The 56520-nt window shown below is 60.0% G+C and carries 53 protein-coding genes and 1 tRNA gene (1 of these 54 only partly in view); 41 read left to right on the top strand and 13 right to left on the bottom strand.

Going from position 1 to position 56520, the window contains the following annotated elements:
* Nucleotides 1-872 (top strand): aminotransferase class III-fold pyridoxal phosphate-dependent enzyme (locus ACYYKW_RS17175; RefSeq protein WP_464990637.1); only part of this gene is annotated, 872 nt, incomplete at its 5' end.
* Here the strand turns inward: ACYYKW_RS17175 and ACYYKW_RS17180 are convergent.
* The 4 genes from ACYYKW_RS17180 to ACYYKW_RS17195 form a co-directional block, all read right to left on the bottom strand.
* Nucleotides 873-1064, bottom strand: coding sequence for a type II toxin-antitoxin system Phd/YefM family antitoxin (locus ACYYKW_RS17180; RefSeq protein ID WP_172833244.1), 192 nt, complete (start codon nt 1062-1064; stop codon nt 873-875).
* A 159-nt stretch (nt 1065-1223) separates the two neighbouring features.
* Nucleotides 1224-3143, bottom strand: coding sequence for an alkaline phosphatase D family protein (locus ACYYKW_RS17185; protein ID WP_464990638.1), 1920 nt, complete (start codon nt 3141-3143; stop codon nt 1224-1226).
* 72 nt (nt 3144-3215) lie between these two features.
* Nucleotides 3216-4004: a hypothetical protein gene (locus ACYYKW_RS17190; protein ID WP_464990639.1), complete on the bottom strand. Its 789-nt coding sequence runs from the start codon at nt 4002-4004 to the stop codon at nt 3216-3218.
* 116 nt (nt 4005-4120) lie between these two features.
* Nucleotides 4121-4480: a hypothetical protein gene (locus ACYYKW_RS17195; protein WP_336355401.1), complete on the bottom strand. Its 360-nt coding sequence runs from the start codon at nt 4478-4480 to the stop codon at nt 4121-4123.
* A 190-nt stretch (nt 4481-4670) separates the two neighbouring features.
* On the opposite strand from ACYYKW_RS17195, the gene ACYYKW_RS17200 reads away from it, so the two are divergent.
* Complete coding sequence (locus ACYYKW_RS17200; protein ID WP_090286060.1) at nt 4671-5039, top strand: PH domain-containing protein; 369 nt, start codon at nt 4671-4673, stop codon at nt 5037-5039.
* 18 nt (nt 5040-5057) lie between these two features.
* Here ACYYKW_RS17200 and ACYYKW_RS17205 read toward each other — a convergent pair whose 3' ends face one another.
* Both ACYYKW_RS17205 and ACYYKW_RS17210 read right to left on the bottom strand, forming a co-directional pair.
* Nucleotides 5058-5387 (bottom strand): hypothetical protein, encoded by a 330-nt coding sequence (locus ACYYKW_RS17205; protein WP_336355399.1) that lies wholly within the window; start codon nt 5385-5387, stop codon nt 5058-5060.
* A 93-nt stretch (nt 5388-5480) separates the two neighbouring features.
* A tRNA-Leu gene (locus ACYYKW_RS17210) sits at nt 5481-5565 on the bottom strand.
* 108 nt (nt 5566-5673) lie between these two features.
* On the opposite strand from ACYYKW_RS17210, the gene queA reads away from it, so the two are divergent.
* The 6 genes from queA (at nt 5674) to ACYYKW_RS17240 (ending at nt 11778) form a co-directional block, all read left to right on the top strand.
* Entirely contained in the window at nt 5674-6738 is a 1065-nt protein-coding gene (queA, locus tag ACYYKW_RS17215) for a tRNA preQ1(34) S-adenosylmethionine ribosyltransferase-isomerase QueA (protein WP_206415086.1), read from the top strand.
* 14 nt (nt 6739-6752) lie between these two features.
* A complete protein-coding gene (gene tgt, locus ACYYKW_RS17220) occupies nt 6753-7868 on the top strand; it encodes a tRNA guanosine(34) transglycosylase Tgt (protein WP_160768392.1) in 1116 nt (371 codons plus the stop codon).
* Between the two features lie 43 nt (nt 7869-7911).
* Nucleotides 7912-8250 carry a preprotein translocase subunit YajC gene (gene yajC / locus ACYYKW_RS17225; RefSeq protein ID WP_016773317.1) on the top strand — a complete coding sequence of 113 codons (339 nt, stop codon included), beginning with the start codon at nt 7912-7914 and terminating at the stop codon, nt 8248-8250.
* A gap of 65 nt (nt 8251-8315) precedes the next feature.
* Nucleotides 8316-10184 carry a protein translocase subunit SecD gene (secD, locus tag ACYYKW_RS17230; protein ID WP_464990640.1) on the top strand — a complete coding sequence of 623 codons (1869 nt, stop codon included), beginning with the start codon at nt 8316-8318 and terminating at the stop codon, nt 10182-10184.
* A 9-nt stretch (nt 10185-10193) separates the two neighbouring features.
* Nucleotides 10194-11108: a protein translocase subunit SecF gene (gene secF, locus ACYYKW_RS17235; protein ID WP_258448094.1), complete on the top strand. Its 915-nt coding sequence runs from the start codon at nt 10194-10196 to the stop codon at nt 11106-11108.
* A gap of 121 nt (nt 11109-11229) precedes the next feature.
* On the top strand, nt 11230-11778 hold the full coding sequence (locus ACYYKW_RS17240) for a glycine zipper 2TM domain-containing protein (protein WP_007956693.1): 549 nt from the start codon (nt 11230-11232) through the stop codon (nt 11776-11778).
* A 247-nt stretch (nt 11779-12025) separates the two neighbouring features.
* On the opposite strand, the gene suhB is transcribed toward ACYYKW_RS17240, so the two are convergent.
* On the bottom strand, nt 12026-12844 hold the full coding sequence (suhB, locus tag ACYYKW_RS17245) for a type III secretion system regulator SuhB (RefSeq protein ID WP_090286039.1): 819 nt from the start codon (nt 12842-12844) through the stop codon (nt 12026-12028).
* 145 nt (nt 12845-12989) lie between these two features.
* Here suhB and trmJ point away from each other — a divergent pair, with 145 nt between their 5' ends.
* The 21 genes from trmJ (at nt 12990) to ACYYKW_RS17350 (ending at nt 31911) form a co-directional block, all read left to right on the top strand.
* Nucleotides 12990-13760, top strand: a complete 771-nt coding sequence (gene trmJ, locus ACYYKW_RS17250) for a tRNA (cytosine(32)/uridine(32)-2'-O)-methyltransferase TrmJ (protein WP_090286037.1) — start codon at nt 12990-12992, stop codon at nt 13758-13760.
* Between the two features lie 3 nt (nt 13761-13763).
* Nucleotides 13764-14540 carry a serine O-acetyltransferase gene (gene cysE, locus ACYYKW_RS17255; RefSeq protein WP_336355386.1) on the top strand — a complete coding sequence of 259 codons (777 nt, stop codon included), beginning with the start codon at nt 13764-13766 and terminating at the stop codon, nt 14538-14540.
* 239 nt (nt 14541-14779) lie between these two features.
* The gene (gene iscR / locus ACYYKW_RS17260; protein WP_003227911.1) at nt 14780-15271 is read left to right on the top strand and encodes a Fe-S cluster assembly transcriptional regulator IscR; all 492 of its coding nucleotides are present in this window, start codon (nt 14780-14782) and stop codon (nt 15269-15271) included.
* A 47-nt stretch (nt 15272-15318) separates the two neighbouring features.
* Nucleotides 15319-16533: an IscS subfamily cysteine desulfurase gene (locus ACYYKW_RS17265; protein WP_093098571.1), complete on the top strand. Its 1215-nt coding sequence runs from the start codon at nt 15319-15321 to the stop codon at nt 16531-16533.
* A 101-nt stretch (nt 16534-16634) separates the two neighbouring features.
* On the top strand, nt 16635-17021 hold the full coding sequence (iscU, locus tag ACYYKW_RS17270; protein ID WP_003227907.1) for a Fe-S cluster assembly scaffold IscU: 387 nt from the start codon (nt 16635-16637) through the stop codon (nt 17019-17021).
* A gap of 24 nt (nt 17022-17045) precedes the next feature.
* Complete coding sequence (iscA, locus tag ACYYKW_RS17275; protein WP_030139597.1) at nt 17046-17369, top strand: iron-sulfur cluster assembly protein IscA; 324 nt, start codon at nt 17046-17048, stop codon at nt 17367-17369.
* Nucleotides 17370-17377: 8 nt separating this feature from the next.
* Nucleotides 17378-17899, top strand: coding sequence for a co-chaperone HscB (gene hscB / locus ACYYKW_RS17280; protein WP_016773325.1), 522 nt, complete (start codon nt 17378-17380; stop codon nt 17897-17899).
* A 51-nt stretch (nt 17900-17950) separates the two neighbouring features.
* Complete coding sequence (gene hscA, locus ACYYKW_RS17285; RefSeq protein WP_464990641.1) at nt 17951-19816, top strand: Fe-S protein assembly chaperone HscA; 1866 nt, start codon at nt 17951-17953, stop codon at nt 19814-19816.
* Nucleotides 19816-20157, top strand: a complete 342-nt coding sequence (gene fdx, locus ACYYKW_RS17290) for an ISC system 2Fe-2S type ferredoxin (RefSeq protein WP_007916885.1) — start codon at nt 19816-19818, stop codon at nt 20155-20157. Before hscA ends, fdx begins: the two co-directional genes overlap by 1 nt.
* Nucleotides 20158-20171: 14 nt before the next feature.
* Nucleotides 20172-20372, top strand: a complete 201-nt coding sequence (gene iscX, locus ACYYKW_RS17295) for a Fe-S cluster assembly protein IscX (RefSeq protein WP_464990642.1) — start codon at nt 20172-20174, stop codon at nt 20370-20372.
* Nucleotides 20373-20459: 87 nt separating this feature from the next.
* On the top strand, nt 20460-20885 hold the full coding sequence (ndk, locus tag ACYYKW_RS17300; RefSeq protein WP_024014216.1) for a nucleoside-diphosphate kinase: 426 nt from the start codon (nt 20460-20462) through the stop codon (nt 20883-20885).
* Nucleotides 20886-20913: 28 nt separating this feature from the next.
* Nucleotides 20914-22062, top strand: a complete 1149-nt coding sequence (gene rlmN / locus ACYYKW_RS17305; RefSeq protein WP_090286031.1) for a dual-specificity RNA methyltransferase RlmN — start codon at nt 20914-20916, stop codon at nt 22060-22062.
* 12 nt (nt 22063-22074) lie between these two features.
* Nucleotides 22075-22833: a type IV pilus biogenesis/stability protein PilW gene (gene pilW / locus ACYYKW_RS17310; protein WP_090286029.1), complete on the top strand. Its 759-nt coding sequence runs from the start codon at nt 22075-22077 to the stop codon at nt 22831-22833.
* Complete coding sequence (locus ACYYKW_RS17315) at nt 22833-23873, top strand: RodZ domain-containing protein (RefSeq protein ID WP_464990643.1); 1041 nt, start codon at nt 22833-22835, stop codon at nt 23871-23873. Before pilW ends, ACYYKW_RS17315 begins: the two co-directional genes overlap by 1 nt.
* Nucleotides 23874-23876: 3 nt before the next feature.
* The gene (gene ispG / locus ACYYKW_RS17320) at nt 23877-24986 is read left to right on the top strand and encodes a flavodoxin-dependent (E)-4-hydroxy-3-methylbut-2-enyl-diphosphate synthase (protein ID WP_090286025.1); all 1110 of its coding nucleotides are present in this window, start codon (nt 23877-23879) and stop codon (nt 24984-24986) included.
* 22 nt (nt 24987-25008) lie between these two features.
* On the top strand, nt 25009-26298 hold the full coding sequence (hisS, locus tag ACYYKW_RS17325) for a histidine--tRNA ligase (protein ID WP_090286022.1): 1290 nt from the start codon (nt 25009-25011) through the stop codon (nt 26296-26298).
* Between the two features lie 41 nt (nt 26299-26339).
* Nucleotides 26340-26981: a tetratricopeptide repeat protein gene (locus ACYYKW_RS17330; protein ID WP_090286019.1), complete on the top strand. Its 642-nt coding sequence runs from the start codon at nt 26340-26342 to the stop codon at nt 26979-26981.
* Nucleotides 26974-28125 (top strand): outer membrane protein assembly factor BamB, encoded by a 1152-nt coding sequence (bamB, locus tag ACYYKW_RS17335; RefSeq protein WP_336355383.1) that lies wholly within the window; start codon nt 26974-26976, stop codon nt 28123-28125. The genes ACYYKW_RS17330 and bamB overlap by 8 nt, the downstream gene beginning before the upstream one ends.
* Before the next feature lie 212 nt (nt 28126-28337).
* Nucleotides 28338-29810 carry a ribosome biogenesis GTPase Der gene (gene der / locus ACYYKW_RS17340; RefSeq protein WP_090286015.1) on the top strand — a complete coding sequence of 491 codons (1473 nt, stop codon included), beginning with the start codon at nt 28338-28340 and terminating at the stop codon, nt 29808-29810.
* A 173-nt stretch (nt 29811-29983) separates the two neighbouring features.
* Entirely contained in the window at nt 29984-31132 is a 1149-nt protein-coding gene (locus ACYYKW_RS17345) for a pyridoxal phosphate-dependent aminotransferase (RefSeq protein WP_093098586.1), read from the top strand.
* Nucleotides 31120-31911, top strand: coding sequence for an amidohydrolase (locus ACYYKW_RS17350; RefSeq protein WP_464990644.1), 792 nt, complete (start codon nt 31120-31122; stop codon nt 31909-31911). The genes ACYYKW_RS17345 and ACYYKW_RS17350 overlap by 13 nt, the downstream gene beginning before the upstream one ends.
* 186 nt (nt 31912-32097) lie before the next feature.
* Here ACYYKW_RS17350 and leuA read toward each other — a convergent pair whose 3' ends face one another.
* From leuA to xseA, 3 genes are all read right to left on the bottom strand, one after another.
* The gene (gene leuA, locus ACYYKW_RS17355) at nt 32098-33777 is read right to left on the bottom strand and encodes a 2-isopropylmalate synthase (protein ID WP_090286008.1); all 1680 of its coding nucleotides are present in this window, start codon (nt 33775-33777) and stop codon (nt 32098-32100) included.
* Nucleotides 33778-34241: 464 nt separating this feature from the next.
* Nucleotides 34242-35063 (bottom strand): peptidoglycan DD-metalloendopeptidase family protein, encoded by an 822-nt coding sequence (locus ACYYKW_RS17360; protein WP_464990645.1) that lies wholly within the window; start codon nt 35061-35063, stop codon nt 34242-34244.
* 3 nt (nt 35064-35066) lie between these two features.
* The gene (gene xseA / locus ACYYKW_RS17365) at nt 35067-36446 is read right to left on the bottom strand and encodes an exodeoxyribonuclease VII large subunit (RefSeq protein ID WP_090286002.1); all 1380 of its coding nucleotides are present in this window, start codon (nt 36444-36446) and stop codon (nt 35067-35069) included.
* Between the two features lie 177 nt (nt 36447-36623).
* Here xseA and ACYYKW_RS17370 point away from each other — a divergent pair, with 177 nt between their 5' ends.
* The 5 genes from ACYYKW_RS17370 (at nt 36624) to ACYYKW_RS17390 (ending at nt 42101) form a co-directional block, all read left to right on the top strand.
* Nucleotides 36624-37391 carry a sulfite exporter TauE/SafE family protein gene (locus tag ACYYKW_RS17370; RefSeq protein ID WP_464990646.1) on the top strand — a complete coding sequence of 256 codons (768 nt, stop codon included), beginning with the start codon at nt 36624-36626 and terminating at the stop codon, nt 37389-37391.
* A 162-nt stretch (nt 37392-37553) separates the two neighbouring features.
* Complete coding sequence (locus tag ACYYKW_RS17375; protein WP_336355462.1) at nt 37554-38102, top strand: sugar ABC transporter ATPase; 549 nt, start codon at nt 37554-37556, stop codon at nt 38100-38102.
* A gap of 105 nt (nt 38103-38207) precedes the next feature.
* Nucleotides 38208-39677, top strand: a complete 1470-nt coding sequence (guaB, locus tag ACYYKW_RS17380) for an IMP dehydrogenase (protein ID WP_093098602.1) — start codon at nt 38208-38210, stop codon at nt 39675-39677.
* 80 nt (nt 39678-39757) lie between these two features.
* Entirely contained in the window at nt 39758-41335 is a 1578-nt protein-coding gene (gene guaA, locus ACYYKW_RS17385; protein ID WP_042608327.1) for a glutamine-hydrolyzing GMP synthase, read from the top strand.
* Nucleotides 41336-41702: 367 nt separating this feature from the next.
* A complete protein-coding gene (locus ACYYKW_RS17390; RefSeq protein ID WP_093098608.1) occupies nt 41703-42101 on the top strand; it encodes a type II toxin-antitoxin system death-on-curing family toxin in 399 nt (132 codons plus the stop codon).
* A 185-nt stretch (nt 42102-42286) separates the two neighbouring features.
* Here ACYYKW_RS17390 and ACYYKW_RS17395 read toward each other — a convergent pair whose 3' ends face one another.
* On the bottom strand, nt 42287-45415 hold the full coding sequence (locus tag ACYYKW_RS17395) for a membrane-targeted effector domain-containing toxin (protein WP_464990647.1): 3129 nt from the start codon (nt 45413-45415) through the stop codon (nt 42287-42289).
* A 116-nt stretch (nt 45416-45531) separates the two neighbouring features.
* Nucleotides 45532-46236, bottom strand: a complete 705-nt coding sequence (gene treR / locus ACYYKW_RS17400) for a trehalose operon repressor (RefSeq protein ID WP_093098614.1) — start codon at nt 46234-46236, stop codon at nt 45532-45534.
* 235 nt (nt 46237-46471) lie between these two features.
* Here treR and treP point away from each other — a divergent pair, with 235 nt between their 5' ends.
* The 7 genes from treP (at nt 46472) to tadA (ending at nt 55791) form a co-directional block, all read left to right on the top strand.
* Nucleotides 46472-47914 (top strand): PTS system trehalose-specific EIIBC component, encoded by a 1443-nt coding sequence (gene treP, locus ACYYKW_RS17405; protein ID WP_090285989.1) that lies wholly within the window; start codon nt 46472-46474, stop codon nt 47912-47914.
* 21 nt (nt 47915-47935) lie between these two features.
* Nucleotides 47936-49585: an alpha,alpha-phosphotrehalase gene (gene treC / locus ACYYKW_RS17410; protein WP_464990648.1), complete on the top strand. Its 1650-nt coding sequence runs from the start codon at nt 47936-47938 to the stop codon at nt 49583-49585.
* Between the two features lie 105 nt (nt 49586-49690).
* Complete coding sequence (locus ACYYKW_RS17415) at nt 49691-50914, top strand: maltoporin (protein ID WP_090285985.1); 1224 nt, start codon at nt 49691-49693, stop codon at nt 50912-50914.
* 62 nt (nt 50915-50976) lie between these two features.
* A complete protein-coding gene (gene ptsP, locus ACYYKW_RS17420; protein WP_464990649.1) occupies nt 50977-53505 on the top strand; it encodes a phosphoenolpyruvate--protein phosphotransferase in 2529 nt (842 codons plus the stop codon).
* Between the two features lie 2 nt (nt 53506-53507).
* Entirely contained in the window at nt 53508-53798 is a 291-nt protein-coding gene (locus ACYYKW_RS17425) for a PTS sugar transporter subunit IIB (RefSeq protein ID WP_093098626.1), read from the top strand.
* Nucleotides 53799-53914: 116 nt separating this feature from the next.
* Nucleotides 53915-55291: a multicopper oxidase family protein gene (locus tag ACYYKW_RS17430; RefSeq protein ID WP_464990650.1), complete on the top strand. Its 1377-nt coding sequence runs from the start codon at nt 53915-53917 to the stop codon at nt 55289-55291.
* Entirely contained in the window at nt 55291-55791 is a 501-nt protein-coding gene (gene tadA / locus ACYYKW_RS17435) for a tRNA adenosine(34) deaminase TadA (RefSeq protein ID WP_464990651.1), read from the top strand. Before ACYYKW_RS17430 ends, tadA begins: the two co-directional genes overlap by 1 nt.
* Nucleotides 55792-55956: 165 nt before the next feature.
* Here the strand turns inward: tadA and cmoB are convergent, their stop codons facing one another.
* Nucleotides 55957-56520, bottom strand: partial view of a tRNA 5-methoxyuridine(34)/uridine 5-oxyacetic acid(34) synthase CmoB gene (gene cmoB, locus ACYYKW_RS17440; RefSeq protein ID WP_464990652.1) — the 3' portion only. Its footprint extends 393 nt past the window's final position; the window shows 564 of its 957 coding nt (coding positions 394-957); the start codon falls outside the window, past its right edge; it ends in the stop codon at nt 55957-55959.

The raw sequence follows: 56520 nt of genomic DNA on the forward strand, positions 1-56520 counted from the left end.
TGAAACTCGCGCGCTTGTATGGCTGGCGCAAGGGTGTCGAACAGCCGCTGGTGGTGGTCATGGCCAACGCGTTTCATGGCCGCACGCTCGGCACTTTGTCGGCCAGCGATGGCCCGGCGGTGCGCCTGGGCTTCAACGAATTGCCGGGGGATTTTGTCAAAGTGCCGTTCGGCGATCTCGCCGCGCTGGAGCAGGTGCAGCGTAAACACGGCGGGCGCATCGTGGCGATTCTGGTCGAGCCGATTCAGGGCGAGAGCGGCGTGCAGGTCGCGCCGCCCGGTTACCTCAAAGCCCTGCGCGATCAGTGCAATCGCCACGCGTGGCTGCTGATGCTCGATGAAATCCAGACCGGCATGGGCCGCACCGGGCAGTGGTTCGCCTTTCAACACGAAGGCATCGTTCCCGACGTCATGACCCTGGCCAAAGGCCTCGGCAATGGCGTGCCGATCGGCGCATGCCTGGCACGCGGCCGCGCGGCCGACCTGTTCACCCCCGGCAGCCACGGCAGCACCTTCGGCGGCAACCCACTGGCCTGCCGGGTCGCCTGCACCGTGCTGGATATCATCGAAGAACAAGGTTTGCTGGAAAATGCGCGGGTACAAGGCGAGCGCCTGTTGACCCGGTTACGCGCAGAGCTTGCCGACAACCCCAATGTGCTGGCGATTCGCGGACAGGGACTGATGATCGGCATCGAGCTGAAACAACCGGTGCGCGACCTGACCCTGATTGCGGCACGGGATCATGGCTTGTTGATCAACGTCACCCGCGGCAAGACGATACGGCTGCTGCCACCGTTGACGATTGATGAGCGGGAGGTGGGGATGATTGTCAGAGGGGTTGGGCGAGCACTGGCCTCCATCCAATCTTCGTAATCACGGCATCGCAACAGCTGGAGCACTTACTGCTTCGGCTGTTTTCATCATTGCGCAGTAATCTGCCAAGGAAATCATTACCACAGGATCGGCACTTCGCCTGATAACGAGCAGGGGAGTGCGGTCGTTGATGACCTGATCCATGGATTTTGCAAGGCACGCTCGGACTTTGCTGTAGGGGATGGTTTGCATGAGACAGACCTTTGGTGGGTAGAGCACAATTCGGCAGGATTCAATTGTGCCCAGTATCACCCAGGTATTCCGGAGACGTTTCCGAGAGATTTGTAATCCTGATCGCCAGTACTTGTCAGCAACTGAGCTGCTGTCAAATGGAACCTCACCGGTCATCCCTTAATCCGGCTCATCCCCCAACTCTGGCGCCAACATCCGCGTCTTCACCGCCCCATTCGAATTGTGCTGAACAATCTCGCTCGGCTGCCCCTGTTCATTGAAAAACACCTGTCCAATCCCCGCCGAATTCCACAACCGTTCCCCGGCCTCGGCATGTTCGGGCGTGTACGGCACGATGCGCATCTGCCGGCGTTTGGTAAACCAGTTCAACGGTGAGCGTGGCGAGTAGAGCCAGCGGTTGAGGCGGTCGAACCATTCCAGCAGGGTCGGTGGGAATTCGTTTTTGATGCCGCTGCTGGTGATCTGCCAGATACGCGGGCCGGCCTTGCGATGGCGGATCAACACTTCGTAGACGAACGAATAATGCACGTCACCCGACAGCACCACGTAGTTACCCGGTGTGCGCGAGTGGCGGAAAATGTTCAGGATCACTTGCGCGGCGCCGCGATGGGCCATCCAGTTTTCCGCATCGACCAGCAGTGGATAACCGCACCAGCTGAAGACCTTTTGCACGGTCTCGATCAACTTCACACCAAAGATCGGTGCCGGGGAAACGATGATCGCCGACGGGTGATCGAGCAGTTCCTGCTGCAGTTCGCTGAGCGCTTCCCAATCGAGCAAACCCGAAGGTTGCTTGAGCGCCATTTCACTGCGCCAGCGCCGCGTGCGCGTGTCGATCACCACCAGCGCCGGACTGCTTGGCAGAACGAAGTGCCACTGCTGAAAACGCAGCAACTGATCGATCAAATCATCCTGCACTGGTTGGTCCAGATAACCGTCATCGCCGCTGGCGCTCAGCTGTCGGGTCTTGGCCAACACTTCCTTGAACGCATCGGGATTGTTGCCCCAGCCCTGGCACAACAGATAAGCGATCAGCGCGTTGCCGATGATGCGCTTGGAGAACGGATGGCCGTAGGCGGTTTCCTCCCACTGCGCGGACAGGTTCCAGTCATCGGTGATGTCGTGATCGTCGAAAATCATCAGGCTCGGCAGGTGCGCCAGTGCCCTAGCGACGTTACCCAAGCCGGTCTTGAAGGCATCGATGCGCGTCTGTTCGAGGCGGTATCGCTTCAGCCGCGGCGGCGTCAGCGTCGGTGCCTGCGGGTTGATCAACGCCCACGGTGTCGGCGACCACACCAGCAGGTACATCGCCATGACTTCGGCGAAGGTCACCAGATGATTGTCGGCGCTGCTGCTGGTGAAAATCGGCTTACGCGCACCGCCGAAAAATCGCTCGCGCAACGTCTCGTTGCTTTCCAGCGCCGGTAACAAATCCGCGCGGTGATAGTAGCTGGCCGGGTGTTCATAGAGCTTGGCACTGTCGCTGACCACCGCGCCTTCGAGGTGTTCGTCGAACAGGCCGAGCCGTTCGATCAACGCATGAATCGCCCGCAGCATCGGCCCGGCGACGTCGTCGGCGTAGACCTGATCGCCGCTCATCATCAGCAGCGCCGGACGTTGTTGCGGATCGGTTTCCTCGGCCAGCAACTGATCAACGCAAAGCAGACCATCGCTTGCCGGGTGATGCGGCTTGCGGCAGGAACCATGTAGCAACTGATCGATCCGCGCGCGCAGGACGAAGTTCGGACTCGTCGCCTCGCCATACAGCAGATGCGGCGCCCAGTCGGCAACACCCGCGGCGTTATCAATCAGCAGGTCATAGTCGATACGCGTATCGCAGGGCAGGGCGCTGTCGAGCGCAACATCAATGAGGTGAACAAACGCATGACGGCCTACGGGAATAACCATGCATTTCCCGGCATCGAGAGGAATGTCTCCTACACCTTGCAGGCGCAAGGTCAGCGCCAGTTCGCGGCTACCAACCAGCCACATGACCAGCCGCGTTGGCTGCAGACGGCGCAACAGCGGGCCGGCCAGAACCGGCGGTAGCAAAGAGGTATCGGTCAGGTGTCGAGACATCGAAGGGCAAAGCTCAAGGCGTACAGGCTGGCGATGATAACGCAGCCGGCGCCTTGAGCGCTTAAGCGAGGCTTAAGAGTCGGCCTTCTTCAATTTCAGGTCGAGCAATTGCCAGTCGGAGTAACCTGCAGCGTCGGCCGGCAACTGTTTGATCGAGCAATCGAATTGGTAGAGAACGTCGTCGCCAAGCATATTGCGGGCGGTGACGGTATTGGTGATGGTGTAGGTCTGATCCTTGAACAATCGGCTATCGGTTTTGGCTTGTGGAGTGATCATCGCCGCTGCCGGAAAACGCATGGCTCTTTGTACGAACGGAACGCACATGACCGCTGCCAGTACTGACTTGTCAGCGTCAGGCTGCGTTCCCATCATTCGGCGCAGGGTGACAACGTTCGCGCCCACAACGTCTTCAAGTTTCTTCTCCGATATCGTCGTCGTTGCCATGCGCTGGCTATAGAACGGCATGAGCGGAGACTCCGGCGGCGAAGGCTCATTTTGCGGTGTGCTGGCAACGTAGGTTGGGAGGTTGCTGGTGACCGGGGTGGATGCAGGCGTGGGTACAGGTGCTGGCGCAGGTGCCGGCGCAGGCTCCTTTACCGTAACGGTCGCAGGCTCGGCTTCAGGCATCACCGCAGCGGGGTCGACTGTCTGGGCAGCGGTTTCTTCGACTGCCTGCTTGGGCTCGTGTGCCATCGGGAACAGTGAAAGGCTGATGGACAACACCACCAGGCCGACGATCAAACCGCCTGCCAAACCGACCATATTGCCGAAAAACAGATTCCAGCTGCCGCGGTTCTTCACCACCCAGCGCCACATGAAACCCCACACCGCAACAAATGCCAGCAAGCGCAAAAAATCCATTCGATCCTTTCCTTAACCCTTCAAAAAGCCAAGATCAACGCACTCCCGTGGTGAGCGCTGACGATGGGCGGCACGATAGCAAAACCCACGCGTAACGCCAGCGGTGAGTGCGCTGCTCAGCGAAAGTTGACTGCAATAATCGTTAATGTCGTCACGCCAGCGGCCAATGCACAGAGGCCAGCCACTATGTGGCGTACTAGCGGATGCGCTGGCCGTGGTCGACTGGCCAGCCACATCCAGACACCCGCCAGCGCGCCTGCTGTGGTGGTCACAGCCATTACGCTTCCTTTGAAGTGTGTCGACGAAGCTGCATCTGACGGGAAGAGGCTTGAGACGATGATCGAAACGGTCATCGCGACCACAAAACCACCGGCAGCGCCTGCCAGGTTGGCCTGAATCAGATTCCAGTTTCCGCGCTCGGTCGCGATCCAGACCCACACCACAGTCCAAATGAACAGGTAAAGCAAAGCCAGCATGCTGCGTGTCCTTAGAAAATCGATACCGTCGAGGCGCTCGAAACCTCGCCGTCGGCAGTGGACGGCAAGATAGCAAAATAGTAGCTTCGCGCCACTTTCTTCGTCTGCGTAACGGCGGGGCGATCGACATTCGAGTCGTCAAAGTGCGTAAGTAATCCGCAGGATTTTTCTTCAACCAGAGGATGGACAGATGATCGACTTCAATAACAAAGGCTTCTTCAAACTCAAACAGAACGACGAGTATGCCGAGCGCGTCACCGCACTGTTGCTGGAAGGCGAGCAAGTCATCGACGCTTACAAAGCCATGCGCGACGGCGTGGTCTTCACCAACAAGCGCATCATCGCTGTCAACGTCCAGGGCATCACCGGCAGCAAAAAGGATTTCACCTCGCTGCCCTACAAGAACATCGTCGCCTACTCCGTGGAAACATCGGGCACGTTCGATCTGGATTCGGAACTGGAGATCTACTTTTCGTCACTAGGGAAAGTGAAATTCGAATTCACCGGCAAGACGTCGATGGTGGAAATTTCGAAGTACATTTCCAGCTATCTGCTCTAAGCGATGCGCGCGCGGCATTCAAAGAATGTCGCGCAAATATCCCTTGATCGCGAGCAGCGGCTGATCCAACTGCTCCAGCGACTGCGCCCGACTCAACTGCGCCGACAACTTGCTCAACTCCCGCCCCAACGGCTTTTCAACCCCGCCCAACGCATCCATCGCCAGGCTCAGGCATTCATTCATCTTGAACTGAATCGCCTGCACATCGCCGCGCTTGACCAACAGCTCGAAAATGTCCTTCTGGTAATCGCCCATGACCATGTCATCGCGCAGAATCGGGCTCAGGCCTTCCTCCTCGTAGGCGAGTTTGAGGGAGAAGAGGGCGATGGTTTCCAGTGAGGTTTCCATGGGGTCGACCTTTTGAGTATCTCGTCGGCAGGCGAGCGGCACTTTCCGCCAGACGAAAAAAAAGGCCTTGCAAAGCAAGACCTTTCTTAATTTTGGTGCCCCGAGGGAGACTCGAACTCCCACTCCTTTCGAAAACGGATTTTGAATCCGCCGCGTCTACCAATTCCGCCATCAGGGCTCAATGGCGGCGAAGTATAGAGAGGTCATTACCGTTGGTCAATCACGTTTCATGGTCAATTTTTGATATTTCCGCTAGACTTTCCGGCCCTGCTAGACGAACCCCATCATGCGCGTTGCTGACTTTACTTTCGAGCTTCCTGATTCGCTGATCGCCCGCCATCCTTTGGCCGAGCGTCGCGGTAGTCGCCTGCTGACCCTCGATGGGCCGAGCGGCGCCCTGGCACACCGTCAATTCACTGATTTGCTTGAGCATTTGCGCCCGGGCGATTTGATGGTGTTCAACAATACCCGGGTGATTCCGGCGCGGCTGTTCGGGCAGAAAGCGTCCGGCGGCAAGCTGGAAATTCTGGTTGAGCGCGTGCTCGACAGCCACCGCGTGCTGGCGCATGTGCGCTCGAGCAAGTCGCCGAAGCCGGGGTCGAAGATCCTTATCGACGGCGGTGGCGAAGCCGAGATGCTGGCGCGTCATGATGCGTTGTTCGAGCTGGGCTTCGCTGAAGAAGTGCTGCCGCTGCTCGACCGTGTCGGGCACATGCCGTTGCCTCCTTATATAGACCGCCCGGATGAGGGCTCGGATCGCGAGCGTTATCAGACCGTGTACGCCGAGCGCCTGGGCGCGGTGGCGGCGCCGACGGCGGGGCTGCATTTCGATCAGCCGTTGCTGGAGGCGATTGCGGCCAAGGGCGTCGAGACTGCGTTCGTCACGCTGCACGTCGGCGCGGGAACGTTCCAGCCGGTGCGCGTCGACAAGATCGAAGATCACCACATGCACACCGAGTGGCTGGAAGTCGGCCAGGACGTGGTCGATGCCGTAGCGGCGTGTCGTGCGCGCGGTGGTCGGGTGGTGGCGGTCGGCACGACCAGTGTGCGTTCGCTGGAGAGTGCGGCGCGTGATGGTGTACTCAAGCCGTTCAGTGGCGACACCGACATCTTTATCTACCCGGGCCGACCGTTTCATGTGGTCGATGCTCTGGTGACCAATTTCCATTTGCCGGAATCGACGCTGTTGATGCTGGTTTCGGCGTTTGCCGGTTACCCGGAAACCATGGCCGCCTACAAAGCCGCGGTCGACAACGGTTACCGCTTTTTCAGCTACGGTGATGCGATGTTCATCACCCGCAATCCCGCTCCAACTGCCCCTGAACAATCAGGCCCAGAGGAAACAGAATGAGTCGCGAATGTCGAATGTCCTTTGAGCTGCTGGCCACCGATGGCAAGGCTCGCCGTGGTCGCCTGACCTTCCCCCGTGGCACCGTCGAAACCCCGGCGTTCATGCCGGTCGGCACCTACGGCACGGTCAAGGGCATGTTGCCGCGTGACATCGTCGCCACGGGCGCGGAGATCATTCTGGGCAACACTTTCCACCTGTGGCTGCGTCCCGGCACGCAGGTGATCAAGGAGCACGGCGACCTGCATGATTTCATGCAGTGGAAAGGCCCGATCCTGACTGACTCCGGCGGCTTCCAGGTGTTCAGCCTTGGCGCGATGCGCAAGATCAAGGAGGAGGGCGTGACCTTCGCCTCGCCGGTCGATGGCGCGAAAGTGTTCATGGGCCCGGAAGAATCGATGCAGGTGCAGCGCGATCTCGGCTCCGACATCGTGATGATCTTCGACGAATGCACGCCGTACCCGGCCGACGAAGACGTTGCGCGCGTATCGATGGAGCTGTCGTTGCGCTGGGCCCAGCGTTCGAAGAATGCGCATGGCGACAACACCGCAGCGCTGTTCGGCATCGTCCAGGGCGGCATGCATGAAAACCTGCGCATGCGCTCGCTCGAAGGCCTCGACAAGATCGGCTTCGACGGCCTCGCTATCGGCGGCCTGTCGGTGGGTGAACCGAAGCACGAAATGATCAAGGTGCTCGATTACCTGCCGGGCCAGATGCCCGCTGACAAACCTCGTTACCTTATGGGCGTTGGCAAACCGGAAGATCTGGTTGAGGGTGTGCGCCGCGGTGTGGACATGTTCGATTGCGTGATGCCAACCCGTAATGCCCGCAATGGGCATCTGTTCATTGATACTGGCGTGCTGAAGATCCGTAACGCGTTCCATCGCCATGATGAATCGCCGCTGGATCCGACCTGCGATTGCTATACCTGCCAGAACTTCTCGCGCGCTTATCTGCATCACCTGGACAAGTGCGGCGAAATGCTCGGCAGCATGCTCAATACCATCCATAACTTGCGCCATTATCAGGTGCTGATGGCTGGTTTGCGCGAGGCTATTCAACAGGGTACATTGGCCGCCTTTGTCGATGCCTTCTACGCCAAACGCGGGCTTCCCGTTCCGCCTTTGGACTGAGTTTTCTGACCCCAAGATTCAACATTTGCAACTGGAGTGCTAAATGAGCTTTTTTATCTCTAACGCCATGGCTGACGCAGCTGCACCGGCTGCTGCAAGCCCAATGGGCGGCGGCTTCGAGTGGATTTTCCTGGTCGGCTTCCTGGTCATCTTCTACCTGATGATCTGGCGTCCACAGGCCAAGCGCGCCAAAGAGCAGAAGAACCTGCTGAGCAGCCTGCAGAAAGGCGACGAAGTCGTGACCACTGGCGGCATCGCCGGCAAGATCACCAAGGTTGCCGATGACTTCGTGGTTCTGGAAGTCTCCGACACCGTTGAAATGAAGTTCCAGAAAGGCGCCATCGCCGCCACGCTGCCAAAAGGCACGCTGAAAGCGATCTAAGAGCAACAACTTCTACTCAATCGACGGGGCGCGCAAGGCGCCCCGCGTTCATAACGGGCGGCGTGATGCTGAACAAATACCCTCTGTGGAAATACATTCTGATCCTGGCGGTGCTGGCGATCGGTCTGATTTATTCCGCTCCCAATCTTTACCCCGATGACCCGGCCATTCAGATCAGCGGCGCCAGCACGGCCCTGCAGGTCAATCAGGCCGATCTGGATCGCGTCGGCACTGCGTTGAAAGAATCCGGCATCAACGTCAAGGCAGCCACGCTGACCTCGGGCGGCAAGGGCGGTCTGATCCGTCTGGCCAAGGCTGAAGATCAGCTGCCGGCCAAGGACGTTGTGCGCAAGGCATTGGGTGATGACTACGTCGTTGCGCTGAACCTGGCACAGACCACTCCGCAATGGCTGCGCAATCTGGGCGCGCACCCGATGAAGCTGGGTCTGGACTTGTCCGGTGGTGTGCACTTCCTGCTTGAAGTGGACATGGACAAAGCCCTCGATGCACGCCTGAAAGTCTACGAAGGCGACGTCAAGAGCCTGCTGCGCAAAGAAAAGCTGCGTTATCGCAGCCTGCCGCAACTGGGCGGTGCCATTCAGCTGGGCTTCGCTGACGAAGACAGCCGCGAACAGGCTCGCAGCCTGATCCGCAAGAACTTCAACGATTTCGACATTGTTCCGGCCGACCTCAACGGTCAACCGGTGCTGCGTCTGGCGATGACCCCGGCCAAGCTGGCGGAAATCCGTGAATACTCCATCAAGCAGAACCTGACCACGGTACGTAACCGCGTCAACGAGCTGGGTGTTGCCGAACCGATCGTTCAGCGTCAGGGTGCCAACCGCATCGTGGTTGAACTGCCGGGCGTGCAGGACACTGCCGAAGCCAAGCGTATTCTCGGCAAGACGGCCAACCTTGAGTTCCGTCTGGCCGCCGAGCCGGGCGCTTCGAAAGCCACTTCCGAGTCGTTCGAATTCCGTGAAGGCAATCGTCCGCCAGCGCAGATCGAGCGTGGTCTGATCATCACTGGTGACCAGGTCACCGACGCCAAGGCCGGTTTCGGCGAGCACGGCACGCCGGAAGTGAACATCCGTCTGGATGGTCACGGTGGCGAGCTGATGAGTCGCGCGACCCGTTCCAACGTGGGTCGCAGCATGGCGGTGATCTTCATCGAGCAGCGCCCGGTGACGACTTACACCAAGCAGGTCGTCAACGGCGTCGAGAAAGACGTGCCGGTGCAGACCTTCAAGGAAGAGAAGAAGATCATCAGCCTGGCGACCATTCAGTCGCCGCTGGGTGCGCAGTTCCGTATCACCGGCCTGAACGGCCAGGGCGAATCGTCCGAACTGGCCCTGCTGCTGCGTGCCGGTGGTCTGGCGGCGCCGATGTACTTCGCTGAAGAGCGCACAATCGGTCCGAGCCTGGGTGCTGACAACATCACCAAAGGTATCGACGCGTCGCTGTGGGGCATGCTGTTCGTGTCGCTGTTCATCATCGCCATCTACCGCTTCTTCGGCGTTATCGCCACTGTCGCGCTGGCGGTGAACATGGTGCTGTTGCTGGCGCTGATGTCGCTGCTGGGTGCCACGCTGACCCTGCCGGGCATCGCCGGTATTGTGCTGACCATGGGTATGGCGGTCGACGCCAACGTGCTGATCTTCTCGCGGATCCGTGAAGAGATCGCCGCCGGCATGACCGTGCAGCGTGCAATCAACGAAGGCTTCGGCCGGGCATTCACCGCGATTCTCGACGCCAACCTGACCACCTTGCTGGTCGGCGGCATTCTCTTCGCCATGGGCACCGGCCCGGTGAAGGGCTTCGCAGTGACCATGTCCCTCGGGATCTTTACCTCGATGTTCACGGCCATCATGGTGACCCGCGCAATGGTCAACCTGATCTTTGGCGGACGTGACTTCAAGAAGTTGTGGATTTAAGGGGCTGCCATGTTACGTACAATCAACTTCATGGGCGTTCGCAACTTCGCGTTCGGCGTCACGGTTTTTCTGACCCTGCTGGCGGTATTCAGCGTTGTCACCAAAGGCATGAACTGGGGCCTGGACTTCACCGGCGGTACGCTCATCGAGCTGACCTACGAGCGTCCGGCCGATGTCACCAAGGTCCGCGAGCAGTTGGCGACCTCGGGTTACCACGAAGCCGTCGTGCAGAACTTCGGTGCCACCACTGACCTGCTGGTGCGCATGCCGGGTGAAGACCCGCAGCTCGGTCATCAGGTCGCGGAAGCGCTGCAGAAGGTCGGCGGCGACAACCCGGCGACGGTCAAGCGTGTCGAGTTCGTCGGCCCGCAGGTCGGTGAAGAGTTGCGCGACCAGGGCGGCCTCGGCATGCTCCTGGCGCTCGGTGGCATCCTGATCTACCTGGCTTTCCGCTTTCAGTGGAAATTCGCGGTCGGCGCCATCGTGTCGCTGATCCACGACGTGATCGTGACTATCGGTATCCTGTCGTTCTTCCAGATCACCTTCGACCTGACGGTGCTGGCGGCGGTACTGGCGATCATCGGTTACTCGCTGAACGACACCATCGTCGTGTTCGACCGGGTGCGCGAGAACTTCCGTGTCCTGCGCAAGGCGTCGCTGATCGAGAACATCAACATCTCGACCACCCAGACCCTGCTGCGCACCATGGCGACGTCGATCTCGACATTGCTGGCGATCGCGGCGCTGCTGTTCTTTGGCGGCGACAACCTGTTCGGCTTCTCCATTGCGCTGTTCATCGGCGTGCTGGCAGGTACGTACTCGTCGATCTACATCGCCAACGTCGTGCTGATCTGGCTGAACCTGACTACAGAGGATCTGATTCCTCCGGCCAACACCGAGCAGGAAGTCGACGACCGTCCATAACGGCCCTCGAAACTCCGGCTGTCAGGCCACGAAAGGCGCGAGTTGAACTCGCGCCTTTTTTTGTGCTCCAAGGCTGGGAGAAGCGCGGGCGCGTCCCGCATGTGATGGTCAGGAGGTTCATGTGAACAAGTCGTTGCTGGTTGGTGCGGTATTGGGTGCTGTCGGTGTTACAGCCGGGGGTGCTGTTGCCACCTACAGCCTGGTTAAAAGCGGCCCTGAGTATGCGCAAGTGCTAGCCGTTGAGCCGGTCAAGACACAGATCAAGACTCCACGTGAAGTTTGCAAGGATGTAACGGTGACCCGTCAGGCGCCGGTGAAAGATCAACACCAGATCGCCGGGACCGTGGTTGGCGCGCTGGCCGGTGGTTTGCTGGGTAACCAGATTGGCGGCGGCACCGGCAAGAAGATTGCCACGGTAGCCGGTGCGGTCGGTGGCGGTTATGCGGGCAACAAGGTGCAGGAGGGCATGCAGGAGCGTGATACCTACACCACCACGCAAACCCGCTGCAACACGGTCAATGACATCAGCGACAAGGTCGTCGGTTACGACGTGCGTTACTCGCTCGATGGCAAGGAAGGCAAAGTGCGGATGGACCGCGATCCGGGCAACCAGATTCCGGTCGACAAGGAAGGCAAGCTGATCCTGTCGCAGAACGAGCCGGGTCAGTAAGGTTTCACTGGTTTGAAAAGAAGCACCCTGCGGGGTGCTTTTTTTGTGCCTGCAATTCCACCGGCACAACAATCCCTTGTAGGAGTGAGCCTGCTCGCGATAGCTATTTATCATTCAAGATAGGTGGTGGCTGAAACACCGCTATCGCGAGCAGGCTCACTCCTGCATTGGATTTGTGGGGTGTCAGGACGCAAATTGCGGGCATAAAAAAAGCACCCGAAGGGTGCTTTTCTGATTCGTCCGAAGCTTAGCGCTTCAGCGAAGCCGGCAGGTGCGGCTGGATCGCCGTCAGCACTGCCTTGAAACATTTGGTGTTGCCGGCAACGATGTGGCCTTTTTCAAGGAAGTCGTGACCGCCGGTGAAATCGCTCACCAGGCCGCCGGCTTCTTGAATCAGCAGGGCGCCTGCCGCCATGTCCCACTCGGACAGACCCGACTCCCAGAATGCATCGAAACGACCGGCAGCGACGTAAGCCAGGTCCAGGCTCGCTGCGCCAGCGCGGCGGATGCCGGCGGTCTGGCCTACCAGGGAGCGGAACATGCCCAGGTAGTTGTCGAGGTTGTCCATCTGATCGTTACGGAACGGGAAACCGGTACCCAGCAGGGCGCCGTCAAGGCTGGTGCGGCCGCTGACGCGCAGGCGACGACCGTTCAGTTGTGCGCCGCGACCACGACTGGCGGTGAATTCTTCCTGGCGCACCGGGTCCAGAACCACAGCGTGTTCCAGGCGACCACGGTATTTGCAGGCGATGCTGACTGCGAAGTGCGGAATGCCACGCAGGAAGTTGGTGGTGCCGTCCAGTGGATCGATGATCCACAGGTACTCTTCGCCTTCGATGCCGGTGCCGGCGTGCAGGCCGGTCTCTTCACCCCGGATCGAGTGATTCGGGTAAGCCTTGCGCAGGGCATCGATGATTTTCTGTTCAGCGGCGCGATCGACCTCGGATACGTAATCCTTGGCGTCTTTTTCGTCGACCTTGATGGTATCCAGGCGCTCGATGGAGCGGAAGATCAGTTCACTGGCGCTGCGGGCGGCGCGCAGCGCGATATTCAGCATGGGCTGCATGGATGTGTCACCTAAGGTTGTTAAAGAAAGCCGCGCATTCTATCAGAACTTTTCTTCAGGTGAAGGACGCTGTTCGCTTTCATAGCTTAACGGTAGGCTGTTCTGTAAGATTTGCCCCCCTTTCCAATGTCCGAGAGCGCCTCCCTTGCTGCAGAACATTCGTGTCGTCCTGGTCAATACCAGCCACCCCGGAAACATCGGCGGGGCCGCGCGCGCCATGAAAAACATGGGTCTGTCGCGTCTGGTGCTGGTCGAGCCACGCCAGTTTCCGCACCACGAAGCCGATGCCCGAGCATCCGGTGCCGGAGACATCCTTGAAAACGCGCAAGTCGTCGCCACTTTGGAAGACGCGCTGGTCGGCTGCAATCTGGTCCTAGGTACCAGTGCGCGGGATCGGCGTATTCCCTGGCCGCTGCTCGATCCGCGTGAATGCGGAACCAAAGTCATCGAAGAAGCCGGGCAGGGCGCCGAAATCGCTTTGGTGTTCGGGCGTGAAGATTCCGGGCTGACCAACGAAGAGCTGCAGCGATGTCACTTTCACGTGCACATCCCTTCCGACCCGACGTTCAGTTCGCTGAACCTGGGGGCGGCGGTGCAGGTGTTGAGTTATGAAGTGCGCATGGCCTGGCTGGCCTCGCAGGGGCAGCCGAGCAAGGTCGAGAAAGAAGAAGTGGCTTCGGTAAAAAGTGCCGAACTGGCGACCATGGATGAGCTGGAGCGCTTTTATGAGCATCTGGAGCAGACATTGGTCGCGATCGAATTTCTCGACCCGGAAAAGCCCCGGCACTTGATGGCGCGCCTGCGCCGGTTGTACGGACGCAGCTCGGTCAGCCGGGCGGAAATGAATATTTTGCGGGGCATTCTCACGGAAACCCAGAAAGCGGCCCGTGGTGAGCTTCTTAAGCGGAAGGACTGAATGATGTTTGAGCGTTTGCGTGAAGATATCCAGAGCGTATTCCATCGAGACCCGGCGGCGCGTAACGCTTTTGAAGTCCTGACCTGCTACCCCGGCATGCATGCGATCTGGATTCATCGCCTGGCTGGCATGCTCTGGCGCAACGATCTGAAGTGGCTGGCGCGGCTGGTGTCGAACTTCGGCCGCTGGCTGACCGGCATCGAGATTCATCCGGGCGCCAAGGTCGGCCGTCGGTTCTTCATCGACCACGGCATGGGCATCGTTATCGGTGAGACCGCCGAGATCGGCGACGACGTGACCATTTATCAGGGCGTGACCCTTGGCGGCACCAGTTGGAACAAGGGCAAGCGCCATCCGACGCTGGGCGACGGTGTGGTGGTGGGTGCAGGCGCGAAGGTGCTCGGTCCGTTCACGGTTGGTGCCGGTGCCAAGGTCGGTTCCAACGCGGTGGTGACCAAGGAAGTGCCGCCGGGCGCCACCGTGGTGGGGATTCCCGGGCGCATCATCGTCAAGTCCGATGAAGAGCAGGACGCCAAGCGCAAGGCCATGGCCGAAAAAATCGGTTTCGATGCCTATGGCGTCAGCGAAGACATGCCCGACCCAGTGGCGCGCGCCATCGGCCAGTTACTCGATCACCTGCAAGCGGTCGACGGACGACTGGAAGGCATGTGCGGCGCGTTGAAGGATCTGGGCAGCAATTACTGTGCGAAAGATCTGCCTGAGCTGCGTGAAGAAGACTTTGCCTGTGTGAAGGGCAAAGATCAGAGTCAAGTCAGTTAAATCGCGGTGCTGCTATCGCGAGCAGGCTCACTACTACATTTGAAATGCGTTCCCCTGCAGGAGTGAGCCCGCTCGCGATGAACGATTACACGGTTGCGCTGGCTGTACGTCACAGGCCTTTGCTATAGTGCGCGCGCTCTTTTGCGGGTAAACCCGACTAAAGCACTAGGTCTTATAGTTGACTTAAATGCTCGGGAATTGCATACTCCCGCCCATTCTGAACTCCGTGGTAACTGTCCATGCGACTGACTACAAAAGGCCGATACGCCGTGACCGCCATGCTTGACCTGGCGTTGCACGCGCAGCACGGGCCGGTGTCCCTGGCCGATATCTCCGAGCGCCAAGGCATCTCCCTGTCCTACCTCGAACAGCTGTTCGCCAAACTGCGTCGCAGCAACCTGGTTTCCAGTGTTCGCGGTCCGGGTGGTGGCTACCAGTTGTCCCGCGACATGCAGGGCATCCAGGTTGCCCAGGTGATCGATGCGGTGAACGAATCGGTCGACGCCACCAAGTGCCAGGGCCAGGGCGATTGCCATTCCGGCGACACCTGCCTGACCCACCATCTGTGGTGCGACCTGAGCCTGCAGATTCACGAATTTCTAAGTGGTATCAGCTTGGCTGATCTTGTGACTCGCCGTGAGGTGCAAGAAGTAGCCCAGCGTCAGGACCAGCGCCGTTGCAACAGCAAGGCGCCACGCCTGGACAAGATTGAAGCGTCCGCCGTCGAATGACCGCCAGAGAGCCAACGGCACGCCAGCCCTGATTTAGGAGATAGTCCATGAAATTGCCGATTTACCTTGATTACTCTGCGACCACCCCGGTTGATCCGCGTGTTGCGCAAAAAATGAGTGAATGCCTGCTGGTTGACGGAAACTTCGGCAACCCGGCGTCGCGCTCCCACGTATTTGGCTGGAAGGCTGAAGAGTCGGTCGAAAACGCCCGTCGTCAGGTGGCCGATCTGGTCAATGCCGATCCGCGCGAAATCGTCTGGACCTCCGGTGCCACCGAGTCCGACAACCTGGCAATCAAGGGTGCGGCACATTTCTACGCCTCCAAGGGCAAGCACCTGATCACCAGCAAAATCGAACACAAGGCCGTTCTCGACACCATGCGCCAACTGGAGCGCGAAGGTTTCGAAGTGACTTACCTTGAGCCGACCGAAGACGGTCTGATCACTCCGGCGATGATCGATGCGGCACTGCGCGAAGACACCATTCTGGTGTCGGTGATGCACGTGAACAATGAAATCGGTACTGTCAACGACATCGCTGCGATCGGCGAACTGCTGCGCTCCAAGGGTGTGCTGTTCCACGTCGACGCCGCTCAGTCCACTGGCAAGGTCGACATCGACCTGCAGAAACTGAAAGTCGACATGATGTCGTTCTCCGCCCACAAGACCTACGGCCCTAAAGGCATCGGCGCGCTGTACGTCAGCCGCAAGCCGCGTGTGCGCATCGAAGCGACCATGCACGGCGGCGGTCACGAGCGTGGCATGCGTTCCGGCACCCTGGCGACCCACCAGATCGTCGGCATGGGCGAGGCGTTCCGTGTGGCTAAAGAAGACATGGCCGCTGAAAATGTCCGTATCAAAGCCTTGAGCGACCGTTTCTACAAGCAGGTCGAGCATCTGGAAGAGCTGTACGTCAACGGCAGCCTGACCGCCCGCGTTCCGCACAACCTGAACCTGAGCTTCAACTACGTTGAAGGCGAGTCGCTGATCATGGCGCTCAAGGATCTGGCGGTATCGTCCGGTTCGGCGTGCACCTCGGCGTCGCTGGAGCCTTCGTACGTACTGCGCGCCCTGGGCCGCAACGACGAACTGGCACACAGCTCGATCCGCTTTACCTTCGGCCGTTTCACCACCGAAGAAGAAATCGACTACGCCGCGCAGAAAGTCTGCGAGGCCGTTACCAAGCTGCGCGCTTTGTCGCCGCTGTGGGACATGTACAAAGATGGCGTCGATATCTCGAAAATCGAGTGGGCGGCACACTAACCAAAGAAGCCGCCGGATACAGGTCCTGTAGCGACGCGGCGGTTCACGCAGCGCAGTTGCAGGGTCTCAAGAGCGGCCCTGATGAGTGAGGATTGAGAATCATGGCTTACAGCGAAAAGGTCATCGACCACTACGAAAACCCGCGCAACGTCGGCAAGATGAACGCGGAAGATCCTGATGTTGGCACCGGCATGGTCGGCGCTCCGGCGTGCGGCGACGTGATGCGTCTGCAAATCAAGGTCAACGACCAGGGCGTTATCGAAGACGCCAAGTTCAAGACCTACGGCTGCGGTTCGGCTATCGCTTCCAGCTCCCTCGCCACCGAGTGGATGAAGGGCAAGACCCTGGACGAAGCCGAAACCATCAAGAACACTCAGCTGGCCGAAGAACTGGCCCTGCCGCCAGTGAAAATCCACTGCTCGGTACTGGCTGAAGACGCTATCAAAGCGGCTGTTCGCGATTACAAGCAGAAGAAAGGCTTGATCTGATCCGCGTTACGGTAAGGAGTTTTCATGGCAATCCAGATGACAGAAGCGGCAGCTAAGCATGTGCAGCGCTCCCTTGCAGGGCGCGGCAAGGGCGAGGGTATCCGCCTGGGTGTTCGCACCACGGGCTGTTCCGGGCTCGCCTATGTACTGGAATTCGTCGACGAAGTCGGTGAAGACGATCAGGTTTTCGAAAGTCATGGTCAGAAAGTGATCATCGACCCGAAAAGCCTGACCTACCTGGACGGCACCGAGCTCGATTTCGTCAAGGAAGGGTTGAACGAAGGCTTCAAGTTCAACAACCCCAACGTACGCGGTGAATGTGGCTGCGGCGAAAGCTTCAACATCTGAGGCTTGTCGTGGGTATTCCTTGTCATTTCGCTTTATTCGAGCTGCAACCGAGCTTCCGCCTGGATCTTGAGCAGTTGGCCACGCGCTATCGCGAGCTGGCGCGCGGGGTTCACCCTGACCGCTTTGCCGACGCTTCCGAGCGCGAGCAGCGTTCGGCGCTCGAGCAGTCCGCGCGGCTCAACGACGCCTACCAGACGCTCAAGAGTCCGGCCCAGCGTGCGCGCTACCTGCTGAAAATCAGCGGGCATGAAGTGCCGATGGAAGTCACTGTCCACGATCCCGAGTTTCTTTTGCAGCAGATGCAATGGCGCGAAGAGCTCGAAGACCTGCAGGACAGTGCCGATCTCGACGGTGTCGCGGTGTTCAAGCGTCGCCTCAAGGCCGCTCAGGAACAGCTCAATGAAAGCTTCGCAGCCTGTTGGGATGATGCGGCGCAACGCGAACAGGCCGAACGCCTGATGCGGCGCATGCAGTTCCTCGACAAGCTCACCTACGAAGTGCGCCAGCTAGAAGAGCGCCTCGACGATTAACCCAGTGCTGCCCTGATTGCACGCCTGATAGACAGACAAGACCTGATTACCATGGCTCTACTGCAGATCGCCGAACCCGGCCAAAGTCCTCAACCGCACCAGCGTCGTCTGGCTGTCGGCATCGACCTGGGCACTACCAATTCTCTCGTCGCTGCTTTGCGCAGCGGTGTCTCCGAACCGCTGGCCGATGCCGACGGGCAGGTCATCCTGCCGTCCGCCGTGCGTTATCACGCCGACCGCATCGAAGTCGGCGAGTCGGCCAAGCTGGCCGCCGCCGCGGATCCTTTGAACACCGTGCTGTCGGTCAAGCGCTTGATGGGTCGTGGTCTGTCCGACGTCAAGCAATTGGGCGAGCAACTGCCGTACCGCTTCGTCGGTGGCGAGTCGCACATGCCGTTCATCGATACCGTGCAGGGCCCGAAAAGCCCGGTCGAAGTCTCCGCCGATATCCTCAAGGTCCTGCGTCAGCGCGCTGAAGCGACCTTGGGCGGCGAACTGGTTGGTGCGGTGATTACCGTTCCTGCCTATTTCGACGATGCCCAGCGTCAGGCCACCAAAGATGCGGCGAAACTCGCTGGTCTGAACGTCTTGCGTCTGCTCAACGAGCCGACCGCCGCTGCGGTGGCGTACGGTCTTGACCAGCATGCCGAAGGTCTGGTCGCCATTTATGACCTGGGCGGCGGTACCTTCGATATTTCGATTCTGCGCCTGACCGGCGGTGTGTTCGAGGTTCTGGCCACTGGCGGCGACAGCGCGCTGGGCGGCGATGACTTCGATCACGCGATTGCCGGCTGGATCATCGAGAGCGCCGGGCTGTCCGCCGATCTCGATCCGGGTGCACAACGCAATCTGCTGCAGACCGCTTGTGCGGCCAAAGAAGCCCTGACCGATGCGGCCAGTGTTGAAGTGGCTTATGGCGACTGGAAGGCCCAGCTGACTCGCCAGGCCTTCGATGCGCTGATCGAGCCGATGGTCGCACGCAGCCTGAAAGCCTGCCGCCGCGCCGTTCGCGATTCCGGCATCGAGCTGGAAGACGTCCACGCTGTGGTCATGGTCGGCGGTTCGACCCGTGTGCCGCGTGTTCGCGAAGCGGTCGCCGAAGCCTTTGGTCGCCAGCCGCTGACCGAAATCGACCCGGATCAAGTGGTGGCCATCGGGGCTGCGATCCAGGCTGACACCTTGGCCGGCAACAAGCGCGATGGCGGCGAACTGCTGCTGCTCGATGTGATTCCATTGTCCCTGGGCCTGGAAACCATGGGCGGCCTGATGGAGAAGGTGATTCCGCGCAACACCACCATCCCCGTCGCTCGCGCGCAAGATTTCACCACCTACAAAGACGGCCAGTCGGCCATGGCGATCCACGTGCTGCAGGGTGAGCGCGAGCTGATCAGCGATTGCCGCTCTCTGGCGCGCTTCGAATTGCGCGGTATTCCGGCGATGGTCGCTGGCGCGGCGAAGATTCGCGTGACCTTCCAGGTCGATGCCGATGGTTTGCTCAGCGTCTCTGCCCGTGAGTTGGGTTCGGGCGTCGAGGCGAGCATTCAGGTCAAGCCGTCCTACGGTCTGACCGACGGCGAAATCGCCAAGATGCTGAAAGATTCGTTCCAGTACGCCGGTGACGACAAGGTCGCCCGCGTTCTGCGTGAACAGCAAGTCGATGCCCAGCGCCTGCTCGAAGCGGTGCAGGGCGCTCTGGAGGCGGATGGCGAGCGTTTGCTCGACGCCGAAGAGCGCATGGTCATCGACCTGCAGATGCAAGAACTGGCCGAACTGATGAAAGGCACCGATGGTTATGCCATCGAGCAGCAGACCAAGCGTCTGTCGCAAGTGACCGATGCTTTTGCTGCCCGCCGCATGGATCAGACGGTCAAAGCCGCTCTGTCGGGGCGCAACCTGAATGAAATCGAGGATATCTGATGCCGCAGGTCATTTTTCTGCCCCACGAGAAGTTCTGCCCTGAAGGCATGGTGGTCGAGGCTGCGCCCGGCACCTCGATTCTCGAGCTTGCCCACGAACACCACATCGAGATGGAAAGTGCCTGCGGCGGCGTCTGCGCCTGCACCACGTGCCACTGCATCATCCGCGAGGGTTTCGACTCGATGGAAGAGGCCGATGAGCTGGAAGAAGATTTCCTCGATCGCGCCTGGGGCCTGGAAGCGCAATCGCGTCTGGCCTGTCAGGCCATCGTCGGTGAAGAAGACATTACCGTCGAGATCCCGAAATATTCGCTTAACCATGCGGCCGAAGCGCCGCACTGACTGGTAATACTGTCATGAGCTACGGTTGGAATGATGTTCAACGCATTGCCGAAGAGCTGGCCGAGACCCACGAGGGGCTCGATCCGTACTCGGTAGGTTTCGTCCGTCTGCAGCAGATGATCCTTGAGCTGCCTGACTTCGATGCTACTTCTGGCCGGGTCGGCGAGAAGGTGCTCGAAGCGGTTCAAGAGCTTTGGGCCGCAGAATTGGACTGATCGTCTCGCAGGTTAGGCAATACCCAAGAACCCGCGTATAATTCGCGGGTTTAATTTTTCGCAAATTACCGTTTCTGGAGTTACACCATGGCTGTTCAACGTACTTTCTCCATCATCAAGCCTGACGCCGTTGCTAAAAACGTGATCGGCAAGATCACCACTCGCTTCGAAGACGCTGGCCTGCGCGTGGTAGCTTCGAAACTGAAGCAACTGTCCAAAGCCGAAGCCGAAGGCTTCTACGCTGAGCACAGCGAGCGCGGTTTCTTCGGTGATCTGGTTGCTTTCATGACTTCCGGCCCGGTTGTCGTTCAGGTTCTGGAAGGCGAAAACGCCATCGCTCGCAACCGTGAGCTGATGGGCGCTACCAACCCTAAAGAAGCGGCTGCCGGCACCATCCGTGCTGACTTCGCCGAGTCGATCGACGCCAACGCCGTTCACGGTTCGGACTCCGAAGCCGCTGCTGCTCGCGAAATCGCTTACTTCTTCGCAGCTACTGAAGTAACCACTCGCTAAGCATTGGCTTAAGAGTGAAGGTGAATCCATGACGACATCGACTGTGAAAACCAACCTGCTGGGTCTCACCCAGCCGGAAATGGAAAAATTCTTCGACTCAATCGGGGAGAAGCGTTTCCGTGCCGGTCAGGTAATGAAATGGATTCACCACTTTGGCGTCGATGATTTCGACGCCATGACGAACGTCAGCAAGGCCTTGCGCGACAAGCTCAAGGCCATTGCCGAAGTGCGTGGTCCGGAAGTGGTCAGCGAGGACATCTCCAGCGACGGCACCCGTAAATGGGTGGTGCGCGTGGCGTCCGGCAGCTGCGTCGAGACTGTGTACATTCCCCAGGGCAAACGCGGCACTTTGTGCGTTTCGTCCCAGGCAGGCTGTGCCCTGGATTGCAGTTTCTGCTCCACCGGCAAGCAAGGCTTCAACAGCAACCTCACCGCCGCCGAAGTCATCGGCCAGGTGTGGATTGCCAACAAATCTTTCGGCAGCGTCCCGGCCACCGTCGACCGCGCCATCACCAACGTGGTGATGATGGGCATGGGCGAGCCGTTGCTGAACTTCGACAACGTCGTCGCCGCCATGCATCTGATGATGGATGACCTCGGCTACGGAATCTCCAAGCGCCGTGTGACCTTGTCCACTTCGGGCGTGGTGCCGATGATCGATGAGCTGGCCAAGCACATCGACGTGTCCCTGGCGTTGTCCCTGCACGCACCGAATGACGCATTGCGTAACCAATTGGTGCCGATCAACAAGAAATATCCGCTTAAGATGCTGCTCGAGTCGTGCCAGCGCTACATGTCCGCCCTCGGCGAGAAACGTGTGCTGACCATCGAGTACACCTTGCTCAAGGACGTCAACGACAAGCTTGAGCACGCGGTGGAAATGATCGAGTTGCTGAAAGACATCCCGTGCAAGATCAACCTCATCCCGTTTAACCCGTTCCCGCATTCCGGGTACGAGCGGCCAAGCAACAACGCCATTCGCCGCTTTCAGGATCAGTTGCATCAGGCCGGTTTCAACGTCACCGTGCGCACCACCCGTGGTGAAGACATCGACGCTGCATGTGGTCAATTGGTAGGGCAGGTGCTGGATCGCACCCGTCGCAGTGAACGTTACATCGCTGTGCGTGAGTTGAGCGCCGACAGCGATCTGGCTCAGAACGCCACGAACACTCACTAAGAGAGGATCTCTATGTCCCTGCGCTTTGCGCTGCTGTTGCTGTTGGCCAGCCTGTGTGCTGGTTGTGTCCTGTCGGGTGACTACAACCCGATGAAGACCAGCAAGGGCCGCGATGAAGCGCGGGCTGCCTACGTGCAGTTGGGCCTGGGTTACCTGCAGCAGGGGATGACCGAGCGGGCCAAGGTGCCATTGAAAAAGGCCCTGGAACTCGACGATTCCGATCCAGACGCCAATGCGGCGCTCGGTCTGGTGTTTCAGTCCGAGATGGAGCCCCAGCTGGCCGACGAGCACTTTCGCAAGGCCTTGTCCTCGCGTCCCGCCGATGCGCGCATCCTCAACAACTACGGCAGTTTTCTCTACGAAGAACAGCGCTATAAAGAAGCCTACGAGCGATTTGAACAGGCTGCCGCCGATACCCTGTATCCTGAGCGTTCGCGGGTGTTCGAGAACCTCGGCATGACTGCAGCGAAGCTTGGGCAGCGCGATCTGGCGCAGCAGCAACTGGAAAAAGCACTGCGTTTGAACCGTCAACAACCGCGCGCGCTGCTGGAAATGGCTGAGTTGTCCTTCGAAGACAGGCATTATGTGCCCGCGCGTGACTTCTACGACCGTTTCAGCCAGTTGACCGAACAGAATGCACGTAGTCTATTGCTCGGCGTTCGGCTGGCAAAAGTGTTTGAAGATCGCGACAAGGCCGCCAGTTACGGCCTGCAATTAAAACGACTCTATCCCGGTACGCCGGAATATCAGCAATACCTGTCGGAGCAATGATGAAAGCGGCGCATCCCGAAGTTGTAGCAGCGAATCGCGTTAACCCCGGTGAGACCCTGCGCCAGGCCCGCGAAAGCAATGGCTGGTCGCTGGCCGAAGTGGCCCTCAAGCTCAACCTCACCGTGACTTCCCTGAGCAATCTTGAAGCCGGCGCGTTCGACAAGCTGCCGGGGCATACCTTCGCCCGCGGCTACATTCGCGCCTATGCCAAATTGCTCGGCATGGATCAGAGCGTGCTGGTCCAGCAATTCGACCAGTCCACCGGCACCGATTCGCAGGGCAGCAACGTTCACGCCCTCGGTCGTATCGAAGAGCCGGTGCGGGTTTCCCACACCATTTTGCGTATCGTCAGCCTGCTGTTGCTGATCGCGGTCATCGGCGGCGGTTTCGTCTGGTGGCAGGATCAGACCTCGCTGCGCACCAAGGATCTGGCCGCTCTCGCTCCGGAGCACGTCGAAGTTGAAGGAGCGGACGGCACCACGCAGATTCATCCGATCGACGAGCCGGAAGACCAGGCTGTCGAAGAAAACCAGGCCGACAGCTCGACCGCGCTGGCATTGCCGCAATCCGAAACCAGCGCCGAATCGACCGGTGCCGAAGCCACTGCGCCGGCCACCGCGCCAGTAGCACCGGTGGCGCCGAGCGTCGCGCCGACTGCCCCGGCTCATACCCCTGCGCCATCCGTAGCCGCGCCCACCGCTCCGGCGCCGAACGTCGCAACGCCGGCGCCAACCGTCGCCGCTCCAACCGCGCCCGTCGCACCTGCGGCCAGCCCTGAAGCGGCTGCCCCGGTTGCCGGCGAAGGTCAGGTCCAGCTGCAATTCAGCGCCGATTGCTGGGCGCAGGTGACCGACGGCCGTGGCAAGGTGATTTTCAGCGGTCTGAAACACAAAGGCGACAGCGTGACCGTGGCCGGCAAGCCGCCGCTCAACGTCCGCCTGGGTGTCGCTCGCGCCGCACAGGTCAGCTACAACGGCCAGCCGGTCGATATCGCTCCGTTCACCAGTGGCGAGACTGCTCGCCTGAAGTTGGGTCAATAAGTCATGCACGGCGAATCTCCAATCAAACGTCGCGTTTCGCGCAAGATCTGGGTCGGCAACGTACCGGTGGGCGGCGATGCGCCAATCGCGGTGCAGAGCATGACCAACAGCGACACCAATGACGTCGCCGCCACCGTTGCGCAGATCAACCGTCTGGAAGCCGCCGGCGTCGACATCGTTCGCGTTTCGGTGCCGGACATGGACGCCGCCGAGGCGTTCGGCAAGATCAAGCAGCTGGTCAAGGTGCCGCTGGTGGCCGACATTCACTTCGATTACCGCATAGCCTTGCGCGTGGCCGAACTGGGTGTGGACTGCCTGCGCATCAACCCGGGCAACATCGGTCGCGAAGACCGTGTGCGTGCGGTGGTCGATGCCGCGCGTGATCGTGGCATCCCGATCCGCATCGGGGTCAACGCCGGCTCGCTGGAAAAAGACCTGCAAAAGAAATACGGCGAACCGACTCCGGCGGCGCTGGTTGAATCCGCCTTGCGTCACGTTGAACACCTTGAACGCCTGAATTTCCAGGACTTCAAGGTCAGCGTGAAGGCCTCCGACGTGTTCATGGCCGTCGAAGCCTACCGCCTGCTGGCGAAAGAAATCGTCCAGCCGCTGCACCTGGGTATCACCGAAGCCGGTGGATTGCGTTCGGGCACAGTGAAATCCGCCGTCGGCCTAGGTATGCTGCTCGCCGAAGGGATTGGCGATACTATCCGCATCTCGCTGGCGGCCGACCCGGTCGAGGAAGTGAAGGTCGGTTACGACATTCTCAAGTCTTTGCATCTGCGTTCCCGTGGCATCAACTTCATCGCCTGCCCGAGCTGCTCGCGGCAGAACTTCGATGTGGTGAAAACCATGAACGAGCTGGAAGGGCGCCTTGAAGACCTGCTGGTCCCGCTGGATGTCGCGGTCATCGGTTGCGTGGTCAACGGCCCCGGCGAAGCCAAGGAAGCCCATATCGGCTTGACCGGCGGCACGCCAAACCTGATTTACATCGATGGCAAGCCGTCGCAGAAACTGACGAATGACAATCTGGTGGATGAGCTGGAACGGCTGATCCGCGAGAAAGCGGCCGAAAAGGTCGAAGCTGACGCAGCGGTTATCGCGCGCGGCTGATCGAACGAATTAAGGAATTTTTGTGAGCAAGTCTCTGCAAGCCATTCGTGGCATGAACGACATCCTGCCCGAACAGACCCCGCTGTGGCGTTATTTCGAGGGCACTGTTGCGCGTCTGCTGGACAACTACGGTTACAAGCAGATCCGCATGCCGATCGTCGAGTTCACCGAGCTGTTCAAGCGCTCGATCGGTGAAGTGACCGATATCGTCGAAAAAGAGATGTACACCTTCGAAGACCGCAACGGCGATTCGCTGACCTTGCGTCCCGAAGGTACGGCGGCGTGCGTGCGCGCTGTGCTCGAACACGGCATCACCGGCGGCGGTCAGGTGCAGAAACTCTGGTACATCGGCCCGATGTTCCGCCACGAGCGTCCGCAGAAAGGCCGGTATCGTCAGTTCCACCAGATCGGTCTGGAAGTGTTCAACCTCGACGGTCCGGACATCGACGCCGAACTGATCATCATGACCTGGCGCCTGTGGGGCGAGCTGGGTATTCGTGATGCGGTCAAGCTCGAACTCAACAGCCTTGGCACCAGCGAGTCCCGCGGGCGTTATCGTGAGGCGCTGGTCGAGTATCTCTCGGCGCACCACGACAAGCTCGACGAAGACAGCCAGCGCCGTCTGAAAACCAACCCGCTGCGCGTGCTCGACACCAAGAACGCCGACACTCAGGCGGTACTGGTCGATGCGCCGAAAATGGCCGACTACCTCGATGACGAGTCCCGTGCTCACTTCGAAGGCCTGAAGGCGCGGCTGGACGCGGTCGGCATTCCATACGTGCTCAACCCGAAACTGGTGCGCGGCCTCGATTACTACAGCAAAACCGTTTTCGAATGGGTCACCGACAAGCTCGGCGCCCAGGGTACCGTGTGCGCGGGCGGCCGTTACGATGGTCTGGTCGAGCAGATGGGCGGCAAGCCGACCACCGGCGTCGGTTTCGCCATGGGCATCGAGCGTCTGGTGTTGATGCTCGAAACCCTCGAGCAGATCCCGGCAGAAATCTCCCGTCAGGTTGACGTCTACCTGTGCGCCTTCGGTGAGCAGGCGGAGCTGGCCGGTCTGGCCCTGGCCGAGCGGATTCGCGATCAACTTCCAAACCTGCGCCTGCAAGTCAATGCCGGCGCCGGCAGCTTCAAGAGCCAGTTCAAGAAAGCCGACAAGAGCGGTGCGCTGTACGCACTGATCCTCGGCGACGACGAGATGGCCCAGCAAGTGGTAGGTTTCAAACCCCTGCGTGGCCAGGGCGAACAACAAAGCATTGCCTGGGATGCGCTCGCCGCTCACCTGGCCACCTGCGTCGTGCAGGGTTGAAGCTGTCTTAACAGCCGATTTAGCGATTAAGGAGTATTGGGGTGTCGAGTACCGAAGACGAACAGTTGGCGGATTTGAAGGACTGGTGGACACGCAACGGCAAACCTCTGGTCACCGGCGGCCTGTTGGCGCTGGTCATCGTGTTCGGCTGGCAGGCTTATCACAAGTATCAGAGCAACCAGTCGCAAGGCGCTTCGGTGCTCTATCAGCAATTGCTGGAAACCACCCTGACGCCTGACGGCAAGCCAGACGCCGCGCGCGTTGCGGATCTGGCCGGCAAGCTCAACAGCGAATTCGGCGGTTCTGCCTACGCGCAGTACGGCAGCCTGTTCGTCGCCAAGGTCGCGGTCGACAGCGGCAAGCTGGACGACGCGGCCACCGAGCTGAAAGCCATCGTCGACAAACCGGCCAACCCGGCGCTGGGCGAGATCGCCCGTCAGCGTCTGGCGCAGGTGCTGGGTGCGCAGGACAAAACCGAAGACGCCCTGAAACTGCTCGACGGCGATGCCGACAAAGCGTTCCTGGCCACTCGCGAAGAGCTCAAGGGCGACCTGCTGGTGAAGCTGGGCCGTACCGATGACGCGAACAAGGCGTATCAAAAAGCCAAGGCAGCACTGTCGGATGAAGCGGCAGTCGGTGGCCTTCAAATCAAGCTCGACGACCTGGCCAAAGGGGATGCGTGACGTGATCCGTTGGAAGCATGCAGCATTGCTGGCTCTGGCCCTTCTGGCCGCGGGTTGCAGCAGCAACAGCAAGAAAGAATTGCCACCGGCTGAGCTGACCGACTTCAAGGAAGAAGTGGTTCTGCACAAGCAGTGGAGTCGTTCGATCGGTGACGGTCAGGGCGAAACCTACAACATGCTGGTACCGGCGATCGATGGTGACACCATCTACGCCGCCGATGTCACCGGCGTGGTCATGGCCATGGATCGCAGCAATGGCGACGTGAAATGGGAACAGGACCTTGAATTGCCTGTTTCCGGCGCTGTTGGCGTGGGTTACGGTCTGGTGTTGATCGGCACCCTGCGTGGCGAAGTCGTCGCTCTGGACACCAGCAACGGTGAAGAGAAGTGGCGTGCTCGCGTCAACAGCGAAGTCCTCGCGCCGCCGGCCAACAACGGTGACGTGGTCGTGGTGCAGACCCAGGACGATCGTCTGATCGGTCTGGATGCGTCCACCGGTAATCAGCGCTGGGTGTATGACAGCACGCCGGCGGTACTGACCCTGCGGGGCACCAGTGCACCGCTGGTGACCAACCGTCTGGCGCTGGCTGGCCTGTCGACCGGTAAAGTGGTCGCCCTGGACATTTCCAACGGCGTGCCGGTGTGGGAACAGCGCATCGCCATTCCACAGGGTCGTTCGGAACTGGAGCGCGTGGTCGACATCGACGGCGGTCTGCTGCTGTCCGGCGGTACGCTGTACGTGGCCAGCTATCAGGGACGCGTCGCGGCACTGGACGTGGAAAGCGGTCGTCAACTCTGGCAGCGCGATGCCTCGAGCTACGCCGGTATCGCTCAGGGGTTCGGCAGCGTCTACGTGAGCCTGTCCTCGGGCACCGTTGAAGGCGTCGATGAGCGTTCCACCACCGCGTTGTGGAGCAACGATGCGCTGGCTCGCCGCCAGCTGTCGGCTCCGGAAGTGTTCTCCAGCTATGTTGCAGTGGGTGACCTGGAAGGTTATCTGCACCTGCTGAGTCAGGTTGACGGTCGTTTCGTCGGCCGTGAGCGCATCGACAGCGACGGCCTGCGTGCCCGTCCGCTGGTGGTGGGCGACACGATTTATGTGTATGGCAACAGCGGCAAACTGGAAGCCCTGACCATCAAGTAACAACTATGCTTGGGGTTGACACCCCAGGCAGCTTCACTTGTAGGAGCGAGCCTGCTCGCGAAAAGCGTCAAGGTCGACGCGTACAGCCTGAATGAACGCGATGCTGTTGCCGTTTTTCGCGAACAGGCCCGCTCCCACAGTGTTGCCCCGAGCACCAGCCGCTGCCTCGCAGCGGCTTTTGTATTTTCTGAAATAACGAAGTGGAGAGCCGCATGGTTCCCGTAATCGCCCTGGTGGGCCGACCGAACGTCGGCAAGTCCACCTTGTTCAACCGCCTGACTCGGACTCGCGACGCCATCGTCGGCGACCTGTCCGGTCTGACCCGTGATCGCCAGTACGGTGAGGCCAAGTGGCAAGGGCGTTCCTACATTCTGATCGACACCGGCGGTATCTCCGGTGACGAACATGGTATGGACGAAAAAATGGCCGAGCAGTCGCTGCTGGCCATTGAAGAAGCAGACGTTGTGCTGTTCCTGGTAGATGCCAAGGCCGGTTTCACCGCCGCCGACCAGATGATCGCCGAACACCTGCGCAAGCGTAACAAGCGTTCACACGTGGTCGCCAACAAGGTCGACAACATCGACCCGGAAATGGCTCGCGCCGAATTTGCCCCGCTGGGCATGGGCCACGCGATCCCGATCGCCGGTGCTCATGGCCGTGGCATCACGCAGTTGCTCGAAGCCGCCCTGAGCGACTTCCCGCGAGACGATGACGAGCCGGCTGAAGGCGAAGAGGAAGAGATCGTTGCCGAAGGCGAGGAAGCCAAGCGCATTCCTGGCCCGAGCGAAAAAGACGGGATCAAGATCGCCATCATCGGTCGTCCGAACGTCGGTAAATCGACCCTGGTCAACCGCATGCTCGGTGAAGACCGGGTGATCGTTTATGACCAGCCCGGCACCACCCGCGACAGTATCTACATCCCGTTTGAACGCAACGAAGAAAAGTACACGCTGATCGACACCGCCGGTGTGCGCAAGCGCGGCAAGATCCACGAAGAAGTCGAAAAGTTCTCCGTGGTCAAAACCCTGCAAGCGATCAAAGACGCCAACGTAGTGATCTTCGTGATGGACGCCCGCGAAGGTGTGGTCGACCACGACCTCAACCTGCTGGGCTTCGCCATCGAATCCGGTCGTGCGCTGGTGATCGCGATCAACAAGTGGGACGGCATGACGCCGAGCGAGCGCGACTTCGTCAAGGTCGAGCTGCAACGTCGACTGTTCTTCGTTGACTACGCCGACATTCACTTCATCTCGGCGCTACACGGCACCGGCGTGGGCAACCTCTACGCTTCCGTACAGAACTCGTTCAAGTCGGCGGTCACCCGCTGGCCGACCAACCGTCTGACCCAGATCCTGGAAGATGCGGTAGGTGAGCACGCGCCTCCGATGGTCAACAACCGCCGGATCAAGCTGCGTTATGCGCACTTGGGCGGTGCCAACCCGCCGATCATCGTGATCCACGGTAACCAGATCGAGAAAGTGCCGAAGTCGTACGTGCGCTATCTGGAAAACACTTACCGCCGTGTGCTGAAGCTGGTCGGTACGCCGATCCGCATCGAGTTCAAGGGCGGCGAAAACCCGTACGAAGGCAACAAGAACACGCTGACCGACCGCCAGGTCAACAAGAAGCGTCGCTTGATGTCGCACAACAAGAAAGCCAGCAAGAAACGCCGCGACAAGAAATAAAAAAGCAGCTTCAAGTTTCGAGCTGCAAGCTTCAAGTAAAAGCAAAGAGGGCTCCGTACGGCGCCCTTTTTTGTGGGCGGTGAACTTGGCTTGCAGCTTGAAGCTTGTAACTTGCCGCTTGAATCTTGTCGCCTGCCGCTTGAAACTTGCATTTCACCTGCAAGGGGCTTCCGATGATCACCAGCAAGCTGCCGAATGTCGGCATCACCATTTTCACGCAGATGTCTCAGCTCGCGGCGCAGACCGGGGCGATCAACCTGTCTCAGGGTTTTCCGGATTTCGACGGCCCGCAGTCGCTGCGTGACGCGGTGGGTCGGCATATCGCCAGCGGCCATAACCAGTATTCGCCGATGACCGGCCTGCCGGCGCTGCGTCAGCAGATTGCCGCGAAAATCGCGCGCAGCTACGGCGCCACTGTCGATGCCGATCACGAAGTGACCGTCACGCCCGGTGCCACGCAAGCGATCTTCTGCGCCATTCAGGCGGTTATCCACAGCGGCGACGAAGTCATCGTCTTCGACCCGGCTTACGACAGCTATGAGCCAGCGGTGGAACTGGCCGGCGGCCGCTGCGTGCATGTGCAGTTGGGCCTGAAGGATTTCTCCATCGATTTCGATCAGCTCAGTGCAGCCCTGACGCCGCGCACGCGGATGATCATTCTCAACACCCCGCACAACCCGAGTGGCGCGCTGATCAGTCGTGCCGAACTGGATCAGCTGGCCGCGTTGATTCGTGATCGCGACATCTATGTGATCAGCGACGAAGTCTATGAGCACCTGGTTTTCGACGGCGTGCCGCATGTCAGCGTGCTGGCTCATGAGGAGCTGTATCAGCGCGCATTCGTGGTCAGCTCGTTCGGCAAGACCTACCACGTCACCGGCTGGAAAACCGGCTATGTCGTCGCACCGCCAGCGCTTACTGCCGAACTGCGCAAGGTGCATCAGTACGTGAGTTTCTGCGGTGTCACGCCGCTGCAATACGCGCTGGCCGATTACATGGCCGAGCACCCTGAGCACGTCGAAGAGCTGCCGGGTTTCTATCAGGCCAAGCGCGACTTGTTCTGCGACCTGCTGGCGCCGTCGCGCTTCAGTTTCACTCGGGTCACCGGTACGTATTTCCAACTGGTCGACTATTCGCAGATTCGCCCAGACCTGAATGATGTCGAGATGGCCCTGTGGATGACCCGCGAACATGGCGTGGCGAGTATTCCGGTGTCGGTGTTCTACCAGAAACCGCCGCAAGGCCAGCGCCTGGTGCGTCTGTGCTTTGCCAAACGCGAGGAGACGCTGCGTGAAGCGGCGGCAAAACTATGCGTGATCTGAGTGCGTTGCCAGACCTCAACCTGGCGCTGATCCAGACCAGCCTGGCCTGGCATGACCGCCAGGCCAACCTCGAGCATTTCGAGGGGCTGCTGGAGCAGGCGCGTGGTGCCGATCTGATTATCTTGCCGGAAATGTTCACCACCGGTTTTTCCATGGAATCGCAAACCCTTGCCGAAGCCGAGAACGGCCCGACCAGCAAATGGTTGCGGGCGCAGGCGGCGAAATTCGACGCGGTGATCACTGGCAGCGTGATCATTCAGGCGGCAGACGGCAGCCATCGCAACCGTCTGCTGTGGGCGCGCCCGGACGGTGAGGTGCTGCATTACGACAAGCGCCATCTGTTCCGCATGGCCGGTGAACACAACCATTACACCCCCGGTGAGCGTCAGGTGCAGTTCGAATTGAAAGGCTGGCGTATTCGCCCGCTGATTTGCTACGACCTGCGTTTCCCGGTGTGGAGTCGCGACGCCCAGGACACCGACCTGCTGCTGTACACCGCCAATTGGCCGGGTGCACGGCGTCTGCACTGGAATCGCCTGTTACCGGCTCGGGCCATCGAAAACCTCTGCTATGTGGCAGCGGTGAATCGCGTGGGCACCGATGGCAAGGGCTTCGCCTACACCGGCGACAGTCAGGTGCTGGATTTCCAGGGCGAGACGTTGCTGGCGGCGGGGGAGGCGGACGGGGTGTTCAAGGTGGTGCTGGAGGCAGCGCCGTTGGCGGCTTACCGCGAACGGTTTCCGGCGAATCTGGATGCCGACACCTTCGAGTTCACCTGAGGTTTCCAGTGCCTGACAGGGCGCTATCGCCAGCAGGCTGGCTCCCACAGGGGTTGCGTTCACAACACAAATCCCTGTGGGAGCTAGCCTGCTAGCGATGGGGCCGGTGAAGGCGGCACAAAAGACTCAGGCAAGAAAAAGGCCCCGAAGCTTTCACTCCGGGGCCTTTTGCATTTCAGCGAGCAATCAAGCCGCTTTCGCCTCTGGCTGGCTCAGCGAGCGGTTCAGGGCGCTGAACAGTGCCTTGAAGCTGGCGGTGGTGATGTTCTCATCGATCCCCACGCCATGCACCGCACGTTCGCCGTTCACGCGCAGCTCGATGTAGGCCGCCGCTTTGGCGTTGGTGCCAGCGCCGATCGCGTGTTCGTTGTAATCCATGATTTCCACCGGAACCGGCAAGCCGGCCACCAGTGCTTCCAGGGCACCGTTGCCCTTGCCGCGCCAGTGCAGGTTGGTTTCGCCCTGACCCTTGCTCGCCACTTCCACTTCGACGGCGCTGTTGCCGTTTTCTTCTTGCAGGCGATGGCTGACCAGCGCGTACGGGGTGTTGGCTTGCAGGTATTCGCTGATCAACAGCGAGTGAATCTGCTTGGCGGTCATTTCCAGGCCGAGACGGTCGGTTTCACGCTGCACCACCTGGCTGAATTCGATCTGCATGCGACGCGGCAGGCTGATGCCATATTCCTGCTCCAGCAAGTAGGCGATGCCGCCCTTGCCCGACTGGCTGTTGACGCGGATCACCGCCTCGTAGCTGCGGCCGATGTCGGCCGGGTCGATCGGCAGGTACGGGACTTCCCAAAGGGCGTCCGGTTTCTGCTGGGAGAAGCCTTTGCGGATCGCATCTTGGTGCGAGCCGGAGAACGCGGTGTGGACCAGGTCGCCAACGTACGGGTGACGTGGGTGAACCTGGATCTGGTTGCACTCCTCTACCACTTTGCGCACGCCATCGATGTCGGAGAAATCCAGCTGCGGATCGAGGCCCTGGGTGTACATGTTCAGCGCGACGGTGACGAGGTCGACGTTACCGGTGCGCTCGCCGTTGCCGAACAGGCAGCCTTCGACGCGGTCGGCGCCGGCCATCAGGCCCAGCTCGGTCGCCGCAACGCCGGTGCCACGGTCGTTGTGGGTGTGCAGGCTGATGATCACGCTGTCACGACGGTTGATGTTGCGGCCGAACCACTCGATCTGGTCGGCGTAGACGTTTGGCGTCGCGCATTCAACGGTGGCTGGCAGGTTGAGGATCATCTTGTGCTCAGGCGTCGGGTTCCACACCTCGATCACCGCGTCACAGACTTCCTTGGCGAACTCCAGCTCAGTGGCGCTGAAGGTTTCCGGGGAGTATTCGAAGGTCCACTCGGTGTCCGGCTGCATCGCTGCATATTTGACGAACAGCTTGGCCGCGTTGACCGCGATGGCCTTGATGCCGTCCTTGTCCTGGTTGAACACGATGCGACGGAACGACGGCGATGTAGCGTTATAGAGGTGAACGATGGCTTTCTTCGCCCCGCGCAGGGATTCGAAGGTGCGCTCGATGAGGTCTTCACGGCCCTGGGTCAGCACCTGAATGGTGGTGTCGTCCGGAATGTGGCCTTCTTCGATCAGGGTGCGCACGAAGTCGAAGTCGGTTTGCGAAGCCGCCGGGAATGACGCTTCGATTTCCTTCACACCCACTTGAACCAGGGTTTTCCAGAAGCGCAGCTTCTTCGCCGCGTCCATCGGTTCGATCAGCGACTGGTTGCCGTCACGCAGGTCGGAGCTGCACCAGATCGGCGCGGTGTCGATGGTCTTCGACGGCCAGGTGCGATCCGGCAGGTTGATGACGGGAAACGCGCGGTATTTCGAAGACGGGTCTTTGAGCATGCTCATCGGGAAATTCCTTGTTGTCTGGGCCGAAAAGAGGCGGCCTGCCGGTTGAACGAATGTTCTTGGAAAAGCGTAGGACGAGGCGCAGCGATTCAGCCTGGCAGTCGTGCGCTGACGAGGCACAGGCTGCGGTGCTGGCGAAGCTGAATGAGGGTGTGAGAGGTTTTCATGCCCTCAACCCTAACCGCGAGGGGGGAGGATGGCAAGCAGTCGAAAAAAATTGAGAGGAATCCTCGGAAAGCCGGGTTCTGCGAGATTTTATTGTGCTGGAAGGCGAGGATGTTCGGGATGTTTGCGCGAGGTCTGGATGGGGCGCAATCGAGAGTGGTAGGGTTTCTGAAGGATTGAAGGTGTCAGTGAGTCAGTCATCGCCAGCAGGCTGGCTCCCACAGGGGATGGTGTTCACGACACAAAACCCCTGTGGGAGCTAGCCTGCTAGCGATGAGGCCATCAGCCTCAACCATGATTCAAGGCTGGAAGGCACCAATGAAAATCGCCGGATCCACCCGCGCATCATTCAGGCTGACATTCCAGTGCATGTGCGGCCCGGTCGCCCGGCCGGTGGCGCCGACCTTGCCGACCACCGCGCCACGGGCCAGTTGCTGGCCGTTCTTCACGTCGATCTTCGACATATGGCAGAACATGCTGATAAAGCCCTGGCCATGGTCGACGAACACGGTGTTGCCGTTGAAAAAGTAGTTACCGATCAAAATCACCTTGCCCGCCGCCGGCGTCTTGATCGGCGTGCCGGCTGGCACGGCGAAGTCGAGACCGGCGTGGGGGTTGCGTTCTTCGCCATTGAAGAAACGGCGCACACCGAACTTGCTCGACAGCGGCCCGTTGACTGGTTTGTCCAGCAGCAGGTTGCTCGGCGTGTTCGGGCTGAAGCTGCGGTAGGCCTTGATCTGCTCGGCCAGTTCGCCCTCGATGCGTTTAAGGTTCGACTGATCCGGATTGACCTGCTGCTTGTTCTTCAGGGTGATGCGCTGCTCCGGGTATTTCTTGCTGCCGACGGTGAACGGCAAAGTCCGGCCGCTGCTGCTGATCTGCTGCGCACCGGGTTTGACGGTCAGCGGCACGCCGACGATCGCCAGCCAGTTGTTCTGTTCTTTCACCACCAGCACCGGTTTGCCCTGATACGTGGCTTTCGGCGCTTGTGCTGCCGCACCCAGATCCACCACCGCGACGCCGCCCGGCACTGGTTTGTTCAGCAGGCGAGTGATGTAACTGTCGGCGTGGGCGTTGAAGGTCAGGCACAGCAACAGCAGCGGAGCGATAAAGCGCGGCATGGATCAGTCCAGTAAAGAGAGGGTGACGGGCGTCAGGTGGTTATCCTCGACGCGCACTTGCAGTTCGCCTTCGCCCAGTTTGGCTTTAAGGCGCTGGCCGGTGTGGGTCTGCGCGGCGTCGCGGATCGCGTGGCCGCGTTCGTCGAGCAAAATGCTGTAGCCACGACCGAGGGTTGCCAGCGGGCTGACCACATGCAGGGTCTGCATCTGGCTGTGCAGTTGCAGACGACGGTTTTTCAGGCCTTCACGCATGGCCCGGGGCAAGCGGTCGGCGAGGCTGTCGAGACGCTGGCGCAGCATCGCCAACTGGCGACCCGGATGTTGCCCGGCGAGGCGGGTTTCCAGGCGGATCAGGCGTTCGCGGCGGGTGTTGAGATGACGCTCGAACGCCCGGCGCATGCGCATGTCCAGATCATCCAGACGCTGCGCCTGCTGGCGCAAACGCTCACCGGGATGACGCAAACGCCGGGCCATGCCTTCCAGCCGCAGGCGGTCGCGCATCAAACGATCACGCATGCGCATCACCAGACGGCGATGCAGGCTTTCGACCTGACGGATCAAATGGCTCGAGTCTGGCGCAAGCAGTTCGGCTGCGGCGGACGGTGTCGGCGCACGCACGTCGGCGACAAAGTCGCTGATCGATACGTCGGTTTCATGTCCAACGGCGCTGACGATCGGCGTCACGCAGGCATCGACGGCACGCGCGACGGCTTCCTCGTTGAAGCACCAGAGATCTTCCAGCGAACCGCCGCCACGGGCGAGGATCAACGCGTCGAAACCGCGAGCATCGGCCATTTTCAACGCGCGGACGATTTGCGCGGTGGCTTCGCGGCCCTGTACGGCGGTGGGAATCAACGTCAACTGGATCTGCGGCGCGCGGCGGCGGAACACACTGATGATGTCGCGAATCACCGCGCCGGTCGGCGAACTGATGATGCCGATGCGCTGCGGATGAGCCGGCAGCGGCACTTTGCGTTCGGCGCTGAACAGACCTTCGGCGCTGAGTTTTTCCTTCAGCGCATCGAAGGCCAGGCGCAACGCGCCGTCACCGGCCGGTTCTACCGTGTCGAGAATCAGCTGGTAGTCGCCACGGCCTTCGAACAGCGAGACCTTGCCGCGCACTTTCACCGCCAAGCCGTCCTTCAACGCCTGACGCACCCGCGCGGCGTTTTGCCGGAACAACGCGCAACGCACTTGGGCGCCGCTGTCCTTGAGAGTGAAATACACATGCCCCGACGCCGGGCGGGCGAGGTTGGAAATTTCACCTTCGACCCAGATGTTGCTGAACACGTCTTCCAGCAACACCCGCGCGCGGCCGTTGAGCTGGCTGACGGTCAGGACTTCACGGTCCAGGCCGAGTCTTGCAAAGGGATCTTTAATCATGGGGCGCAGTTTAAAGGCATTTGCCGTCGGATCACCACCAATCCCCTGTAGGCCTTCGCCTGCTCGCGATAGCGGTGTGTCAGCATATATTGATGTGTCTGACCCGCCGCTATCGCGAGCAGGCGAAGGCCTACAGGGGGATGGTACAGTCAGCGGCCTTATAAAGGATGCGGGCCGATGGACATTATGGAGCTGTTGGGGGCGTGGTCATGGGGCGCGGGCGGTTGGGCGGCGATCGGGCTGGGCATTGCTTTGGCCTACATCGTCTTCGGCATCGCCGGTTTCGGTACGGCGCTGGTCGCGGGGCCGATTCTGATCCTGTTCATGCCGCTGTCGAAGATCGTGCCGCTGCTGGTGCTGCTGGACTTCGTCGCAGCGTTCGGCAATTTGCTGCCGTCGCGGCGCGATGTTGCCAAGCCGGAGTTGTTACGGCTGCTGCCGTGCATGGCGATCGGTTGCACGCTGGGGGTGATCTTTCTGCTCAACCTCAAGTCCGATGTGCTGCTGTTATTGATGGGGTTGTTCATCAGCGCCTATGCGGTCTATAGCCTTTGGGTCAAAGCGCGGCCGGCGCAGTTGTCGGCGGCATGGGCCGTGCCGATGGGTACGGTGGGCGGGTTGTTCGGTGCGTTGTTTGGCAGTGGCGGGTTTCTCTACGCGATCTATCTCAACAGCCGCTTATCCAAAGAAGCCGCGCGGGCCACGCAAAGTGCGCTGATCAGTTGCAGCACCGTGGTGCGCCTGAGTCTGTTCATTATCGCGGGCGTGTATGCCGAGCTACCCTTGTTGATATTGGCGCTGTGCCTGTTGCCGGCGATGGCGCTGGGCTTGTGGATCGGCCGGCGACTGAGCATGAAGTTGTCGCGCGAAGCGTTTGTGCGGCTGGTGACGTGGCTGGTGCTGGCCTGCGGGATTGCTCTGATCGGGCGTTATTTCAACACTTGACCGGATTTTGTCAGGGATTAAGCTGCCGGCCGCATTTCCTTTGTAGGCCTTCGCCTGCTCGCGATAGCGGTGTATCAGTTTGCATTGAAGTCACTGACAGACCGCTATCGCGAGCAGGCGAAGGCCTACAAGGTTTTCCCGGTATTTTCAGCAGGCTCGACCATGAACACGCAAAGCATCATCGTCCCGAAAATCTCCACCCTGCCGGTGCACGAACCCCGGGCGCGGGCGATCGTGCGGTGGCTGGTGCGCAAGAACATTGTCGAAGAACAACTGACCACCTGCGGGCGCACCGGCAACCGCATGGCCCACGCCATCGCCGACGGCGCCCGCGCGGTGGTGCTGCACCCCGAAGCGCTACCGTTCGGTGAGCCAATCAATGGCCTGGAGATCATCACCAAGCGCTGCATCTATACCCCGGCCAAAGGCTTTCTCGAAGAAGCCGGTTGCGCCGAATGCCGCCGCGAAGTCGGCGAAGCGCTGTTCGAAAGTCTGGAAGACTGGTTTCCCGGTCGCACCGACAATTTCACCTGCCCCGAATGCGGGCACGAAGACGACATCAACGGGTTCCTGTTCTTGCAGGAATGCGCGTTTTCCAACCTCGGTTTCATCTTCAACAATTGGTTGGGGGCCGGGTTCAAGCAGAGCTTTATCGACGAGTTCGCCGACTGGCTCGATCAACCTGTCTCGTGGGTCAAGGTGGAGCTGTAGGGCCGGGCTTTTCCTTCTATCAATTAGACTGAGTTTTACATTGAACAGCAGGGGGTGTCTGACTATAATGGCGCGCTTCCATTTTCCCGCTCGGGAGCCCCCGCGATGCTGCGTATCAGCCAAGAAGCTCTGACATTCGACGACATTCTCCTAGTGCCCGGTTATTCCGAGGTACTTCCCAACGAAGTCAGTCTCAAGACCCGTCTTACCCGTGGCATCGAACTGAATATTCCTCTGGTTTCTGCCGCCATGGACACCGTTACTGAAGCCCGTCTGGCAATCGCCATGGCTCAGGAAGGTGGCATCGGCATTATCCACAAGAACATGACCATCGAGCAGCAAGCTGCCGAAGTGCGCAAGGTCAAGAAGTTCGAAGCCGGTGTGGTCAAGGATCCCATCACCATCGAGGCCGATGCCACGGTGCGTGATCTGTTCGAACTGACCCGTCTGCACAATATTTCCGGCGTTCCGGTACTGCACGATGGCGACCTGGTCGGCATCGTCACTTCCCGTGACGTACGTTTCGAAAACCGTCTGGAAGCCACTGTCCGCGAAGTGATGACGCCTAAAGAGCGTCTGGTCACGGTCAAGGAAGGCGCCAACAAGAACGACGTACGCGAACTGCTGCACAAGCACCGCATCGAGCGCGTGCTGATCGTCGACGACAAATTCGCCCTCAAAGGCATGATGACCGTCAACGACATCGAAAAAGCCAAAGCCTACCCGCTGGCCAGCAAGGACGATCAAGGTCGTCTGCGTGTCGGCGCGGCGGTCGGCACCGGTAAAGACACCGGTGATCGCGTCACCGCATTGGTCAACGCTGGCGTGGACGTGGTGGTGGTCGACACCGCGCACGGGCATTCCAAAGGCGTGATCGACCGCGTTCGCTGGGTCAAAGAGAACTTCCCTGAAGTGCAGGTGATCGGCGGCAACATCGCCACCGGCGCCGCTGCCAAGGCGCTGGCCGAGGCGGGCGCCGATGCGGTCAAGGTCGGTATCGGCCCTGGCTCGATCTGCACAACCCGTATCGTCGCCGGTGTCGGCGTGCCGCAAATCAGCGCGATCGCCAACGTCGCCGCCGCCCTTGAAGGCACTGGCGTGCCGTTGATCGCCGACGGCGGCATCCGTTTCTCCGGTGACCTGTCCAAGGCCATCGTCGCCGGTGCGTCCTGCGTGATGATGGGTTCGATGTTCGCCGGTACTGAAGAAGCCCCGGGCGAGATCGAACTGTTCCAGGGCCGTTCGTACAAGGCTTATCGCGGCATGGGTTCGCTGGGTGCCATGTCCCAGGCCCAAGGGTCTTCCGACCGTTACTTCCAGGATTCCTCGGCCGGCGCCGAGAAGCTGGTACCGGAAGGCATCGAAGGCCGCGTGCCGTACAAAGGCACCCTGAGCGCGATCATTCACCAGTTGATGGGCGGTCTGCGTTCCTCGATGGGTTACACCGGCAGCGCCAACATCGAAGAAATGCGCACCAAGCCTGAGTTCGTGCGGATCACCGGTGCCGGCATGGCCGAATCCCACGTTCACGACGTGCAGATCACCAAGGAAGCGCCAAACTACCGCGTAGGTTGAGGCTTTCAGCAAAACGTTAAATCACCGGGGCTGTTCATTCAGCCCCGAGTTGTTTCTGATTCACTACATGAGAATGAGTCATGGCCCTCGACATTCACGCTCACCGCATCCTGATCCTCGACTTCGGTTCGCAATACACCCAGCTGATTGCGCGCCGCGTGCGCGAGATCGGCGTGTACTGCGAACTGCACCCGTTCGACATGGACGAAGATGCGATCCGCGAATTCGCCCCTAAAGGCGTCATCCTCGCCGGCGGCCCCGAGTCCGTGCACGAAGCCAACAGCCCGCGCTGCCCACAGGCCGTGTTCGACCTGGGCGTGCCGGTTTTCGGTATCTGCTACGGCATGCAGACCATGGCCGAGCAACTGGGCGGCAAGGTTGAAGGTTCCGAGCTGCGTGAGTTCGGTTACGCCCGCGTTGACGTGGTCGGCAAGAGCCGTCTGCTCGACGGCATCGAAGACCACATCGACGCCGACGGCCTGTTCGGCCTCGACGTGTGGATGAGCCACGGTGACAAAGTCACGAAGATGCCGGAAGACTTCCACATCCTCGCCAGCACCCCGAGTTGCCCGATCGCCGGCATGTTCAACGACGATCGCGCGTACTACGGCGTGCAGTTCCACCCGGAAGTGACCCACACCAAGCAGGGTGGCCGCATCCTCTCGCGTTTCGTGCTCGACATCTGCGGCTGCGAAGCCCTATGGACGCCGTCGAAAATCGCTGAAGACGCGATCGCCAACATCCGCGCTCAGGTCGGCACCGACAACGTCCTGTTGGGCCTGTCCGGCGGTGTCGACTCCTCGGTCGTTGCTGCGCTGCTGCACAAAGCCATCGGTGATCAACTGACCTGCGTGTTCGTCGACAACGGCCTGCTGCGTCTGCACGAAGGCGAGCAAGTGATGGCCATGTTCGCCGAGAACATGGGCGTCAAGGTGATCCGCGCCAACGCCGAAGAGCAGTTCCTCAACAACCTGGCCGGCGAAGCCGACCCGGAGAAGAAGCGCAAGATCATTGGCCGTACCTTCATCGACGTGTTCGATGCCCAGTCCAACAAACTGGAAAACATCAAATACCTCGCTCAGGGCACCATCTACCCGGACGTGATCGAGTCGGCTGGCGCAAAAAGCGGCAAGGCTCACGTGATCAAGTCGCACCACAACGTGGGCGGCCTGCCGGAAGAGATGAACCTGAAACTGGTCGAGCCACTGCGCGAACTGTTCAAGGACGAAGTCCGTCGTCTGGGCCTGGAACTCGGCCTGCCGTACGACATGGTCTACCGTCACCCGTTCCCGGGCCCGGGCTTGGGCGTGCGTATCCTCGGCGAAGTGAAGAAGGAGTACGCCGACCTGCTGCGTCGTGCCGACCACATCTTCATCGAAGAACTGCGCAAGGCCGACTGGTACCACAAGGTCAGCCAGGCTTTCGTGGTGTTCCAGCCAGTCAAATCGGTGGGCGTGGTCGGCGACGGCCGTCGTTACGCCTGGGTCGTGGCCCTGCGAGCCGTAGAAACCATCGACTTCATGACCGCGCGTTGGGCACACCTGCCTTACGAACTGCTGGAAACCGTCTCCGGCCGCATCATCAATGAAATCGAAGGCATTTCGCGCGTCACCTACGACGTGTCGAGCAAGCCACCGGCGACGATTGAGTGGGAGTGATCCTGCGCATGCCAAAAAGTCTGTAATCAAGAAAGCCCGCTGAATTGCGGGCTTTCGCATTTTTGCGTTTCGTACTTTCCGAAAAACATTTCATTACAACCGGACGAGCGCGACGCTACCGGTGGCTCGGTGTGTCTTGCCTCTTGGTGTGCTACCTTGTGTAGCAGAATGATCAAGCCGTTTGGGGTATCCAATCCATGAACAACAAGCTGAATACCTATGGTGTATCCATAGTGGAGAGGCCTAAAATCAAAGCCACCAAAAAGCTGGACTTGGGTGGTGACCAAGGTAAGCAGATCGTTTACTCAGAAACGAAGCTCGTTCTCAGAACTCACCAGAAGACTTTCAAGAAGCTGGCTGACATGTAATGGAATTGATCTTCTTTCCATTTGAGCGGGTCGTTGAAATAAACACTCAGATTTTGACTACCGAGCCCGGCATGAGAGGGCGGATAAATATTCCAATCCTGCAAGGTGCGCTGGCCAGAATCGACAACGCGATTGCTTATAATGGCCTCGATGATGTATTCGAAATTGCCGCCAAATACACTGCCAGCATCGCGCAGGGCCACGCATTGCCCGATGCCAACAAGCGCACCGGGCTTGCAGTCGGCCTCGAATACCTTTCTCTAAATGATTATGAAATTACCTTGGACAATGATCTGCTAGCGGATGCCGTTAGAGACTTGGTTACTGGGGATATTAACGAGCAAGACTTTGCTGATATTCTTTACTCCAGCTTCAGGGCTTCTCAAAGTCAGACTTAGTATCTGGAGTTCTTGTCATGGTTACTGGCTTGATTAGCTGAAGTTTTGATAAGCAATAATATTGGCTTGATGGATTTTCATCTTCTGTTGTTAATTTTGTAGAACTATTCCCTCAGCAGCTCGATTAACAAAAAACCCTTGGCCTCAAGCCAAGGGTTTTTTCGTTTCATGAGCCTGCAAGCGATTCAGGTGGGCAGGCGACTTTGCAGGGTCAGGCCGATCTCTATCAGCCGTTCGGATAGCGCGGCGAGGTCGCGGAACATGATGCCGCTGATTCGAGGCATCGACTGGGCCCAAATGTAGACCTGGCCGTCCCTCCGGCTATTCACCGCTGTTCGCACCAGATTGCCTGAGCTGTCGCGGCGTACCAGTGTGTAGGCATTCTGGTTTTTTTCGATCAGAAACATGCCATTGCGATGCAGCAGCTTTTCCTGCGCGGCAGGCGTCCATTGCGGTACAGGTGATTCGACCTGCAAACGCAGGTCAGCGTAGAGCACGTCTGAGGAGGCGCGGGTCGATGCGCCGTTATCAAACGGGCCGCGCGCGACTTTCAGGCCGGAATCGATACTGACGCCTGCTTCTCCTGCGGACGAGACCTCCTCGATCCGTAATCCGATGCCGCCCATGTGTTCGCTTATTCCCGGCAAACTTCTGAACGTATTGGTATCCGTTGCCTCGCTCAAGGCAACCCATTTGCCGGGTCTGTTGAGAATTGCGTCACCCCTTATGATTCGGCTGCTCAGGCGAATGCGTATTAGCTGTTCTTCAATCGAGGTAAGCGGTACCTTCGGCTTGTAGCTATGAGCAACATCCAGGCCCTGGACCCGGACGCCATTTGCCTGTGCGGTCTTCACCAGCTCAAGGATGTTGAACCTTGCATTGGGGTCGGTGCCTAGGCTGCTCAGATAGGTACGCAGGTCCTGCGACATCTCTCCCGACAGGAAGAATTCGTTGAGATCAGTCTGAGCAAAATCACTGAGCAATCCACGGACATAGAGCATATTGATGTGCCGTGCGAACGCCGGCATGTTCTCGATCATGAAGCGCATGCTGGCGATGCGATCCAGCGTTTCGCCAATCACCAGGCCATTGCTGTTGGCGAAAATGCTGTCAATCAGTTCTCCCGTCGGCATCGCCGGAGTGACCTGCGGGATGACCGGCCGTGGGGGCAGGTTGGCCCAGCTCAGTTCCGAGTAGAACTCCTTGGCCTCGTTGAGCAGACTGGCGCGCTTTTCGCCGAAGTAGACGGCGAACGCCTCGGCAGTCGATCGATTGTCGCGGGCGGCGCCGGGCAGCGTAACGGGGGAGTCAGGCAGGTTCATCGCCCACCTTCTGAGTGCCGGCATGTCCATCCCCTTCACTTCGTGAAGCGGCGTGACCAGACGCAGCGGACGGGCAGACGAGGGAATCGGCTCGACCAACGGCAGCTCCGGCGAAGGCGTTGTGGAAGACGGCTCGGAGGTCGTGTCGGCGTCCGGTATGCAAGCCTTGCCCATGCATTGACCGCCGCCCCTGAGCCGCAACGCAGGTAGGCGTTGCCACTTGCCGCCAGCACCGAAGCGTACGGGCAGCGAATACGCGAACTGATTGGGGCGCTCAGGATCGACGATCGCCCAGTGGCCGCTCTCCTCGGAGTCGTCAAAGTAGCGCACGTAATACGCGTCGTCGCCGATTTTGATCGCGTAGCGTGGCTCCTTGTCGAGACGGTAGATACCTTCAAATTTCCCTGGGGCCGCCTGGACGGTGTCCGGTACCAGTACCTCGTTGCATCGGTAGCGAATAGGAATGCCTGGCACGGGGGCAGCGGCGGTCGTGGAGGTCGGGGCGGGTGTGGCGGGTGTGGCGGGGGGCGTTTCGATGGGAAGGTCGTTTGCCAACTCATTGTTGGCTTCTTCAACCACCGTGGCTGGCGGCGGCTCCACGGGGGGCAGGAGAGGCGTGTTCGCCGAAGTGAACTCGACCAACCCGGCCATTTCTTCGGCTTCGGCAAACTCGACCTGCGGGCCGACTTCCAGCTGCGCACCCGTGCCGATCAGAAACGGCACATCCAACACAATTTCGATACTGTTGAGCACTGCATTGGCAAGACCCGTTTTGCGTTCGGCGGCTGTGGTGCCATTGACGGCCTGATCGATGTTCAGCCCCATGTTGGCGATGCTCGCGCCGATCAACGGCAACGCCGCAGGCCAGCCCACCGCCGCCATCGGGCCGAATACTTTCAGACCGGCGCTCAAATAACCTGTCCAGAGTTTTTTGCGCAGGTCGCTGTTGGAGGTCAGCACCAGCTGTGCCTCGGCGACCATGGCGCTGCGCGTCGATTCGCTTAACCAGGTGAACGCGTCACCGGCGACAGCGACATTGCTGCGATTGATCATCTGGTGATTGCTATGGCCCCAGGCGCTCACCAGGCGGTTCATCAGATCGGTGAGGTTCTCGCTGATGCGGTGACTCTCGGCGAGCGGGAAATGCTTGAGGAATGCGCTGCGTTTGTCCTCGTAATTCATCTGCTCAAGCAGCCACCAATGCAGATCAGCCTCCGTGTCCATCAAGCGAAAAGCCGGGGATTCGCCTGGCAGGTAAAGGGTCTGCCGGCCGCTGTCTTCCACCAGACGCAGCACATCGGTGGCAACGTGACCATCGACATCCATTGCGCGTACTTCAGCGCCGACCGGGTAGGTCGCTTGCAGCATCTGCAGGGTGACGGGCCAGGTTATCGGCCCGATGACCGAGGCAATGATGCGCTGAAAATCATCGCCTTCAAGTTCATTCTGTTGCAGCGCCTGCACCGCCTGACTGAGGAAACTGCACTTGGCCAGGACGCGAAAGTCATCCGCCGAGGTTTGCCAGAATTTGCTTAATTGCGCGGTGTAGCGCGTACTGAAATCGATTTCCCAGAACACTTTCAGAACATCGCTGCCAAGCAAGCGCACTTCATTGCCTTGATTGAAATTCTCGGCGTCCGGTCCCTCCGAATAAAAGCCACCGTAGAGGCCGAGCAGGTCGGCGTTGTCTTGATCTGTCGCGCGAAAGCGATGAATGACCAGTTGCGTGAGGGTCAGCGTTTCGTAGGGCTTTTCCAGCAAATGTTCCCAACCGGTAAAGGTCAGCGTGCTGCTCTGCGCAGTTTTGAAACGATGGAAATACACCCGGTCGGGATCGAGGTCGGACAGACCTTTGGCCATCAGCAGTTCGCTGGCAACTTGACGCGCCGCGTCATACAGACCCGGGCAGGTCGTCACGAGGGTCGTGGCGAGGGCTTTCAGGGCGGTTTTGTCTGCTGCGTTGGGCAGCAGACGGCGTTCGGGAGCGGTCATGAGTTTTTCATCCTTGAGAAAACAAGGATCGAGCATGACTGACTCGCCCAGGGCGAGTGCGTTACCCGGCTATCGTCGGGTGTTCTGTGGAGGCTCTGCGAAGGCAGTCGCGTGTATCAACGCCGCGCCACATCCGAAAAATAGAACTTGTCCAGCGTATGCCGTGATTCGGTGTATTCGAACTGGCGGCCGTCCTGCAGAAAGGTCTGGTTGCTGACCACGATGACGTGGCTCTGGCCGTCGAGGTCCAGATGCAGTTGATCGTCCTTGCTGCGCGGTACGGCTTCGATGGTGCGCTGGGCGTAGGCGATCTGTAATTGCAGGGTCTGCTCGATGTGGGCGTAGATCGACTGCTCAGCGATATCCAGAGACAGCCCGGGAATAACGTCGCTGACGAAGTGGTTGATGTCGAGGATCACCCGTTTGCCGTCAATCCGCCGCACGCGCTTGATCCGCGTGATCAGGCTGCCGGGTTCGGCATGGATGTGTTCGAGCAGGGCGCCTTCGAGGGCGAACTGACTCAACTCGACCACTTCGGTGCTGACGTCGTTGCCCAGGCGCGGGTAGGTCTCCTGGAAGCTAACGATGCCGCCGAGCTGAAACTCGATCGGGTTGGTCGAAAGTACGAAGGTGCCTTTGCCGTGGATTTTCTGGGCGAAGCCGCGTTCCTGCAGCAGTTCGATCGCCTTGCGCACCGTGCCGCGGCTGGCCTGGTAGCTGTCCATGAGCTCGGTTTCGGACGGCAGGCGGGCACCGCGCTCCAGGCGTTCAGTGGTGATGCTGGCCAGCAGATCGTTGTAGATCTGGTTGTATTTGCTCATGGATGGGCTCGGTGCCGAGGCTGCTCAAAGCCTTGAACCTTAAGGCCAGGGTAGGGCTTTGTCCATGTGGACGATAGAAATCGGCCTAGGGCCAAGTAGGAAAATTCGCCGTTGGTCTGGCGGGAATATGCACAAACAAACTCGTACAGACGAGTTGTTGCATTAACTCGTCTGTACGAGTATTTTTCGCTTCGGCGTGCTGCCAATAACAACAATCCACAGCGGAAGAACAAGCATGAGCCACGACTACCCGAACATCGCCAGGGACTTGCTGCAAAGCCTCGGTGGCGCCGACAACCTCGAGCAGGCCGCGCATTGCGTCACGCGTTTGCGTCTGGCTCTGAAAGACCCGAGCCTGGTCGACACCGCTACGCTCAACCAGATCGATCTGGTCAAAGGCTCGTTCTTCACAGGCGGCCTTTATCAGGTGGTGATTGGTCCGGGGGAAGTGGAAAAGGTCTATGCCGAACTGCGCAAGCAGACCGGTCTCGCTGCGTCGACGATTGCCGACGTTAAACAAAAAAGCGCGGAGAAGATCAACGCCATGCAACGGCTGGTGCGGGTGTTCTCCGACGTGTTCATGCCGATCCTGCCGGCGCTGATCATTGCCGGCCTGCTGATGGGCATCAACAACCTGCTCGGCGCCAAAGGCATGTTCATCGACGGGCAGACGCTGCTCGATGCCTATCCGAAACTCGACGGGCTGTGGAGCCTGATCAACCTGATGGCCAACACTTCGTTCGTGTTTCTGCCGGCGCTGGTGGGCTGGTCGGCGGCGAAGCGCTTTGGCGGCAGCGAAATTCTCGGCATCGTGCTCGGCCTGATGCTCGTCCATCCGGACCTGCTCAACGCCTGGAACTACGGCAAAGCGGTGGCCGGGCTGGACGGGCAGCAACTGCCGTACTTCGACATCCTCGGTTTGTTCCAGGTGGAAAAGGTCGGTTACCAAGGGCAGATTTTGCCGATCCTGCTTGCTGCCTACGTCATGAGCGTGATCGAAAAATGGTTGCGCGCCCGCGTGCCCAACGCCATTCAATTACTGGTGGTGCCGATCACCACCATTGTCGTCACCGGCGTGCTGGCGCTGGCGATCATCGGTCCGGTGACGCGGCATATCGGCATCTACATTACCGAAGGTCTGGTGATGCTGTTTGACCTGGCGCCGTTGGTGGGTGGACTGATTTTCGGGCTGCTGTATGCGCCGCTGGTGATCACCGGCATGCACCACATGTTTCTCGCCGTGGACCTGCAATTGATCTCGAGCCAGGGCGGCACCTTCATCTGGCCGATGATCGTCATGTCCAACCTCGCCCAAGGCAGTGCGGCGCTGGCGGTGTTCTGGATGACGCGCAATGCGCGGGACAAGAGCATGGCCTCGACCTCGGCGATTTCCGCTTATTTCGGTATCACCGAGCCGGCGATGTTCGGCGTCAACCTTCGCTACAAGTTTCCGTTTTATGCGGCGCTGGCTGGCTCTGCGCTCGGCTGCATATTCCTTTCATTGAACCGCATCCAGGCCTCGGCGATTGGCGTCGGCGGTCTGCCGGGGTTCATTTCGATCATTCCGCAGTACATCCCGATGTTCGTGATCGGGATGCTGATTGCCATGCTCGTGCCGTTCGTTCTGACCTGCGCGCTGAGCATGAAGATTGTCCGTCCCGGTTTTCGGGTTGCCTGAGATATCTGAAGGAGTTGTGCCATGCAGGACTGGCAGCGTTCGGTGATCTACCAGATTTATCCGAAGAGTTTTCATAGCCACGCCGGCAACCCGACCGGGGATCTGCTGGGGATTGTCGCCAAGCTCGACTATCTGCACTGGCTGGGCGTCGACTGTCTGTGGATCACGCCGTTCCTGCGTTCGCCGCAGCGCGACAACGGCTACGACATCAGCGATTACTACGCCATCGATCCGAGCTACGGCAGCATGGCCGACTGCGAGTTGCTGATTGCCGAAGCGGACAAGCGCGGGATCAAGCTGATGCTCGACATCGTGGTCAACCATACTTCGATCGAACACGTCTGGTTTCAGCAGGCGCGCAGCAGCCTCGACAATCCTTATCGTGATTTCTATATCTGGCGCGATCAGCCGAACAATTGGGAGTCGAAGTTCGGCGGATCTGCCTGGGAGTACGAGGCGCAGACCGGTCAGTACTACCTGCACCTGTTCGACCACACTCAGGCCGACCTGAACTGGGACAACCCGCAGGTGCGCGCCGAAGTCTTCAAAATGATGCAGTTCTGGCGCGACAAGGGTGTCGGCGGTTTCCGCCTGGACGTGATCAATCTGATCTCCAAGCCCGAAGACTTTCCCGAAGATGACAGCGATGGCCGACGCTTCTATACCGACGGGCCGAACGTGCATGCGTACTTGCAGCAGATGCACCGTGAAGTCTTCGAAGGCTACGACCTGATCAACGTCGGCGAGATGTCATCGACCAGCCTCGAACACTGCATTCGCTATTCGAATCCGCAGTCGAAAGAGCTGTCGATGACCTTCAACTTTCATCATTTGAAAGTCGATTATCCGAACCTGCAGAAGTGGGTGCGCGCCGACTTCGATTTCCTCCAGCTCAAGCGCATCCTCTCCGACTGGCAGACCGGCATGCAGGCCGGCGGCGGCTGGAACGCGCTGTTCTGGTGTAACCACGATCAACCGCGGGTGGTCTCGCGTTTTGGTCATGAGGGCGAGTTTCGCGAGCTGTCGGCGAAAATGCTCGGCACCGCGCTGCACTTTCTGCAGGGCACGCCGTTCGTGTATCAGGGTGAAGAGCTGGGCATGACCAATCCGGGGTTCGAGTCGATCGAGCATTACCGCGACGTCGAGACCCTGAACATCTTCCGCCTCAAGCGCGAGGCGGGAAGCAGCGACGCCGACAATATGGCGGCGATCATGCAGAAATCCCGCGATAACGGGCGCACGCCGATGCACTGGGACGCGACGCCGAACGCCGGTTTCAGCGTTGCCGAACCGTGGATCGGTGTGCCGGCCAATGCCGCGCAGATCAACGTCGCCCGGCAGCTGGATGATCCGGATTCAGTGCTGCACCACTACCGCACGCTGATCGCACTGCGGCGCAGCGAGCCATTGATCACCGACGGGCTGTACCGGCAGTTATTGCCCGAGCATCCGCAAGTCTGGGCGTATCTGCGTGAGGGCGACGCCGAGCGCTTGCTGGTGGTGAACAACTTCTACGCCGCGGCGTGTGAAATCGAATTGCCCGCAAGCGTGATCAGCGAATCGATGCGCCAGCGAACCTTGATCAGCAATTACTCGGACGCCATGCCGCGCACTCGCCGGCTGACGTTGCGACCTTACGAGTCGTTCGTTGTGCACCTGATCGATCCCTGATTCTTAACCCGTAAACCACGTTTGACAAAAACACGCAGAACACTGCGCGGGGGAGCTTTGCGCGCTGAATTTCTGCAAACACACAATAAGAAAATGGGATGGCTTATGAAAACAACAATAAAGCGCAGCCTTGCAGTGACAGGTGTTTGCCTGGCGTTACCAGCGTCGACACATGCGCTGGAGTTTGGCGGTTACTTGCGCAGCGGTGTCGGTACGTCGGTCAACAGCAGCAGCCAGTCGTGCTTTCAATTGCCCGGCGCGCAGACCAAATATCGCTTGGGCAACGAATGTGAACAATACGGCGAACTGGAGCTGCGTCAGGATCTGTACACCCTTGAGGACGGCTCGGTGCTGAGCGTCGACGGCATGGCTTCGCTGTACAACCGCTACGACCGCAAGCCCACATTCAAAGACCACACCGGTTCGATCCGTTTGCCCCAGGCCTACGCCCAATGGTCGGCGATGCCCGCGCTCAATGGCGGTTCGTTGTGGGCCGGGCGCCGTTACTACAAGCGTAACGATATCCACATTTCCGACTTCTACTACTGGAACCAGAGCGCCACCGGCGGCGGCATCGAAGACGTATTGATCGGCGATCTGAAGTACAGCTACGCGTTCTCGCGCAAAGACAATCTCTACCAGAAGGACTACATCAATCGCCACGATTTCAACGTGGGTGGCTTCAACAGCAACCCCGGCGGCGAACTGGAATTCGGTCTGAGCTACATCGACAAACCCGACAGCCGCGACGCCCATCGCGGCTGGGCGATTACCACGCAACATGTGCAGAGCGGATTCCTCGGCGGCAAGAACAAACTGGCCCTGCAATACGGCGAAGGGCCCGGCACCGGGTTGGGCTATACCGGCGACGTCGGACTCGACGACAGCAATAAAAGCTATCGCATTGTCGAGTTTTTCGACTGGCAACTGACGCCGCGTTTCGGCGGACAAATCGCAGCGGTGTATCAAAAAGACATTCGTGCAAACGGCGCCGATCAGAACTGGCTATCGTTGGGCGTGCGCCCGGCCTATGCGCTCACCGAGCAGTTCAAACTGGTCACCGAACTGGGCCACGATCAGGTCGATGCACCAGGCGGTACGCGCAAACTGAGCAAATTCACCGTGGCGCCAACCTGGTCGCCGAAAGGTCCGGCCTTCTGGGCGCGGCCCGAAGTGCGGTTGTATTACACCTACGCGACGTGGAACGAGGCGGCAAAGCGCGCGGCCAATCAACTGGCGAAAGGCTCGGCACTGTCCGACAGCGGCGCCTTCGGCAATGCCCGGCACGGTGCGAATGTCGGATTGCAGGTCGAATACTGGTGGAAATAAGCGATGCTGACGGGAGCATCGCGCCCCGTCGGTACTTCAATACGAACATTGCAGGTGACGTCATGGCCACACCCCAACCCTTACAACTGCTGGCGCCGCTGTCCGGCGTGCTGATGGCGCTGGACCGGGTGCCCGATCCGGTGTTTTCCGGTCGGGTGATCGGCGACGGTCTGTGCATCGACCCGACCTCGTCAACCCTGTGCGCACCACTGGCCGGCGTGGTCAGCAACGTGCAGGCCAGCGGGCATGCCGTGAGCATCACCGACGAACACGGCATGCAGGTATTGCTGCACATCGGCCTGGATACGGTGAACCTCGCCGGGCAGGGTTTCACCCGTCTGGTCGAAGAAGGGCAAGAGGTCGCTGCCGGACAGGCGCTGATCGAGTTCGATGCCGACTACATCGCCCGTCACGCCCGCAGCCTGCTGACCTTGATGCTGGTGGTCAGCGGCGAGCCGTTCCACTGGCTGGCCGAGCCGAGCGGACGGGTCGAACGTGGCCAGCCGCTGCTGGAACTTGCAGGCGGGCAAACATCCAGCGAGACGCCAGACGCGACAAAAGGCCAGACGCTGTTTTCGCCAGCGCTGATCTTGCCCAACCGCAATGGCCTGCACGCGCGCCCGGCTGCGGTGTTCGCCCAGGCAGCCAAAGCGTTTACCGCAACCATTCACCTGCATAAACAACAAGCGCAGGCCAACGGCAAATCGCTGGTGGCGCTGATGGCGTTGCAGACTGCGTTTGGCGACAGCGTGCAGATCAGTGCGGCGGGCGACGATGCGCAAGCGGCCATCGACACGCTGGCCCGCTTGTTGACCGAGGGCTGCGGTGAACCGGTGACAGCGCAGGCGCCCGTCGTGATCGCCACCGACGAGCCGCTGACGCTGTTGCGCGGGGTGTGCGCGTCTCCCGGCTCGGCGTTGGGCAATGTGGTCCAGATCAGCGAGCCGAGCTTCGACATCGACGAATTCGGCGGCGATGCCGATAGCGAACGTGAAGCGCTCGCCCACGCCTTGATCGAAGCGGATCTGGCCTTGCAGCATCTGCGCGATACCGCCGCAGGCGAGGCTGAAGCGGAGATCTTCAAGGCCCATCAGGAACTGCTCGAAGACCCTGGCCTGCTCGATCAGGCCGCGGCGTTGATCGACACCGGCAAAAGTGCGGCATTCGCCTGGCGTACGGCAACCGAAACCACCGCAGCGATGTTCCGCCAGCTCGGCAACGCGCTGTTGGTAGAGCGCGCGGCGGACCTGAGCGATGTTGGGCAACGCGTACTCAAGCGCCTGCTGGGCATCGACGAGCAGACGCTGGACCTGCCGCAAGGCAGCATTCTGATCGCCGACCAACTGACCCCGTCGCAAACCGCTCGCATCGATACCAGCAAAGTGCTCGGTTTCGCCACGGTCGGCGGCGGCGCGACCAGCCATGTGGCGATTCTGGCCCGGGCGTGCGGCTTGCCGTCGATCTGCGGCGTGCCGGTGCAAATGCTTGCCTTGCGCAACGGCACCGAGGTTTTGCTCGATGCCGACAAGGGTGAACTGCAGGTGCAGCCGGACGCGGCGACGATCGAGCAATGGCAGGCGCGCCACGCGCAACAACGGCAACGACATGCCCATGATCTGGAGCACGCTGCGCTGGCGGCCTGCACTCGCGATGGGCATCACGTCGAGGTGTCAGCCAACGTCGCCTCACTGGCAGAAACCGAGCAGGCCATGGCCATGGGCGGCGCCGGTGTCGGGCTGCTGCGTTCGGAGTTTTTATATCTGGGCCGCAACCATGCGCCGAGCCATGACGAGCAGGTCGCCACTTACAATGCCATCGCCCGTTGTGTCGGGCCTGAACACAATCTGGTGGTGCGCACCCTCGACGTCGGCGGCGACAAACCGCTGGCCTACGTGCCGATGGAAAGTGAAAGCAATCCGTTTCTCGGTCTGCGCGGCATTCGCTTGTGCCTGGAGCGCCCGCATTTATTGCGTGAGCAGTTGCGCGCCATGCTCGGCTGCTGCGCACTGACGCGCCTGCACGTCATGCTGCCGATGGTCACGCAATTGGCGGAGCTGCGTCTGGCCCGGCAGATGCTTGAAGAAGAAGCGCTGGCGCTGGGCCTCACCGAAAGGCCGAAACTGGGGATCATGATCGAAGTACCGGCGGCGGCGCTGATGGCCGACCTGTTCGCACCGCTGGTGGATTTTTTCTCGATCGGCACCAACGACCTGACCCAGTACACCCTGGCCATGGATCGTGATCATCCGCGTCTGGCCAGTCAGGCGGACAGTTTTCATCCCTCGGTGCTGCGCCTGATTGCCACGACGGTCAAAGCTGCGCACGCCCACGGCAAATGGGTCGGGGTGTGTGGTGCGATGGCATCCGAGCGTCTGGCGGTGCCGCTGTTGTTGGGCCTGGGTGTGGACGAATTGTCGGTGAGCGTGCCGATGATTGCTCCGATCAAGGCCACCGTGCGCGAACTGGCGCTGGCCGACTGTCAGGTCGTCGCCAAACAGGTGCTTGGCCTGGAAAGCGCCGGACAGGTGCGCGAGGCATTGCAGCTGTTTCACGAAGCGAGCTTCGAAGCCGCGCACGTTATGGAGAACTGAAGATGTTCGATCAACTGCAAAAAGCCTTTTGGAAAGCCCTGACCCCGGACCTGGTGCCAGATGCACCGAACGTGCAAGCCACGCCGGACGACGGGTTGAGCGCTGCCATCGTTGCCGCGTTGGGCGGTGTGGATAACCTGCTATCGCAGCAGCCGGTGGCGTTGACGCGGGTGCGGGTGACGTTGCGCGATGTGTCGCGGCTGGATGAACAGGCCTTGAGCGATGCTGGCGTTGCGGGCGTCATGCCCCTTAAAAACGGCGTGGTGCACCTGATTACCGGGCTGCGCGCTTAGCCTGCAACTGATGTGCGGCGGCGGGTCGCCCTTACTGTTTCTCAACCGCAGGTGTATCGTATTCGCCTTTTGCGGGCCCTCGGGGCCTGTCGCTGATACGTGAGGTAGTTGAGTTCATGTCCTTTACCCGTCGCCAAATCCTCGGTGGCCTGGCCGGTCTTGTTGTCGTTGGCGTGGGGGCGGGGGGCGCATCGCGTTACTGGCTCGGCAAAATGGCCGACGCCGAGGCGGGCCACGACTATGAACTGATCGCCGCGCCGCTGGACGTCGAACTGGTGCCGGGGCACAAGACTGAGGCGTGGGCGTTCGGGCCGTCGGCACCGGGTACCGAGCTGCGCGTACGTCAGGGTGAATGGTTGCGGGTGCGCTTCATCAACCACTTGCCGGTGGCGACCACGATTCACTGGCACGGCATTCGTCTGCCGCTGGAAATGGATGGCGTGCCCTATGTGTCGCAATTGCCGGTGCTGCCGGGTGAATACTTCGATTACAAATTCCGCGTGCCGGATGCCGGCAGTTATTGGTATCACCCGCACGTCAGCAGCAGCGAAGAACTCGGCCGCGGACTGGTCGGGCCGCTGATCGTCGAAGAACGCGAGCCTACCGGTTTCCAATACGAAAAGACCTTGAGCCTGAAAAACTGGCACATCGACGATCAAGGCAACTTCGTCGACTTCAGCATTCCTCGCGAAGCCGCGCGGGGCGGTACGGCGGGGCGTCTATCGACGATCAATGGCGTGCCGTTGCCGGTGATCGATTTGCCGGCCGGGCAGATCACCCGCGTGCGGTTGCTTAATCTCGACAATACCCTGACGTATCGAATCAACATTCCCGGCATCGAAGCAAAAATCTATGCGCTGGATGGCAACCCGATCGAGCCGCGGCCGCTGGGCAAGGAATACTGGCTCGGCCCGGGCATGCGCATTTGCCTGGCGATCAAGGCGCCGGCAGCGGGCGAAGAACTGTCGCTGCGCAACGGCCCGGTGCGCCTGGGCACATTGCGTTCGGTGGCCAATAGCGATACGCCGACGGACTGGCCCAAAGCCCTTCCGGCCAACCCGGTCGCCGAGCCGGACCTGGCCAATGCCGAGAAACTCAACTTCAATTTCGAGTGGGTCGGTTCGGTGTCGGTGAATGTCGACAACGGCAAACCGCCGAGCCTGTGGCAAATCAACGGCAAGGCCTGGGACATCACCGACAAGACTTGCGCCGATCGACCGATTGCCAGCCTCAAGCTGGGCCAGAGCTACATCTTCGAATTGAAGAACATGACCCAGTATCAGCACCCGATCCACCTGCACGGCATGAGTTTCAAGGTCATTGCGTCGAACCGGCACAAGGTCATTCCGTATTTCACCGACACCTACCTGCTGGGCAAGAACGAGCGCGCGCAAGTGGCGCTGGTGGCTGATAATCCGGGGGTGTGGATGTTCCACTGCCATGTGATCGACCACATGGAAACCGGCCTGATGGCCGCCATCGAGGTGAAGTGATGCGCCAGATTCGCCCAGCGGCGATTATCGACCGCAGCCGCGACCGCGACTTCATGCGCGAAGCCCTGATGCTGGCTGCGCAAGGCGCAGCGCTGGGCGAAGTGCCGGTGGGCGCGGTGCTGGTGCAGAACGGCGAGATCATCGGTCGCGGCTACAACTGCCCGATCAGCGCCAGCGACCCGAGCGCCCATGCAGAAATGGTCGCGATCCGCGCCGCAGCCCAGGCTGTGGATAACTATCGTCTGCCGGGCAGCACCCTGTATGTAACGCTGGAACCGTGCAGCATGTGCGCCGGGCTGATCGTGCATTCACGGGTGGCGCGGGTGGTGTATGGCGCGCTGGAGCCGAAAGCCGGGATTGTGCAGAGCCAGGGACAGTTTTTTACCCAGGGCTTTTTGAATCACCGGGTGTTGTATGAGGGCGGGGTGTTGGCGGAGGAGTGTGGGGCGGTGTTGACCGAGTTCTTTCGTGCTCGCCGCAGCAAGAGCCCCTCACCCTAACCCTCTCCCGGAGGGAGAGGGGACTGACCGAGGTGACTGGGCGAGGTCAGCCGAACTGAGTTATCGAGTTGAACTCAAGTTTAGAAAAGCCCAAAGATCGGCTCCCTCTCCCTAGGGAGAGGGCTGGGGTGAGGGGCTGCCTCACCGCAGTAATCGGAAATGTGCTTACTTCTTCGCAACAATTACGGCCCGCATCGGCGCCGGCAGCCCCTCAACCGTTTTACTGTGATCCTCAGGATCAAGAAAATCGCTCAGCGACTGATACTTCATCCACTCCGTCCCGCGCTGCTCCTCGACCGTGGTGGTGCTGACATCCACGCAACGAATATCGGTGAAACCCGCACGGCGCAGCCACAATTCCAGCGCCGGCACCGACGGCAAAAACCACACGTTACGCATCTGCGCGTAGCGATCTTCGGGCACCAGCACCTGATGCTTGTCGCCCTCGACCACCAGCGTTTCCAGCACCAGTTCGCCGCCCTTGATCAGGCAATCCTTCAGCGCCAGCAAGTGCTCGATCGGCGAGCGGCGGTGATAGAACACGCCCATGGAAAATACCGTGTCGAAGCCTTCGAGATTCGCCGGCAGGTCTTCGAACGGGAACGGCAGGTGCCAGGCGTTCGGCTCGGACAAGTAGCGCTGCACCGCCTGGAACTGGCAGAAGAACAGCCAGTTCGGGTCGACGCCGATCACGCTGTCCGCGCCGGCCCCGAGCATACGCCACATGTA

The organism is Pseudomonas sp. 15C, from assembly GCF_055484735.1.

Excerpts from the sequence above, each read along its gene's own strand:
- treR (WP_093098614.1), bottom strand. The coding sequence starts at position 46,236 with ATGAGCAAATACAACCAGATCTACAACGATCTGCTGGCCAGCATCACC.
- ACYYKW_RS17370 (WP_464990646.1), top strand. The coding sequence starts at position 36,624 with ATGGACATTATGGAGCTGTTGGGGGCGTGGTCATGGGGCGCGGGCGGT.
- ACYYKW_RS17430 (WP_464990650.1), top strand. The coding sequence starts at position 53,915 with ATGTCCTTTACCCGTCGCCAAATCCTCGGTGGCCTGGCCGGTCTTGTT.
- iscX (WP_464990642.1), top strand. The coding sequence starts at position 20,172 with ATGAGCTACGGTTGGAATGATGTTCAACGCATTGCCGAAGAGCTGGCC.
- treC (WP_464990648.1), top strand. The coding sequence starts at position 47,936 with ATGCAGGACTGGCAGCGTTCGGTGATCTACCAGATTTATCCGAAGAGT.
- xseA (WP_090286002.1), bottom strand. The coding sequence starts at position 36,446 with ATGATTAAAGATCCCTTTGCAAGACTCGGCCTGGACCGTGAAGTCCTG.
- yajC (WP_016773317.1), top strand. The coding sequence starts at position 7,912 with ATGAGCTTTTTTATCTCTAACGCCATGGCTGACGCAGCTGCACCGGCT.
- guaB (WP_093098602.1), top strand. The coding sequence starts at position 38,208 with ATGCTGCGTATCAGCCAAGAAGCTCTGACATTCGACGACATTCTCCTA.
- der (WP_090286015.1), top strand. The coding sequence starts at position 28,338 with ATGGTTCCCGTAATCGCCCTGGTGGGCCGACCGAACGTCGGCAAGTCC.
- ndk (WP_024014216.1), top strand. The coding sequence starts at position 20,460 with ATGGCTGTTCAACGTACTTTCTCCATCATCAAGCCTGACGCCGTTGCT.
- ACYYKW_RS17415 (WP_090285985.1), top strand. The coding sequence starts at position 49,691 with ATGAAAACAACAATAAAGCGCAGCCTTGCAGTGACAGGTGTTTGCCTG.
- iscR (WP_003227911.1), top strand. The coding sequence starts at position 14,780 with ATGCGACTGACTACAAAAGGCCGATACGCCGTGACCGCCATGCTTGAC.
- ACYYKW_RS17180 (WP_172833244.1), bottom strand. The coding sequence starts at position 1,064 with ATGCAAACCATCCCCTACAGCAAAGTCCGAGCGTGCCTTGCAAAATCC.
- fdx (WP_007916885.1), top strand. The coding sequence starts at position 19,816 with ATGCCGCAGGTCATTTTTCTGCCCCACGAGAAGTTCTGCCCTGAAGGC.
- treP (WP_090285989.1), top strand. The coding sequence starts at position 46,472 with ATGAGCCACGACTACCCGAACATCGCCAGGGACTTGCTGCAAAGCCTC.
- suhB (WP_090286039.1), bottom strand. The coding sequence starts at position 12,844 with ATGCAGCCCATGCTGAATATCGCGCTGCGCGCCGCCCGCAGCGCCAGT.
- ACYYKW_RS17205 (WP_336355399.1), bottom strand. The coding sequence starts at position 5,387 with ATGGAAACCTCACTGGAAACCATCGCCCTCTTCTCCCTCAAACTCGCC.
- ispG (WP_090286025.1), top strand. The coding sequence starts at position 23,877 with ATGCACGGCGAATCTCCAATCAAACGTCGCGTTTCGCGCAAGATCTGG.
- queA (WP_206415086.1), top strand. The coding sequence starts at position 5,674 with ATGCGCGTTGCTGACTTTACTTTCGAGCTTCCTGATTCGCTGATCGCC.
- ACYYKW_RS17190 (WP_464990639.1), bottom strand. The coding sequence starts at position 4,004 with ATGGATTTTTTGCGCTTGCTGGCATTTGTTGCGGTGTGGGGTTTCATG.
- ACYYKW_RS17200 (WP_090286060.1), top strand. The coding sequence starts at position 4,671 with ATGATCGACTTCAATAACAAAGGCTTCTTCAAACTCAAACAGAACGAC.
- cysE (WP_336355386.1), top strand. The coding sequence starts at position 13,764 with ATGTTTGAGCGTTTGCGTGAAGATATCCAGAGCGTATTCCATCGAGAC.
- iscU (WP_003227907.1), top strand. The coding sequence starts at position 16,635 with ATGGCTTACAGCGAAAAGGTCATCGACCACTACGAAAACCCGCGCAAC.
- ACYYKW_RS17350 (WP_464990644.1), top strand. The coding sequence starts at position 31,120 with ATGCGTGATCTGAGTGCGTTGCCAGACCTCAACCTGGCGCTGATCCAG.
- guaA (WP_042608327.1), top strand. The coding sequence starts at position 39,758 with ATGGCCCTCGACATTCACGCTCACCGCATCCTGATCCTCGACTTCGGT.
- ACYYKW_RS17390 (WP_093098608.1), top strand. The coding sequence starts at position 41,703 with ATGGAATTGATCTTCTTTCCATTTGAGCGGGTCGTTGAAATAAACACT.
- ACYYKW_RS17375 (WP_336355462.1), top strand. The coding sequence starts at position 37,554 with ATGAACACGCAAAGCATCATCGTCCCGAAAATCTCCACCCTGCCGGTG.
- pilW (WP_090286029.1), top strand. The coding sequence starts at position 22,075 with ATGTCCCTGCGCTTTGCGCTGCTGTTGCTGTTGGCCAGCCTGTGTGCT.
- ACYYKW_RS17265 (WP_093098571.1), top strand. The coding sequence starts at position 15,319 with ATGAAATTGCCGATTTACCTTGATTACTCTGCGACCACCCCGGTTGAT.
- ACYYKW_RS17195 (WP_336355401.1), bottom strand. The coding sequence starts at position 4,480 with ATGCTGGCTTTGCTTTACCTGTTCATTTGGACTGTGGTGTGGGTCTGG.
- tgt (WP_160768392.1), top strand. The coding sequence starts at position 6,753 with ATGTCCTTTGAGCTGCTGGCCACCGATGGCAAGGCTCGCCGTGGTCGC.
- ptsP (WP_464990649.1), top strand. The coding sequence starts at position 50,977 with ATGGCCACACCCCAACCCTTACAACTGCTGGCGCCGCTGTCCGGCGTG.
- secD (WP_464990640.1), top strand. The coding sequence starts at position 8,316 with ATGCTGAACAAATACCCTCTGTGGAAATACATTCTGATCCTGGCGGTG.
- tadA (WP_464990651.1), top strand. The coding sequence starts at position 55,291 with ATGCGCCAGATTCGCCCAGCGGCGATTATCGACCGCAGCCGCGACCGC.
- bamB (WP_336355383.1), top strand. The coding sequence starts at position 26,974 with ATGCGTGACGTGATCCGTTGGAAGCATGCAGCATTGCTGGCTCTGGCC.
- ACYYKW_RS17315 (WP_464990643.1), top strand. The coding sequence starts at position 22,833 with ATGAAAGCGGCGCATCCCGAAGTTGTAGCAGCGAATCGCGTTAACCCC.
- hscA (WP_464990641.1), top strand. The coding sequence starts at position 17,951 with ATGGCTCTACTGCAGATCGCCGAACCCGGCCAAAGTCCTCAACCGCAC.
- ACYYKW_RS17360 (WP_464990645.1), bottom strand. The coding sequence starts at position 35,063 with ATGCCGCGCTTTATCGCTCCGCTGCTGTTGCTGTGCCTGACCTTCAAC.
- rlmN (WP_090286031.1), top strand. The coding sequence starts at position 20,914 with ATGACGACATCGACTGTGAAAACCAACCTGCTGGGTCTCACCCAGCCG.
- ACYYKW_RS17185 (WP_464990638.1), bottom strand. The coding sequence starts at position 3,143 with ATGTCTCGACACCTGACCGATACCTCTTTGCTACCGCCGGTTCTGGCC.
- iscA (WP_030139597.1), top strand. The coding sequence starts at position 17,046 with ATGGCAATCCAGATGACAGAAGCGGCAGCTAAGCATGTGCAGCGCTCC.
- leuA (WP_090286008.1), bottom strand. The coding sequence starts at position 33,777 with ATGAGCATGCTCAAAGACCCGTCTTCGAAATACCGCGCGTTTCCCGTC.
- ACYYKW_RS17425 (WP_093098626.1), top strand. The coding sequence starts at position 53,508 with ATGTTCGATCAACTGCAAAAAGCCTTTTGGAAAGCCCTGACCCCGGAC.
- ACYYKW_RS17345 (WP_093098586.1), top strand. The coding sequence starts at position 29,984 with ATGATCACCAGCAAGCTGCCGAATGTCGGCATCACCATTTTCACGCAG.
- secF (WP_258448094.1), top strand. The coding sequence starts at position 10,194 with ATGTTACGTACAATCAACTTCATGGGCGTTCGCAACTTCGCGTTCGGC.
- ACYYKW_RS17395 (WP_464990647.1), bottom strand. The coding sequence starts at position 45,415 with ATGACCGCTCCCGAACGCCGTCTGCTGCCCAACGCAGCAGACAAAACC.